Raw genomic sequence first — 57,671 nt, 5'->3', positions numbered from 1 at the left:
TAAGACCAACAACAACGACCCCGCGCCTGAGCGCGGGCAGGAGCCACACCGTGACCACATCCTCCACTCCTTCCCACTGGGCCCCGAGCGGGCTCGCGGAAGAGGCGCTGAGTGCGCGTTTCACAGACCTGCATCCGGCGCTCAGCAAGCGCCAGGCCTTCATCGAGAGCTCGCGCTGTCTGTACTGCTACGATGCACCCTGCATCAAGGCCTGCCCGACCAGCATCGACATCCCGACCTTCATTCGCCGTATCCACGATGACAATCTCGAAGGCGCCGCCAGCGAGATTCTCGATGCCAATATCCTCGGTGGCAGCTGCGCCCGCGTCTGCCCCACCGAGATCCTCTGCGAGCAGTCCTGCGTGCGCAATCAGGGCGATGAGTGTCAGCCGGTGCTGATCGGCCTGCTGCAACGTCATGCGCTGGACAACGCCCAGTTCGAAGCCCATCCGTTCACGCGTGGCGCCAGCACCGGTCGGCGTATCGCGGTGGTCGGCGCCGGGCCAGCCGGGCTTTCCTGCGCCCATCGTCTGGCACGTTTCGGCCACGACGTGGTGATCTTCGAGGCCGAGGAAAAGGCCGGCGGCCTCAACGAATACGGCATCGCCCGCTACAAGCTGACCGATGACTTCGCCGCCCGCGAAGTCGAATTCCTGCTCGAGATCGGCGGCATCGAGATCCGCCACGGCCAGCGCCTCGGCGACAACCTGGCGCTGGCCTCCCTGACACGCGAATTCGACAGCGTCTTCCTCGGCCTCGGCCTTGGCACCAGCCATGCCCTCGGCCTGACCGGCGAGGATGCCAGCGGCCTGATGGCGGCCACCGACTTCATCAAGGTGCTGCGTCAGAGTGGCGAACTGAACGCCCTCGCGGTGCCCAGACACGCCGTGGTGATCGGTGCCGGCAACACCGCCATCGATATCGCCGTGCAGGCCAGGCGCCTCGGCGCGCAGACGGTGGACCTGGTCTATCGGCGTGGCGAGGAGCAGATGTCCGCCACCCATCACGAGCAGGAAATCGCGCGCGCCAATGGCGTGATGATCCACACCTGGGCGCGCCCGCTGGCGATCGATGTGGCAAACGATAGTGGTAGAAGCGAAGAAGGTGACGCCGCCGCGCTCAGCGCGATGCAGTTCGCGCGCACGCGGGTCGAGGATGGCCGCCTCGTCGATACCGGCGAGACCTTCACGCTGGCCTGCGATGGGGTCTTCACCGCCATCGGCCAGGGCTTCGATGACGCGAGCCTGAGCGATGCGCATGCCGCAGGGCTGGCCCGCGAGGGGGCCAAGATAGAGGTGGACGAGATGCTGCGCACCAGTCTGCCCGGCGTCTATGCCGGCGGTGACTGCATCGCCCGCGGGCAGGACCTCACCGTTCAAGCCGTCGCCCACGGCAAGCTGGCCGCCGAGGCCATCCATCACGATCTGATGCTCAAGGTGGAGGCCGCCTGATGACCATTCATACCCCGCTCAATGACGATAACGCCCGCCCGGCAGGTGCTGGATCAAGCGGCGATCACGTCGCCAGCTACAAGGCCGATCTGTCGGTCAACTTCGCCGGCATCCGTGCCCCCAACCCCTTCTGGCTGGCCAGCGCCCCGCCCACCGACAAGGCCTACAACGTGGTACGCGCCTTCGAGGCCGGCTGGGGTGGCGTGGTCTGGAAGACCCTCGGCGAAGACCCGGCCGCGGTGAACGTCTCCTCCCGCTACTCGGCGCACTATGGCCCGACTGGCGAGGTCAGCGGCTTCAACAACATCGAGCTGATCACCGACCGATCGTTGGAGATCAACCTGCGCGAGATCACCCAGGTCAAGAAGGACTGGCCGGACCGCGCGCTGATCGTCTCGCTGATGGTGCCGTGTGAGGAAGAGGCCTGGAAGACCATCCTGCCGCAGGTCGAGGCCACCGGCTGTGACGGCATCGAACTCAACTTCGGCTGCCCCCACGGCATGCCGGAACGCGGCATGGGCGCGGCGGTGGGCCAGGTGCCGGAGTATGTCGAGCAGGTCACGCGCTGGTGCAAGACCTACAGCTCGCTGCCGGTGATCGTCAAACTGACCCCCAACATCACCGACGTGCGTGAACCGGCCAAGGCCGCCTGGCGTGGCGGCGCCGATGCCGTCTCGCTGATCAACACCATCAACTCCATCACCCATCTGGATCTCGACCGCATGGTCGCGCATCCCATCGTCGGTGACCGCAGCACCCACGGCGGCTATTGCGGCAGCGCCGTGAAGCCCATCGCGCTGAACATGGTGGCCGAGATAGCGCGCACGCCGGAAACCGCCAACCTGCCGATCTCCGGCATCGGCGGCATCTCCAACTGGGAAGATGCCGCCGAATTCATCGCCCTCGGCGCGGGTAGCGTGCAGGTGTGCACGGCGGCGATGCTGCACGGCTTCCGTATCGTCGAGGAGATGAAGGATGGCCTGGGGCGCTGGATGGACAGCAAGGGCTATCAGCGTATCGACGAGTTCTCCCGCGCGGCGGTGCCCAACACCACCGACTGGAAGCAGCTAGACATGAACTATCAGGTGATCGCCCGCATCGACCAGGACAAGTGCATCGGCTGCGGACGCTGCTATATCGCCTGCGAGGACACCTCGCACCAGGCCATCATGCATCTGTCCAAGGACAACGGCACCGCCCGCTATGAGGTGAAGGACGCCGACTGCGTGGGCTGCAACCTGTGCGAGATCACCTGCCCGGTCGAGGACTGCATCACCATGGAAGTGCAGGACACCGGCAAGCCGTACATGAACTGGATGGAGGACCCACGCAATCCGCATCGCGCGGCCTGATCGCCTGGTGCTCCTCTGATCGCGGGACGCAGATAGCAATAGATGGGAACCAAAAAAAGGGGCTGCCAGCGATGGCAGCCCATTTTTCATTGGCTTGATGACCCGCCAATGATGACCGTGATTAGCTTAAGGACAATGAAACCATGAAGTCACCTGCTGACTCAGGCGGACAAACCGACCCCCTTAAGCAGCACTCGCGTCACGTTCTGCACCGCCTGCTCGAATTCCCGATCACTCAGCGCCTTGCCCTGATTGAGCACCGCGATCTGGTGGTCGAAGTCGGCGTAGTGCTGGGTGCTGGCCCAGATCATATACAGGTAGGCGGAGGCATCGACGTTGTCGATGCGGCCCTCGCCGATCCACTGGCGCAGACGTGACTTCTTCATCTCGGCCCACTCGTCGAGCCACACCGTCAGCTCTTCGCCCAGCACCGGCGCACCCTGCATGATCTCGCTGGCCCACACCTTGGAGCCATAGGGGCGCTGGCGCGAGTGCATCATCTTGGCGCGAATGTAGGTGGAGAGCACCAGCTGCGGGTCGTCGTAGGCCTCGAAGCACAGCGCATCTTCCTTCCACAGCGCCAGCAGGCCATCGAGCACCGCGCGATACAGCGCTTCCTTGGTGCTGAAGTAGTAATGCAGATTGGACTTGGGCAGCTCTACCTCGGCGGCAATATCGACCATGCTGGCGCCGACATAGCCCTTGAGAGCGAAGATCTTTTCGGCGGCGAGCAGGATGCGGCCGACATTATCCTTGCGAATCTGAGACTTGCGAGTGGTCATGCGATCCCCTGACGCGGTGCTGGCAGTGCGATGAGAATATCACAACCGCACTGCCAACATGTCTGAGCCGTCAGGTTTGCCCTGTCATCCGGCAAAGGAGATGGCGACTTCTCTGCAAGTGCTGTGCAATCCCGCGCCAGCGCGGACCTGCAAGAACCGCGCCTGCGACATCATTCGAAGACCGCACCATCGATGAAGCCATCCGCCGGCATCGGCACCTGGCCCGCCTCGCCACTCAGCCACCAGGGCGCCGGATGCGTGCCTTCACTGCGCTCATCCGCCACCGGCACCACCATGCCCAGCTTGCGCGCCGCCGTGCGGTAAAGATCCGGTCGCACACAGCGTGTCAGCGCCGCCTCGAGATCCTCGTCATTGAAGCCCTGCAGATGCCCCCAGCGCTGCATCTGGGCGATGTACCAGCGTGTCTGGGAACGCCACGGGAAGTTGGCCGCATAGCGATGGAAGATGGTCCAGCCAGGATTGTGCTGCTGGAAGTCGTCCACCGACTGCTCGACATCGACGTCTTCCAGGCCGCGCGTCACCACGCTCATCGGCACCTCCGGCATGCCCTCGTCGTGCAGCCACTCGGCGGCCTTGGCCCGATTGCCGGGGCGGTCCAGCCAGGCGCAGGCATTGAGCAGCGCGCGAATCAGCGCCTGATGCGCCAGCGGATGCTGCTCCGCCCAGTCCTCGCGCACGCCCAGCACCTTTTCCTGCCCGAAGCGCCAGATATCGTGACTGCCCGCCACCACCTGCCCCATGCCCTGCGCCGCCGCCAGGCTGTTCCAGGGCTCACCGACACAGAAGCCATCCAGCGCACCGCTGGCCAGCTGCGCCGCCATCAGCGGCGGCGCCACGGCGCGCATCTCGACGTCGCGGTCCGGATTGATGCCGCCCGCCGCCAGCCAGTAGCGCAACAGATAACGATGCGAGGAGAACGGATGCACGCTGGCCAGCTTGAGCAGTGGCTCGCCACGCTGCTTGCGCTCGTGCACATGTGCCGCCAGCGCCTTCGCGACCTGCAACGGACTGGAGAGGTCGTGGCCGTCCTCGCCGAGGGTGGCCATCAGCGCGCGCGACAGCGTGATGGAGTTGCCGCCCAGATTCAGTGTCATGGCACTGATCACCGGCGTGGCGCGGCCATCCAGGCCCAGGGTCGAGGTCAGCGGCATCAGCGCCAGCATCTGCGCGCCCTGCAGCACGCCGGTCTGCAGGTCATCACGCAACGCCGCCCACGAGGGTTGCCACTTGAGTGTCACCGCCAGCCCCTCCTCGCGGAAAAGCCCCAACTGCTCAGCGACCACGAAGGGCGCGGCATCATTGAGTGGCATCAGGCCCAGCGTCAGCTGATGGCCATTCAGGGGTACATCTGTGGGCATCACGCACACCTCTTGAACGATCGAGAGAGAAGGACAGTACGGCGACCGGCTCAGCGCCGACGCGCGGCCTTGAGCAGCTCATCGGCCAGCTCATGCAGGGCCAGGCGCCGGTTCATGGCGGTCTTGCGCAGGTATTGATAGGCGGCATCTTCACTGAGCCCGCGCGTCTCCATCACCACGGCCTTGGCACGATCGACGCTGCGCCGCTGCACCAATGTGGTCTGGGTACGGTTGAGCTCCCCCTTGAGCGCACGGTGCGCCTCGAAGCTGGTGATGGCGACCTCGACCATGCTGCGCACCATCGCTGGCATGACGTGGTCCACCACATAGGCCGAGACACCGGCGCCGGCCGCCTCACGCACGAGGTCCGGGGCATCTTCACTGGCCAGCATGATCATCGGCTTGGGATAGCGTCGCCCCAGCTGGCCGAGATGCTCCAGGGTGTCGCGGCTGGGCAGGTCGGCGTCGATGATCACCGCATCGGGCTGATGCTGCTCGACCAGCGCGTGCAGGTCCTCGTGCTCGTCAACGCGCAGCGCCACCTCGAAGCCGGCGCTCAATAGCGCCTGCTCCAGCGCGGCGGAGCGCTCACTGCGGACATCGACGATCAGCACGGTCACGGGCATGTCAGGTTTCCTTGGGTCGGGCATGAGACTTGCCGTACACCCAAGCAGGATTCGTGCCGCAATCTGGTGCAACCCTGCGGCCAAAGGCCTTCAGAGCGGCCGAGCCGAAAGCGTCGCTGCACTGCAATGAGGCATGCGCCTTGCCGACCCTCCCAGCGCCATCTGCGTGCGCCAGACTGGTACCTCGCGCCTTGCTGACGCACCGCCAGCGCGCATCAAGCGCGCACCCAGCCCGGGACACCGCCTGCGCGTGCCAACCTACTGCCCTCGCCAAGCCATTGATCTTCTGGGACTTGTCCCGCCCACACCCCCGCAACTGGCGCGCTACTTGCTTTGTTCCTGTCACTTGCCGCACAGACGCTCTGCTGCCGGCAACCATGGCATCACCGACTGCTGCCATCGCTATCCATGACGTGGACCAGGCTCTTCGGAGTACGAGTGCGTCGAACCAGGCCCCTCAATGACGAGGCGCCCTTGCTGTCGTTCATTCACAGCCGTTCGACCACTCGCCGAGCACACCTGACTTCGTGCCCGGCACCGACGCTGAATCAGGAGCCCACTCATGGATATCCGCAACAAGGCCAGCCGCATCCGGCTGTTCAGCTTCAACACCCCGCAAATGCGCGCCTTCCACATGTCGTGGTTCGCCTTCCACGTCTGCTTCTTCGGCTGGTTCGGCATCGCGCCGCTGATGGCCGTGGTGCGTGACGACCTCGGCCTGACCAAGACCCAGATCGGCAACACCATCATCGCCTCCGTCGCCATCACGGTGATCGTGCGCCTCGCCATCGGCGTGCTGTGTGATCGCATCGGGCCACGCAAGGCCTACACCTGGCTGCTGTGCCTCGGCTCGCTGCCGGTGATGTGCATCGGCTTCGCCGACAGCTTCGAATCCTTCTTCCTGGCCCGTCTGGCCATCGGTGCCATCGGCGCTTCCTTCGTCATCACCCAGTACCACACCTCCGTGATGTTCGGCCCCAACGTGGTCGGCACTGCCAACGCCACCACCGCGGGCTGGGGCAACCTGGGCGGCGGCACCACCCAGATGCTGATGCCGCTGGTGATGGCCGGCCTGCTGATGCTGGGCGTCGAGCAGACCCTGGGCTGGCGTCTGGCGATGGTCGTGCCGGGCATCGTGCTGTTCCTGACCGGTATCGCCTACTACTTCTTCACCCAGGATGCGCCGGACGGCAACTTCAGCGAGCTGCGTGAGCGTGGTGAGCTGCCCAAGGCCGAGAAGGAATACAGCATGCGCGCCACCTTCGGCGCGGCGGCACGCGACATCCGTGTCTGGGCCCTGTTCCTCGTCTATGGCGCCTGCTTCGGGGTCGAGCTGACCATCAACAACGTCGCCGCCATCTACTTCTTCGATCACTTCGATCTCGACCTCGCCACCGCCGGTCTCATCGCGGGCCTGTTCGGCCTGATGAACCTGTTCGCCCGCACCCTGGGCGGCGTGTTCTCCGACCTGTTCGCCCGCCAGTCCGGCCTCAAGGGCCGCGTGCGCTGGCTGTTCATCGCGCTGCTGTGTGAAGGCGTGGCGCTGGTCGGCTTCGCCCAGATGGAAACCCTCGCGGTGGCCATCGGCATCATGCTGGTCTTCAGCCTCTTCGTGCAGATGGCAGAAGGCGCGACCTTCGGTATCGTGCCCTTCGTCAATCGCAAGGCACTCGGCGCGGTCGCCGGTATCGTCGGTGCGGGCGGCAACGCAGGCGCGGTCGCCGCGGGCTTCCTGTTCCGCAGTGAGGAGCTGACCTACCAGGAAGGCCTGATGTACCTGGGCATGGGCGTGATCGTGATCTCGCTGTTCGCGCTGCTGGTGCGCTTCAGCGCCGCCACCGAAGCCGAGGAAAGCCGCGCCTACGACGCCGCCGTCGCGGACCGCAAGCAGCAGAGCGAGCAACAGCCCGCCTCGGCATAAGCGGACTTCCTTCTCCCCGAGCCAGACACAAGAAGGCCCCGCCTCATGGGAGGCGGGGCCTTCTTGTGTCTGATGACAGCTCAGGTCAGCGGCGACTCATCGCGGCGCTGGCAGCCGAGCCTCAGCTATCGGTGGCGTTCTCGACGCTATCACCGGCTTCCTCGACGGCGTTGTCCATCTTCTCGCCAGCCTTCTCCATCGGGCCTTCGTCCTCGCAACCGGCGAGCGACAGGCCACCGAGACCGAGCATGGCAATCATCAGCGAACTACCCAGAGTCTTGAGCTTCATGATGTCTCTCCTTGAATCATCGGTCGGAATGACGCGACAGCTGCCATCACACTCAGGCTGCCACGTGGTGTTACCCATGACATGGAGCTGGAGCCTTGCCGTTTCAAGGGTCACGCAACGCCGAGTTGCCTGTTGCTGATCAAAACCAACCGCTCAGGGCTGTTCAGGACACCCACTCAGGGCTGCTCAGATCAACCGCGCAAGGCTGCTCAGATACCCAGCTCAGAGAAGGTATCGGGAAACTGCACTTCACCGCCCAGCCCCTCCAGATAGTCCGGCAGCAGCTCGAAGGCCACGAAGGAACCCGGCACGTCGTCATGATGGCAGTAGAGCCCGTAATGACACGCCGGATGAAAGCCCAGGTGGGTATAGAAATCCGCATGGCCGGCCGCCACCACGGCCCCCGCCCCCAGCAGCCGGCAGCGCTTGACCGCCGAGATCACCAGCCGCTTGCCGATGCCGTGACGCTGATGCTGGGGCAGCACCGCCAGCGGCGCCAACGCCATCAGCACGCGGTCCGGATAGCCGGAAAGCTCCACCCGCGACACCATCACATGCCCCAGCAGGCCGCCCTCGCCTTCACTGAGGTGGCGACCGGTCTCCGGGTCGGTGACACGCTCGGCCACCAGCGAAATCTGCGTCAGATTGCCTCGACGCAATCTGTCACCCAGGCGCGCTTCACGATGGCCGGCAAAGACGGATTCATGAATGCGGTAGATGCGCTCATGATCAATGAGACGTTCTTCACGAATGCGAAGATTATCGACGGCGTTGGCAGTCATCACGAGGTACCGAATCAGCGCCCTGATGGCCAGGGACGTTACCTCAAGCTTAGCCACCGCCCGCAGCGGCTGCGAGCGTCAATCTGCTGCTCAAAAAGCACGATGCCCGCCGTGGTGGCGGGCATCGCTTGGGGTGATATCAAGGTCGCATGGCAGATGAAAAGCCTGGTTCAGCCCCTCTCAGGCTTCTCGCCGCTACCGGTCAGACACGTCACCGAAACTACTCGAGCATCGCGCCGACGCTGCCCGCCTCAGCTCTTGAGACGGCGCGCGCGGAAGGAGCGCCCCTTGAGCTTGCCGTTCATCAGCTGGGTGAGTGCCGACTTGGCGACATCACGCTCCACAGCGAGGAAGGTGGTCCGCGCCAGTACCTTGATCTTGCCGATCTTGCTGCCTTCCAGGCCGCCGTCACCGGTCAGCGCGCCGAGGATATCGCCGGGACGCAGCTTGTCCTTCTTGCCGCCGTCGATCTGCAGCGTCGCCATGCGCGCATGGAACGGCTCGCGCGTCAGCATGCTTTTCGAGGGCAGCGGCTCGGCTTCCAGCGTCTGCTCGAGGAATTCGCCCAATTTGGTCAGGCGATAGTCTTCCTTCTCGGTGTACAGCGTGCAGGCGATGCCGGAGCTGCCGGCGCGGCCGGTACGCCCGACACGGTGCACGTGGGCGTCGAGATCACGCGCGATCTCGTAGTTGAACACCGCGTCCAGCGCTTCGATATCCAGCCCGCGTGCCGCGACATCAGTGGCCACCAGAATCGAGGTGCTCTTGTTGGCGAACATCACCAGTGTCTGGTCACGCTCGCGCTGTTCGAGATCACCGTGCAGCGCCATGGCGCTGAAGCCGTGCTCATTGAGCGCGTCGCTGACTTCCTGCGCCTGACGCTTGGTGTTGCAGAACACCACGCTGGATTCCGGGCGGTACTTGAGCAGCAGGATACGCAGCGCCTCGAAGCGCGCCTCGTCATCGGCGACACGGTGGAACAGCTGACGGATGCTGCTGTCATCGTGGGTGGAAGCCACCTCGATGCTGACCGGGTCACGCAGCATGCGCTCGGCGATCGGGCGCACGCCATCGGCGAAGGTCGCGCTGAACAGCAGCGTCTGACGCTCCTCCGGGGTCTCGGCGACGATGGCATCCAGCACCTCGGCGAAGCCCATGTCGAGCATGCGGTCGGCTTCATCCAGCACCAGGGTGTTGAGCTCGACCAGGCTCAGGCTGCCCTTGCGCAGGTGCTCATCCACGCGCCCCGGCGTGCCGACGATGATGTGCGCGCCGTGTTCCAGCGAGCCCAGCTGCGGGCCGAAGGGCGCGCCGCCGCACAGAGTCAGCACCTTGACGTTGTGCAGGCCGCGCGCCAGACGACGGATCTCGCCGGCGACCTGATCGGCCAGCTCACGCGTCGGGCACAGCACCAGTGACTGCACACGGAAGCGCGAGACCTTGAGACGCGACAGCAGCCCCAGGCCGAAGGCAGCGGTCTTGCCGGAGCCAGTCTGGCCCTGGGCGATGACATCGCGGCCTTGCAGCATCGGCGGCAGGCTCTGCGCCTGAATCGGCGTCATGGTGTGATATTCGAGCGTGGCGAGGTTGTCGAGCAGCTCGGGCGCCAGCGCCAGAGAGGCAAAGGCAGGGGTGGCGGTGGCGTCAGTCACGGGGACATTCCTTCAATCGATGAACAGGCACGAGCCGAACGGGCTTACGCGCGGGCGCAGAGCATAGCAGAGCGTGGCCACTAACGCCTGCCACGGATGCCAGCACCTGATACCGGCTCCCCAGGCGAGATAGCCTTTTTGAGCAACGCCCTCTCTTGCCCGCCAGACTCACCTCTCAGCACACCGTATGAGCCAGCTCGAATGTGACTCAACTCAAAGCATGATTTTCGTCACGACAGGATTCGATTCCCGCCAAATATCATTTATTAATTATCGTTAATTAAACAAAATGGCCAACGGTCAGTTGGCATGTCACGAAATCCCATATCAGGCGGTGGTTGAGTCGCTGCATATTTCACGCCGTGCATTTCCTGCAGCGCACTTCACGAAAATGGCGCCGACATTCGTGACGGGATAATCATCAAGACGTTCTTGTTATCTGCCTCAGACTATCAGTGCCAATGACACACCAGGATTGGCGCATACCGAGATGGGCCCATCCCCATGCCGGGTATGAGGAATGCCACCTCTCATCAGTGATGTGCTGCTGGATACCGCTCGGCTACCGCAGCGGTGCCGCTGCGCGCCCAGAGGCTCCACCTGAATCGATGTCATGAATATCAATGACTTGCAGATAGCGAAATGCTGTCCGTGCCGCACAGGCGTTTTCGATCTCGGGGTGGTCTCCCGAATTGGGTCGTTGCAAGCGCACTGACAGCCAGTGCGAAACCGGTCATCACGCTGGTCATGAAACCGGTCATCAAGCCCGGCGCAAGGCACAGGTCGCCGGCACTCAGAACCGGCACTCAGAACCGGCAACACCATGGAAACACCATTGACGTGAATCCTGCAGCTTCATCGCTGCAATGCGCGGCACCACACGCATGCAAGTTGCTGTAATAGCACGTCAAAGAGCAAATGATATCGCACGGACAGGCGATCTTTGCCACCCGCAACACCACGGTCACCGCTGCCCCGACAACAGGGGAGCAGCAATAGAGCGGCGCAGTCTTCAAGCCGCCAGCTGTCAGAGGGGATCACACCTCTCTACCGAAACAGCCACAAGATGTCACTACGACCCAGGGAGCAAGACGACATGAAGGACCTCTCAAGAATCACGGGCTACGGATGTATCGTGGCCGGTGTCGGCCCGGCAGGCATGGGATTTCTGTTCAATGCCCTCAAGACAGGCCAGATCACGACACTGGCCCGCCACGGACTGTTGATTCTCGATGCCGGCGGTACCCACGCCAGCGGCAAGCTTGGCGCTGGTCGACTGGGCGAATATCGCATCACCGCCAACTCGGTCGGCGATGTGTTCCTCGACTGCCTGCGCGACCCGGCACTCGCCGACGTGCTGGCCCCGCTTGAAAGCGAAGCCTGCCTGGAGCGAATCCGGGCCGATCCCTACTCCTCCCCGCGACTCGATGAGATCGGCGAGCTGCTGGAAGCCGCCAGTGCCCTGGTATTGGCGCACATCACCGCCCTGCCGGGCGTCGAGATGTGGTGCGGCACCAGCCTGGACACGCTGCAGTACCTCGATGGCACCAGCATTCTGACCCTCTCGCATGAACCGGAAGTGGCCCAGCGCACGTCGCGACTGCGCACCGAGAACCTGGTGCTCAATCTGGGCGGCCAGCAGTGCCCGGAGCGATTGACCCAGAGCCTCAATCGTCAGGGACTGACACCGTCGCGGCGCGCACGCATCTACAGCGGCGATGAGCTGTTGCGCATGCCGCCGGGGCAGCTGCGCAGCCTGCTGCTGCCGCGCCTGCGGCGTGGTGGTCGCGTCTGTGTGGTGGGTGGCTCGCACAGCGCCTTCTCGATGCTCGACGTGCTGGCCGACGCGCTGCGCAATACCCGCGTCAAGGAGATTACCCTGCTGCATCGCTCGCCGATTCGGCTGTTCTTCGAGAACGCCGAAGAAGCGCGCGCCGCAGGCTATCACTACGATGCCGAGCGCGATGTGTGCCCGATCAGCGGTCGCATCAACCGTTCCGGCGGGCTGCGCTACCGGGCACTGGCCATCGGTCAGGAAATTCTGGCCACCGGCCGCATCGAAGAGTGCGCGATGGACATCCAGCTGGTACAGACCGGCCCCGGCAGTGCCCAACGCCTGGAACTGGCCAGCGAAGTGCTCGCCGACGCGCCCATCGTGGTGCAGTGCAACGGCTATCAGCCGATTCTGCCCACCATCAGCGACGCCCATCATCAGCCCATCACGTTGCGCGAGGTGAATGGCGGGCTGGATTCCGATGCCAACGGCAACCCCTGCGACATCCACGGCCAGCGTCTTGCGGGCCTCTACATGTTCGGGCTGGGCGCCGGTCTTGCCGTCGACCCGACACTGGGCAGTGAAGCCTCCTTCGATGGCCGCATCTATGGCGTCTGGCAGTTCCACAATCACGCCAGCCTGCCGGCCCTCCACGCCATCATCGCGCGCAACGCCAGTGACGACGCACTCGGCAGCGACACTGCTCACTCCGTCGGTCAGGTGATCGCCAGCGATCGCGGCATGGCAAGCGTCAGCGGCAGTGGAATGACCAGCGCTAGCGACAAGACCAGCGACAAGACCATCGCAAACAGTGTCGTCAGCGAGAAAGCCAGCGCGGACAGCCTCGAACAGACGAGCGACGCTGAGGACTTCTCCAGCGCCCTCAAGGTGCTGAGTGATTCACTGGGCCTGCAGCAGAAATCCCGCATGGCGTAGCAAGGCATGACGTGACCTGAGCAAGCACAGTGCTGCCTGTGGGCCTTGCCATCAGATGATTACGTAATGCTGGTTATGGAGCACAGTAGAAAGAATCATGGGCTTTACCACCTGTACATAATCCAACTGATTGCCTTTTGGATAAACATAACAAGAAACAACATATAACGACGCTGGAGCCCCCACTCTCCCCGGCGCAAGCAAGAAAGGCCACACGAAGACGCACGATGGCGATACCTCCCCACACAAAAGCGCCGCCCGGGCATGTCCCAAGCGGCGCTTTTGTGTGTCATCTCAGCAAGAGCTTTGGCCGAACCTTGCAGCCAGCTCGGCCACGGGCACTTAGCGTGCCGCTTCTTCCTCAAGACGCGCCTGCTTGCCACCGAGGGTGAAGCAGGTGTCGATCTCGCGCAGCATGAACAGCGCGACACAGGCGGCCAGCATCGGCCAGGCGGCGAAGAACAGCAGGTGATCGAACGGGTCCAGATACTGCTTGAAGGCAGAGAAGGTAGACCCGGCGTGCAGCAACAGCACCAGACCGTAGGTGAGGGTCTTCTTCACGCCGGTGACGAACAGCAGCAACAACACCATCTCGATGACGGCAATCGCGATGACGATGCCCTCGCCCATGCCACCGATGGCATAGAACTTCTCGAAGATGGCAGCGGCGTGGCCAGGATTGAAGAACTTGTCCAGTGTCCACATCGTGATCACGAGGAAGACCCCGAGGCGCAGCAGCAACAGGGAAATGCGGATTCGATCGGCGTACTTCGTCATGTCAATTCTCTCCAGGGGGAATGGGCCAGCGCTGCAACGCAGCAGGCACGTACTGCTGTGTACGCACGAAGTGGCCGTCTGGTTGCATCGATTGATGATTTTTCTCGCAAAATTAACCACTTGGCAGCGTAATCCCGCCTCGCGCCCCTTGGCGCAAACGCCTGCCGCATCGAAGGGTCTAACGCCCTCAAGCTGCCATTGCTGGGCGAAACGGCAGCAGTGACTGCCGCGCAAGAGACGCTGACTCTCCCGCCATCCAACACTCTGCCTTTGTCGCTGTCTGATCCATCTGCGGCTATCGCCTTTGCAGCCCCGCCCTGACCTTTGTCCCTAGCCCTCGACCCTCGGCCGGCCTACCGGCTCGCCCTTCGCGCTGGAGTTTATCCACATGGCCTCCAAGACTGATCATTCCTCTGCTTGTCCGTCGTCAGACGCTTCAATGCCGGGCTCTTCCAGCCAGCTCTCTCCTGCGCTGCGCCGCTGGCAAGCGCCCGGGCCTGGCGACTCGCACCTGCCGGCACGCATTGCCGAGGCGCGCTTTCCGGCCTTGAGCGCCCAACTGCTGGCGCATGCCGCGCGCATTGCAGCAGAACGCGAGCGCGGCGAGATTCTCGACTACGCCTGTGCCATGAGTGCGGTGCCGACGGTGATTCAGGAGATCTGGCTGGCCAGTGGCGAGCTTGAGACATTCGCATTACGCGAAGGCATCCAGATCGAGAGCCTGGCGGAGCTGCTGGGTGAGCACACTCCGCCTGACAGCCCCGCCACGGCTGCACAAAGTGGCGAGCCAGCGCGGGTCGTGAGGCCCCTTGATACTTTCGACTGGCTGCATCTGGCGCTGGAGCAGCTGTTGCAGATACATCAGGATAAGCAACGTTTACACTCAGACTGATGTATCTCGGCGCCAAAACTCGTATGGTGAGAGAGAGGCTCGGCCTGTCGTCGATCAAGATGACGCGCGAGCCTCGAGCACGACTGTCATATGCACGACTGGAACGCATTTCTGGTACGAGCAACAAGGCACGACATCAAGCACAGCACGCGGAGCAGAACATCACGATCGATCATTGAAAACGACCAGCCGAGGAGGTTCACATGAAGGTCTACAAACCTGAATGGCGTTGCACGCTCGACGTGACGGAAGGCCCCGACCCCACCGCCCGCTGGAAAACACGGCTTGCCTGGCGCTTGCGCGCCCTCGCCGACCGCTTTGATGGCGGTAGTCGTACGATGAAGATTGACTGCAATGTCACCCCGGCGCTCACCCGCGAAGAGGTCGACACCTGCCTGGGCAAGGGCTTCGCCCTCAGCCAGAATCTGATGCTGCAACTGGCCAACCACAGCGCCTGCGAAGATGTCCTACGCGACGCCAAGGCCGAGCTCTACGAAGAAGAGCAACACCCGATGTAATAGTCTGATCTGAGTAGAATCCCGCAGATCAACCCATCGGTGAAGGTAGTCCGCAAGACGCATGAAAAAGCCCTCCCGGCGATGCCGGGAGGGCTTTTTTGATGTTTTATATCAGCGCCTTGATCACACCTCTGGCCCCAGCTCTCCCTACCTATAACAGCGACAAAAATACTGACAACGTCGCCCCCCGCCTCACCCTGTACAATGGCTCCCTCAAGCCGCTCCTCCTAACCTCAGGCCCACCATGTCCATTTCCGCGCGTCCTTCCAAGCTGAGCTTGCCTCAGGTCAATCCCGGTGTGACGACGGTGCTGGAGTATCTGCTGCTCAAGTTTCCGGCGATTGCCGAGTCACGCTGGCGCGAGCGCATGGCGGAGGGCAAGGTGCATCGCGATGATGGATCGCGGATTACGCCTGAGTCGCCCTACCAGCCACATCTGCGCGTGTTCTATTACCGCGAGGTGGCAAGCGAGCCGAGCATTCCCTTCGCGGAGCGGATTCTCTATCAGGATGAGCACATTCTGGTGGCCTACAAGCCGCACTTCCTGCCGGTGACGCCCGGCGGCCTGTACGTGAACGAGTGCCTGCAACAGCGGCTGCGCAAGCGCACCGGAATAGAGGCGCTGCAGGCGGTTCATCGGCTGGATAGGGTCACGGCGGGGCTGGTGCTGTGCTCCGTCAATCCCGACACGCGCCCCCTCTACCATCAGCTGTTCAAGTCACGAAATATCCACAAGACCTATCAGGCCATCGCCGAGACACACAGCGATGAATCCCTGGTGGGCCAGCAGTGGGAGGTGAAGAATCGTCTCGAGCAGAGCGAGCAACGCTTCCGCATTCATGTCACCGACGGCGCGGCCAACAGCCACTCGGTGATTCGCTGCGTGCAGCAGACAGCCAGCCAGGCATTGTTCGAGCTGCACCCTGTCACCGGCAGAACCCACCAGCTACGCGTGCATATGCAGACGCTGGGCTGGCCGATTCTGAATGACCGCTACTACCCCGTGCTGCAACCGCTCTCGCCGGATGACTACGCACGCCCCTTGCAGCTGCTCTCCAAGGGATTCGAGTTCATTGACCCCGTCACCGGCGAGGAAAGACGCTTCGAATACGACGGTGACCTGACACTGGCGTGAGCCGTGATGTAGCCCGTGGCTGTCGTCGCCAGCCGACGCACAGGCCACGGCATGTGCACAAAGAAATCATCTGGCGAAGGCTTCATGCTCGACGGCAGGCGGGCTAAGGTTTTCCTCCTGTCCCCGGAAAATAGGCCCATCGATGTCCCGACGTCTCGCAGTGACCGGAGGAGCCGCGCTGGCCGCGCTCCTGTCCTTCCCCGTCCTCGCACAACAAGGGCACGACGGGCCGCCGCCCGATCACGATGGCCCGCCGCCGATGTCAGCGGAAGACCAGGCGCTGAGCGAGGCACTGCGCGCGCGCATGGGCGATACCAGCACCCAGATGCAGAGCGTGCCCATCCCCGAGAGCGCCGCCGAGTGCGGCGACACACCCGGTTATGCGCGCATGCTGTGCCTGATTGATCTGCTCAAGGCGGATATCTCTGACGATGACATCCTGCAGAACCTGCAGCATGACTACTCCCTCGCAGAGGCCGAGAACTGGAGCAATCTGCCCGCTGGCGCCTTCCCGAAACGCCCCGGCGTGCTGCTGGGCGAGCTGAACATCAAGCAGCGCGGCCTCGTCAAAGCCATCATGCTGGAAGCCACCGGCCACGCGCCCGATGAAGGCTTCGACGAGATGCTCCAGACGCTCAACGCCGATGACTACATCAACACCGTCAGCACCGACTACAAGGCCGGTTACTCCTCCTACAACACCAAGTTCGCCTTCCTCGGCACGCCCGGCGAGACCGGCACCTGGGAGCTGTACTACGGCGGCCACCACATGGCCTTCGCCAACACCTACACCGACGGCAAGCTGGCCGGGGCCACGCCCTCCTTCCGTGGCGTGGAACCCTTCCCCTATTTCGAGATGAACGGCCGCGTGAACGAGCCGCTGACCCAGGAACGCGATGCCTTCGCCACCCTGTTGAGCTCGCTCTCCGATGATCAGCAGGCCAAGGCCACGCTGGAAGGCACCTACCGCGATATTCTCGCTGGCCCCCAGGCCGACGATGCCATCCCCGATAGCTATGAAGGCCTGCCGGTCTCCGAGCTGGATGATGACCAGCAAGCGCTGCTGCTGACGGCCATCGAAACCTACGTGGACGACATCTCCGCCCCCGAAGCCGCGGCCTACATGGAGAAGTACACCTCCGAGCTTCCCGAGACCTATCTCGGCTTCTCCGGCACGCCGCAGGTCAGCGCCGAAAACGATTATGTGCGCATACACGGCCCGTCGCTGTGGATCGAATTCTCGTTGCAGTCCAACAAGTCCACCGACAAGGTCGGCAACCATCCGCACTCGGTATGGCGTGACCGCACCGACGACTACGGCGGCCAGAGCGAATGACCCGCAGCTCGCCGTGGCGCGCGGCACTGCTCACGCTCGCGGTGATGATCGGCGGTAATGCCCTGGGAATCAGCGGCATGGGAGTCAGCGGCATGGGCATCGTCCAGACGGCTCACGCCCATGCCCTGCCCGGCAGCACGCTCCTCTTCCAGCAGCAGCCACAGCATACGCTCAAGCTCACTCTCCAGTTCCCGCATGAAGATCTGCTGATCGCCGCGCCACAACTGGCAGCGCTTGGTGACGCCAAGCCCGATGCTCCCTTGGCGCAGACGCTGACAGATCAACTCGGCGACTATCTCAATCAGCATCTGGCACTCTCCAAGGATGGCGACGCGCTACCGCTGACGCTCACCGAGGCGCATCTCACCTCCACCTATCAGCAACAACTCGGCGACTACCTGCTGGTCGTCACACAATGGGATGTGAAGACCGAGGAAGCCGAACCGAACTCACTGCTGCTGAAGTACGACGCCGTGATGCACGAAGTCCGCAATCACCGCGCCGAAGTCGAATGGCAAACTCCCGAAGGCGACACCCACCTGATGGCCGACTTCGGCTTCTTCCACTCCGCCCACGGCGTCCGGCTCGATCTACGCAAGGCCAGGCAGACGCCAGCCAAGCAGGAGTGAGCCGAGCTGGAGTAAACAAGGCGGTAAGCGTTTCCTGAAACGCGCCCACAAAAAAAGCCCTTCCGGCCAGTGGCCAGAAGGGCTTTTTGCTTGCTGCGTTCTGTATCTTGCTTTCGCTAGGGGCAGAATGCTGCCTCAGCTTTAACATATGGCTTCTACGAAGCTTCTTTCGCTAAGAGTTGCATATTTAGTGAGCTTGTTTTTAGGCCCGCTCTGTCGAACCGGTAGCGCATATAGGCAGAGATATCATCCTCGTGTGAGGATACAACCAACTGACAATGCTTAAGTTCACAACGAAGTAGATCAGTTAAGGATGCAATGTTTATTTCATCCAAAGATTGCGACGGATCATCAATAAGGATGAGAGGTACCTTAGCATAGACCTTGTTGAGTGAGAGAAAGAAGGCAAGGCTAAGTGCAGACACCTGACCAGAACTCATGGACATTACTGCATCATGCTCAGACTTTTCAGCAGTTAGGAACCTCAACTGCGTACCTTCGCGACTCTCGATGAACAGGCCCAGGCCACGCTGGTAATTTTGAATCAGTCGGCCACTATAGATATGGAATATGAACTCAATAGCCGAAATTGTCTGGTCGGTATAATTTTTCTCTGTTTCCTTCAGTGTGTCACGAAGTTTTTTGACTTTATCTCCTGCTTTTTGGGCTGCTTGGGTTTCTTTTTCGATAAGTTCAAGTTTGGAAGTACAGCTTTGTAGCCTGGTATTTTTAGCCTCGTTAGCTTTAACCGACATGTACTGTTCTTTACCCTTCAGGTCTTCAGCCGTGATTATGTAGAAGTCCTGTAGGTCTTTAAAAGCGCTATTTATTGTTTCACGCCAGTCCCCTGGCAGCGCTAAAGCATCAGACTCAACCTGTTTTTTATTTCTGAGAATTTCCTTGAGCTTCTCAAGTCGCTCATCTACTACGTCATTTATTTCCGTAAACGGGTCGGCAATTTGAATATTTTCTCTTTGCAGCCTCTCTTGTAATTGGGTTATAGCTGGGAGCCGAAGTTTAATTTTCTTCAGTGCTGCATGAAGATTTAATTCATATGTAGACATAAGGCGCTTTAGACTATTTTGTATATGGGCGTCTATGAGCTTCAGCTCAGCGTCTATATCAGAAATAAGGTTAACTAAGTTCTTGCCGTCTTGGCCTAATGAACTAGATATATGCTTAGCTCTTGTTTCAATGACACCCATCATTGTTTCGTGATCTTCCCAATCAGCACCACAGAGAGGGCACAACTGATCTTCGGGATAGGGCTTGCCATGTTCGTTAAGCAACTGATTTTTTAAGCGTTCCAATTCGACTATGACGTTCGCATTGGTATTACTTTTTTCTCTCAGACTGTTTCTGGATTCAATTTTTGACTCAAACCACTCAAGGCGCTCATCCGCCAAGTTTGGTAGTGATTGGGCTTCTTCGAACTTGATTGCAGTGCCGCCGCGTCTGATGATGCTTGCTGAACGCTCTAGTTTATCAATTCCTTTCTTAATAGCATCAAGCTCGTCTAGTCTGTCTAAGTCTTTACCAAACTGAGCCAGACTTCTCAGAGATTCCTCGTTACGTTCAATATCGGCATCGATGGTCTCATTGTGAACTCTGGTTTTTATCGTGGCTTTAAGTGGCAGAAGAGCGATAACCTTGCGAACGCATTCTTGGTAGGCAGCATGATCTGCCGCTGAATACGTTGAGAACAAGATCTCCTTGTCCCATCCTGGTTGGACATCTGTCGTCGATAGCTTTTTGTATTCAATGACCCCGACATCTGTCTGCAATATGCCTCTTAGGGTGGCTATCTCTTCAGTGAGTGATTCAACATTTGACTTACGCTGAGGATTATTGATGTGCTTTGTGATTTTACTATATATGTCGTTGCAGCTTTCGATCTCGGCTTCGATATCACTGATATTAAAGAGGTTTCCTAGTTTATCCTTGCGTTCATCTACCCGAGTGTGTAGCAGCCGGTTTTGACCTTGCTCCAGATAGTTTAGGAATGAAAAATTTTCTCTAAAGTTTTTTCCGAAAATTTCGTCAAGAAAACTATTGTTACGAAGATTGTTCTTCGTGAAGTCAGATGATTCGAATTCCGGTAGTTCGTAGAGCTTGAAATTCTCGTATTTATCTGCACGATTATTTGCTGGCTTTTTGAATACTGTAGCTGGACAATATCTGGCTAAAACAAGTTTTCGATCATCATTAATAAATTCAATTTTAATGCAAAGATCGTTCTCACCTGAGCGATTATTCCAGAAGAGGTTGTCCGCATAATCCCTTTTATTCTTGGTTAATAAAGTGGAAAATAGGTTTTGTATTCGATTGATCTGGCCGGTGAGAAGCAGCTCGATGGAGTCGAATATGCTTGTCTTGCCATAACCGTTAGGACCGTCCAGAGTTAGCAAGGACGACTCGCTGAGATCTAAGCAAACATGCTTAAATGCTTTAAAACTAGAGACTTCAATCTTGGATATTTTCCATTTCATTTCGAATCATTTCCTTGATAATATCGTCGGCGTTTTTGTTTGTGACTTTCTGAATAGTCGAATACATATCGTCCAAACCAGCTTCAGCAACGGCCTCAGTTGCTTGCAATCTCAAAGACACGAGGTTTCCTTGATGGCTAGGTAGTTCTAAGAAAGGAAGCTTGATAAAAGTCTTCGCTGCAAAGCTATATTGTGTGGCGACAAGAGGATTTTTTTTGTAGTCAAGAAACTCCTTTTTATCAGCAATCACAGACACTAGTTTTTCGTAGGTAAAATTAGTGAGAGCGCTTTCTTCCGCAATGCTGTAATAGAGGACATATTTTTTATAAAAATGCGGATCTTCCTCGATAGCGAAAATTTCTTCTTCGTGATCCTTGAATTCGGTCAAAACATCAAGACGATAAAGGAAAATCAAATCGCAATTCTTCTTGAAGCTTGGGTTTCTGAGAAACTCCTCAGGAGCCAACTGATTGATTCGGTTATTCAGCTCGGCGGGGGCAGAGAGATCGTCAAGTTTATGTACGACTGCGAATCTGATGGCTGACCGAGATTCACGAACATAAAAGCTTGTGGTGTCAAGTTCACGTTTACTTACAAAACTATGAGCAACAAGTGCTTCATCAATAATCTGCTTTATCATTCAGTCGATCCTCCGCGTCATCTTTTGTCATTACGTTAATGCATTGAGACTTCGTGATATTACTGCTAAGCTTTTCAACATCCTGCTTATTGTCGAAATCATCCGAGTTTGTGAATTTCGTATTGAAGGTGAAAGAGGTTTCTGCCTTGCTGGCGATTAGGTGGTTGTACTCAAACAGTAGTCTTAGCAGATCCCCATTATTTTTCATTTCACGAATCATATCCGATTCACACTCTTCGCTTTCATCTACGTCAAGAGCGGTAGGTACGTAGAATCGGTTTTCTCCATCTAGATAATGTGGTAGATGATCGAATATTGGCTCAGCCGAGATATCTTGGATGAGTTTGGTATATCGCCTAATGTCGTTCGTCTGAACGTCCTGAAACCGCTCGGAGGGTTTCATCATTTGACACAGAGTTTTCAATTCGTTGAAATGTGTATCACGAACGTGCTCGCACAGATATCTGGCTCTCTCATAAGTAGCATCATCCATTGTTAATAGCTCCTTATCTAGGCGCTCTTCTAGATGAGTCTGGAACCTGGCTTTCAGATCAACTGAATAGTAGTCCCGGTCCAGATAGGGATTTTCTTTTTTCAGATCTTCCAAAATAGTGCTTGCTTTAATACGATTCTCGTATGCAGCTCTATTTTCTGAGACTCTATCATCTTGATTTAATTTATGAATTTTTATTGCTTGGGTGCTGATTTTTTCTGATAGCAAGCAGTAATTAAAGTTTATAAGTTTTTCGCTAAGAGTAATAGATTCTTTTTTACATAACTTCTTTATGAGTTCTTTAGTCAGCTCCTCAATTTCACCTAAACCACAATGAAACTTATCTCCGTAACAATAAAATTTTACGACTTCTCCGCTAGTACCCTTGTGGTCAGAGGTATCATCTAACGGGACAGAGGTATGAAAATAACGCTTAGTACCCTTTATTTTGTCGTGCTCTATTAAAGTAGACTGCTCTAAGGCCCCAGCATAGCCACTCCGATACTTGGAAATTTTAGCTTTGACTTGATGTGCCGTATCTAGCTTGCCATTTATATAGATAGCAAAATCATCACTACTGTCTAGCTGTAGCTCGAAGTCAAGAGCGCCCTCGTTAATAATCTTGAGGGAATGATAAAGTGCAATTTTCCCTTGATAGACGAAGCCGCTCCAAGAGGATATAGCACTTTTAGGGTATTGCTCTTTATTTTCTTGGCTCACGGAAACTCCTTTTACCATTAGTGCACCAATATGATATTACTGAATACCAAATTTTCTGTGCATTCGCTAAGACTATTTTATATTTATATTTCATATTTTTACAAGGTTTATCAAAATTTTCTCAAGAAAAAATTCTAAACTGTAGAATCTAAGTGTAATGCCAGAGTTTCTATCTAAGATGTTTCACTCGTGACATATTCAGAATTCAACCTTACAGATCGCACTATCAACCGAGCATGTTTATTTTAGAAATTGATCTCGCTTTTGATTACTCGATTCCCAGACTTAAGACTATAGACTACTAGTTGAACATACAGCAGGATAAATACACAGACACCAATTACTTAATTAAATTCTTAAAAGACCTAGTAATAAAGCACTATGGAAAGCCATCCTATTCAGTCAGTCACAAAAAAGCCCTTCCGGCCAATGGCCTGAAGGGCTTTTTGCTTGCTGCGTTCTCGTCTCGATCAGGTCAAGAGACCGTCTAGACAGAACGCTGCGTCAGCTCAGCGAGGGGTGATCGTCAGGCGATCATTCCCACTCGATGGTGGCCGGCGGCTTGCTGCTGACGTCATAGGTGACGCGCGAGACGTGCTCCAGCTCGTTGATGATGCGGTTGGAGACCTTCTCCAGCAGCTCATACGGCAGGTGCGCCCAGCGGGCCGTCATGAAGTCGACGGTCTCGACGGCACGGATGCCGATGACCCACTCGTAACGGCGGCCATCGCCGACGACGCCGACGGACTTGACCGGCAGGAAGACGGCAAACGCCTGGCTGGTCTTGTGGTACCAGTCGAAGTTGTGCAGCTCTTCGATGAAGATGGCGTCGGCTTCACGCAGGATGTCTGCGTATTCCTTCTTCACTTCTCCGAGGATACGCACGCCCAGACCCGGCCCCGGGAAGGGGTGACGGTAGACCATGTCGTAGGGCAGGCCGAGTTCGAGACCGACCTTGCGGACTTCGTCCTTGAACAGTTCGCGCAGCGGCTCGACCAGTTCCATCTTCATGTCGTCCGGCAGGCCGCCGACATTGTGGTGGGACTTGATGACGTGGGACTTGCCGGTCTTGCTGGCAGCGGATTCGATCACGTCCGGGTAGATGGTGCCCTGGGCGAGGAAGTCGACATCCTTGAGCTTGGCGGCTTCGGCATCGAACACTTCGATGAAGGTGTTGCCGATGGCCTTGCGCTTGGCTTCCGGGTCGCTGACGCCAGCCAGCTTGCCGAGGAAGAGGTCTTCAGCGTCAACACGGATGACCTTCACGCCCATGTGGCGAGAGAAGGTTTCCATGACCTGGTCGCCTTCCTTCTTGCGCAGCAGGCCGTTGTCGACGAAGACGCAGGTCAGCTGGTCGCCGATGGCCTTGTGCAGCAGCGCCGCGACCACGGAGGAGTCGACACCGCCGGACAGGCCGAGCAGCACCTTGCGGTCACCGACCTGAGCGCGAACGCGATCCGTGAGGTCTTCGATGATCTTGGCCGGAGTCCACAGACGCTCGGACTGGCAGATCTCGATCACGAAGTGCTCGAGGATGCGCTGGCCCTGCAGGGTGTGGGTGACTTCCGGGTGGAACTGTACGCCGTAGAACTGCTTCTCTTCCCACGCCATGGCGGCGATCGGGCAGCTCGGGGTGGAGGCGGTGACGGTGAAGGTCTCCGGGACTTTCGCGACCTTGTCACCGTGGCTCATCCAGACGTCGAGCAGCGGGCGACCTTCGTCGTCCAGGTGGTCCTTGATGTCCTTGAACAGCGCGGACTCACCGTCGACACGAATCTGGGCATAGCCGAATTCGCGCACGTTGGAGCCTTCGACCTTGCCGCCGAGCTGCTCGGCCATGGTCTGCATGCCGTAACAGATGCCGAACACCGGCAGACCCATCTCGAACACGCACTCAGGCGCACGCGGCGAGTCCAGCTCGGTGACGGATTCCGGGCCACCGGCCAGGATGATGCCGTTGGGGTTGTACTCGCGGATCTCTTCTTCGGTGATGTCGAAGGCACGCACCTCGGAGAACACGCCCAGCTCACGCACGCGACGCGCGATCAGCTGTGTGTACTGGGAACCGAAATCGAGGATCAGGATCTTGTGGGAATGGATGTCTTGCATCTTCAGTCTCTCATTGGGGAGTCGTGAGACCCGCTTCGGAGCTGCGAGGGAGCGCAGGGCCGAAACAATCTGGCGTCGAGGGTAGCCGATACCGAAAGTTCGTTCGACCCAAGCAAAGCGGGAACCCGTGTTGGGCTCCCGCTTTGCGTCGCGCTTCGCTATGTATCAGTCGCGCCGATAGTTGGGCGCTTCCTTGGTGATCTGCACGTCGTGGACGTGGGATTCGGCGAAGCCGGCACCGGTGATCTGCACGAATTGCGGCACGGTGCGCATCTCTTCGATGGTCTGGCTACCGGTGTAGCCCATGGAGGCACGCAGGCCGCCCATCAGCTGGTGCACGATGGCGCTCATCATGCCCTTGTAGGGCACGCGGCCTTCGATGCCTTCCGGTACCAGCTTCTCGACGCCGGCATTCTTGTCCTGGAAGTAACGGTCGCTGGAACCCTGGGTCTGGGACATGGCGCCCATGGAACCCATGCCGCGATACGCCTTGTAGGTACGACCCTGGAACAGCTCGACTTCGCCCGGGGCTTCTTCCGTCCCGGCGAGCAGGCCGCCGATCATGACGATGCTGGCGCCTGCGGCGATGGCCTTGGCGATGTCACCGGAGAAGCGGATACCGCCATCGGCGATGACCGGCACGTCGTACTTGGCCATGGCGGCCGCGACGTTGGCGACAGCGCTCATCTGCGGCACACCGACACCGGCGACGATACGCGTGGTGCAGATGGAACCCGGACCGATGCCGACCTTGACGCCGTCTGCGCCGGCTTCTGCCAGGGCGATGGCGGCTTCAGCGGTCGCGATGTTGCCACCGATGACCTGAATCTTCGGGTGGTGCTCCTTGACCCAGGCGACGCGGTCGATCACGCCCTTGGAGTGACCGTGAGCGGTGTCGACGACGATGACGTCAACGCCGGCTTCGGCCAGTGCAGCGACGCGGTCCGGGGTTTCCGGGCCGGTGCCGACGGCGGCGCCGACCAGCAGGCTGCCGTTGCTGTCCTTCGCCGCGTTCGGGTAGGTCTTGACCTTCTCGATGTCGCGAACGGTAACGAGGCCGCGCAGGCGGAATTCGTCATCGACGATCGGCATCTTCTCGATGCGGCTTTCCTGCAGCTTGGCCTTGATCTGGTCCAGCGGCGTGCCTTCCAGCACGGTGACCAGCTTCTCGCGGCCGGTCATGATGCCCGCGACGGTATCGCTGAAGTCAGGCTGGAAGCGCATGTCGCGACCGGTCACGATGCCGACCAGGTATTCACCCTCGACCACCGGGAAGCCGGAGTAGCCATGCTCCTCGGACATTGCCAGCAGATCCTGGATCTTGGCCTTCGGGCTGACAGTGACCGGGTCACGCACGATGACGCTTTCGTGCTTCTTGACCTTGCGGACTTCCGCGGCCTGCTGGGCGATGCTCATGCTCTTGTGGATGATGCCGACACCACCTTCCTGCGCCATGGCGATGGCCAGGCGAGCTTCGGTGACGGTATCCATCGCAGAGGAGATAAGCGGGATATTGACGCTGATGTCGCGTGTGAGACGTGATCTCAGGCTGACGTCCTTGGGGAGGACCTCGGAGTAGCCGGGGACGAGAAGAACGTCATCAAACGTCAGAGCTTCTTGCGCTATACGTAGCATGTCGAACGCCCAGTAGCAGTTTATGAGGGATGCGCAAAAGCCGCAGTGCAGGGCCCGATGGACAGGCGCCATGACTACGGTTCTAGCGGTTGCTGCGAGGTAATCACCCATGATAACCCATTCGCCCCGCCCGAGACAAACGTCGCAGGCTATCAAACTCGCAACTTCACGTCCCGTCGACACTAACCATCTGGTCAACTAAAGCCACGGATGGCGCGGCCTGCGGGCTGGCGGGCGGTGAGTCACCTTGCCAGAGCCGAGCCTCGCTGGGTGCTGGCCAGCGCAGCGCATGGGACGCTTTGGATCGTCTCTCGCTTCTCGCCTGTGGCATCATTGCCTTGTTCTCTTCACAAGCTTCAATAGTCGCCCTCACTCAAGCTCCCCGTCAGCTCCAGCACAAGGAATGTCGCGTGTTCGAAACCTCGTCTGCCGCCAACGCCATCAGCGTGACCCAGCTCAACCGTGAGGCCAAGGGCCTGCTGGAGCGAGGCCTGGGGGAGCTCTGGATCGAGGGGGAGATCTCGGGCTATTCGCAGCCGCGCTCCGGCCACTGCTACTTCACGCTCAAGGATGACAACGCCCAGGTGCGCTGTGCGCTGTTCAAGAGCCGTGCCCAATTTCTGCGCGAGAAGCCCAAGGATGGTGACCGGGTGCGGGTACGCGCCAAGGTGTCACTGTTCGAGGCGCGTGGCGACTATCAGCTGATCGTCGAGGCGTTGCAGCAGGCGGGACTGGGGGAGTGGCTGGCGCGACTGGCACGCCTGAGAGAACAACTGGCGGCCGAGGGCGTGTTCGCCAATCAGCGCGCCCTGCCCTATCCGCCGCGCCATCTGGGCGTGATCACCTCCGCGACCGGCGCTGCGCTGCAGGATGTGATCGCGGTGACGCGCAAGCGTTGGCCGCAGGCGCATCTGAGCGTGTTGCCAGTCGCCGTGCAGGGGCCGCAGGCGGTGCCGCAGCTGATTCGCGCGGTGGCGATGGCCAATCGCGACAGCGACTGTGATGCGCTGCTGATCACACGTGGCGGCGGCAGCCTGGAAGACCTGTGGGCCTTCAATGATCAGCATCTGGCGCGCGCCATCTTCCACTCGCGCCTGCCGGTGGTGGCCGCCATCGGCCACGAGACCGATACCACCCTGGCGGAGCTGGCCGCCGACCTGCGCGCGCCGACGCCCTCCGCCGCCGCCGAGGCGCTGTACCCGGACCAACGCGCCCAGGTGCAGCAACTGACCGCCCTCAAGCAGCGCCTGTGGCGCGCGCAGCGGGCACGCCTCGACCAGGCGGCGCAGCGTCTGGATCATGCCCGCTCGCGCCTGCGTCACCCGGCCCGTGAGCTGGAAACCCAGCGCCAGCGTGCCCGCGAGCTGGAGCGCCGCCTGCACACCGCAGTGCGCATGCGCATGACCAGTGAGCAGCAGAAGGCCGACCAGCTGACCCGCCGCCTGCAGCAGGCCAGCCCCGCGCGTGACATCCAGCGTCACCGACAGCAACTGGCGATGCTGACCCCGCGCCTCAACAACGCCCTGCCACGTCGTCTGGCCGCTGACCGTGAGCGCCTGGAAGGCGCGATGCGCGCGCTGAATGCGGTCAGCCCGCTCAATGTGCTCAACCGTGGCTACGCCATCGTCGAACGCGTCGGCAGCAGCCAGACCCAAGCCCCCGGCGATAGCAAGGTGATTCGCGCCGCCCACCAGACCCAGCCCGGCGAGATGCTCTCGATCCGCCTCGGCGAAGGCCGCCTCGCCGTCGAGGTCAAACGTCGCTACAAGCCGCGCCCCTGATCCTCTGATCGGCACTGTCGCGCTACCAAACCGAAAAAGCCCCGCTACCTGAACAGGTAACGGGGCTTTTTCATGGGCGCTTCACGTCCGCCACACCGAGCCGCTTTTGACCACTCACCTTGCGCATAACTCACACTGACACTCGTGAACTGCTACGCAGGTCTTGACCCTGGTCTTTCGCGTGGCTTCGGACGCGATAAACCTAGAAGTCAGGCGGACCCTGCTCGGCGCCCGGCTTGAACACGCCCGGCTCCAGATCATGACGTCCCAGCAGCTTGTAGAAGTCGGTGCGGTTACGCCCGGCGATACGCGCCGCCTGGGTCACGTTGCCTTCGGTGATCTTCAGCACCTTGATCAGGTAGCTGCGCTCGAAGCCGGCACGCGCCTCGGAGAAGGACGGCAAGGCGTTCTCTTCCGCGGCCAGCGCCTGGGAGACCAGCGCTTCCGGAATCATCGAGGAGCTGGTCAGGGCGACACACTGCTCGACCACGTTGACCAGCTGACGCACGTTGCCCGGCCAGGCACTGGAGGCCAGCAGGTTGAGCGCTTCCGGCGAGAAGCCCTTCACGAACGGCTTGTGGCGCGCGGCGGCCTGGCTGATCAGGTACTTGGCCAGCAGCGGCACATCCTCGGCACGCTCGCGCAGGGCGGGCAGCTTCAGATTGACCACGTTGAGGCGGTAGTAGAGGTCTTCGCGGAAATCGCCGTCATGCATCGCCTTGTCGAGATTGCGGTGCGTGGCGGAGATGATGCGCACATCGATGGGCACCGAGGTGGTGGAGCCCAGCGGGCGAATCTGACGCTCCTGCAGGGCACGCAGCAGCTTGACCTGCAGCGCCAGCGGCATGTCGCCGATCTCGTCGAGGAACAGGGTGCCGCCGTCCGCCGCCTGGAACAGGCCCTGGTGGGCACTGACCGCGCCGGTGAACGAGCCCTTGGCGTGCCCGAACAGCTCGCTTTCCAGCAGCTGCTCCGGCAGCGCGCCACAGTTGATGGCGACGAAGGGACGCGAGGCGCGGGGGCTGGCGTTGTGGATGGCCTTGGCCATCAGCTCCTTGCCCGAACCGGACGGACCGGTGACCAGCACGCTGACATCGGATGCCGCTACCATGCGCGCCTGCTCGAGAATCTGCTCCATCTGCGGGGAGCGAGTGATGATGCCAGCGCGCCAGGCATCGTCACCCTCCTTTACGGGCGGCGCCTGGGCCAGCGCCTCATCGATGGCGGCGAACAGCTCGTCCTTGTCGACCGGCTTGGTCAGGAAGCTGAACACGCCCTGGCGGGTGGCACTGACGGCATCAGGAATGGAGCCGTGTGCGGTCAGCAGGATGACGGGCATGCCCGGCTGACGCTTCTGCAGCTCACCGAACAGGGCCATGCCATCCATTTCATCCATGCGCAGGTCGGACAGGACCAGGTCTGGACGTGCGGCTTCGAGACGGCTGAGCGCCTCGCGGCCACTGCTGGCCGTCGTGACCTTGAAGCCACGGCTTTCGAGACGCATGCCGAGCAGCTTGAGCAGGCTCGCATCATCATCGACGAGCAGAATATGCGCTTGTGCGTATTTCACACTAACTCTCCTTGCGACACCCGAGGGCCTGGGACATCGACGTCGGGGCCGCACAGTCTTGCGTCATGCAATCGCGGGGATTGAGTGACAGGGTCGTGGCCAGAGTCTGCCGCTGATGGCTCAGGGCGTGCTCTGGCGGCGCGAATTGATCGATTCTTCGATGGCCGTCAAGGCTTCCAGCTTCTTGGTCAGCTGGGCGTTCTCGGCGCTGAGCTTGCGACGGGCACCGTCATTCTTGTCACGCTCGGCGATCAGACCGCGACGCTCCTCGAGGCCATTGAGCCACTGGCGAAGCAGCGGCTGAAGGCGGCTCGGGGCGGTGGGCAGGTCCGCCTTGTAGAGGTCGGAGGCCAGCTCCCAGTCCGATTCATCGCCCCAGCTGAGCACGATGGCACGCGCGAGGCGACGGTCGTGGCGGTTGCCTTCCAGCTGCAACAGGGTGCTTTCACGCCAGCCGCTGTTGCCACGCTGGGCCTGCAGCGCGAAGGCGACCCATTCATCCAGCAGGCAGTCCTCGCCGGTGAAGTCCGGCAGGTCGCCGGCGCCGTAGCAGCTCTCCCGCACACTCGGGCTGACCACTTCCGGCTCGCTGCCCGGCATGGTGATATTGGTCAGGGCGCCACAGGCGCTAAGCGTACTGAGCAACACGCCTGCAGCCAGGCGCATCAGTAGTCGTTGACCCTTCATCACTTCAGTTCCTTGCGTGCTTGATGGCGTTCAATGACGCCATTTCATGTGGTGTGGACTGCTGATCCGCTCCGGCGGCATCCCTGTCTGCCTGCGGTTCATGCTCGCTGCCTTCCCCTGACGTCAGCGAGCGACTCGGTGTCGGCAATGTCAGCCGGAAGCAGACATCCGCCTTGGGGTCATCCACCAGCGCCAATTGACCAAATTGGGCGCGGGCGCTGTCAGCGGCGACCGAGAGACCGATGCCGGAGCCCTTGAGCGGGCCCTTGCGCTTCACCGCGCCCTGATAGAAGGGCTTGAACAGGTGGTCACGGTCCTGGGCGGCGATGGGTTCACCGCTGTTGGCGACTTCGATGATCAGCTTGCGAGGCTCCTTGCGGGCTCTCAACCACAGGTCACCACTGTCTTCGCCGTAGGCGATGGCATTGGAGATCAGGTTGTCGAGAATACGCCCAGTACGCGGCCTGTCCGCCTCCCAACTGAGGCTGGCAGGCGGAAGATGCACGCGCATGCCCTTCTTTTCCAGTGCCAAGCGATGTTTTGCCAGCACTTCCTTGAACACTTCATGCACATCGAAGCGACTCTGTTCGAGGCCCTGATTGTGCTGCAGCAGATTGTAGTCGAGGAGTTGCTCGATCAGCTTCTGCAATTCCTTGCTGGAGTCATCCAGCAGGCCAAGAATCTCGGTCTGGTGCGGGCTCAGCGGCCCGGCGACCTCGTCGATCAGCAGGCCGGTGCCTTCACGGATACTGGCCAGCGGGGTCTTGAGCTCATGCGACATGTGACGCAGGAACTGCTGTTTCTGCTCCTCGAGCTCATCCAGGCGCGTCGACAGCCAGTTGAGACGCTCGCCCAGCTGCACCAGCTCCGCCGGCCCCTTGATGACGATGGGTCGCTCGCTGTCGGTGCCGCTACCCAGGCCATTGATGCGGCGCTCCAGCTGCCGGATGGGACGGATGATCAGCCAGGTGAAGAACAGCATCAACAGCAGACTGATGGAGACCAGCGCGGCGGTCTGCCACCACAGCTGATTCTTGACCTGGGAGGCGCGGGCGCGGATGCCTTCGATACGCGCATCGACGAGTTCACGCGTGGAGTTGAGCAGGCCGCTGGCCTGGATAGAGAAGGGCCCGAAGTCTTCCAGATGGCGACTGACCTGATCGACGCTCATCTCGGGCATGCGCTCGAGCTGTGACAGCGTCGCCTTCAACTCGCTGACGCGGGGGTCGCCCTCGCCCAACAGGCGCGCCTGCTCATCCAGCAGGGTGCGGAAGCTGTTGGCCTTGTCGGCGTAGATCTTCATCAGATCAGGATTTTCCAGCACGGCGTACTGGCGGGCGCTACGCTCCATCTCGACGGCGAGATTGGTCAGCGTGCGGGCGCGGCGGGTCTGGTCGACGGCCTGGCGGGCACTGACATCCGCCAGTTCCGACAACTCCGACAGCGCCTGCCCTGCTTGAAACATGAGCACGGCAATCGGCAGCATCACCACCAGAAATGCCATCAGAACCAGCTGCGGCAGCGAGCGGGGACGCCAGCGTCGTGACACTGTGGAGGCCATGGAAAGAACTCTATGCAAGAAAGGGGTGGTCATCATCGAATCACGTCTTCCTAGAATACCAGAGTTCACCAGCGTCCATCGCGGTTGCCAGTTCGTTAATAAATATGACTCTTATTCAAATCATTACGCCGCCACGAGACAAACCGCCCCATTGGCTACGTTTCGCATGAAATTGTTGGCCATTCAGCGCTAGACGCACAAAAAAAGAGGGCCGGCATAGCCGGCCCCAAGTACGCAGGGAACTGAAGGGTCAGTCATCACGTGGTGCCTCTGGTACCTGGAGACCAGAGGCACTAAGTGATTGGCGGGTCTGACAGGTGGTCTGCCTGTCAGTCCCGGGAGAAAAGAACGTCACCTGGTGGTCGTTCCAGGTCAGTTGACGTTCACGCCGGACAGCGTCCGCGCTCCCTATCGGATGTGAAGCAGGGGGCAACACATCGCAATGTGGATGATCGAGTCGGATGGCTTGCCGACTTGCTCGCCTCGATCGTCAATTCGGGGATGACGGCAGCCAATCTCTCCGGCTACCGCATCGGTTTCGGGCATCCTTGCCCGGGCGTCCTTGCCCTCAAGATACTGTCCATGCCCACCAGGGGCCGTACCTGTCTCATCGCAACCTGAAGTCACACATCGCGTGGAGCAGACGCTTGGCCTGTCAGCGATCACGGAGCGCACAGGGTAGTGAGTACCGTCATCGCTGGAAGGCCAGAGAAAGGGCCGGTGATGCACCTCATATCTCTTGCTCACGGCACCTATTGCCAAAGGCGTGCCATAAACGCGAAAACACATTACAAAACAATGACTTGAAATTACGATAACGACGACAGGCATGCCAATGTTGCCCGGGGCGGCACACAGAGTCGTGTTTTACTGGCCGATTCGTCGCGATTTGCCAACACATATACGGGGCATGCTATTTTTCCCTTCTGAATCAATATCTTGAAACGTCTCCTTTGCAAGACAATCCCGCAAGGGGTGGGGGAAAACTGCGACACCTACGCAAGAACACCCGCTGATCAGCCCTCATCGAGGAAGGTCATCAGCGGGTGTTCTCTGGGCGATTCACACTGGCAGGCAAGTGAGGTGTGACTAGAGCGACTTGAGCAATACCTTGGAGTTGCGCGCCGAGTTGTAGGCCTCGCGACGCATGGGCGGCAGGTCTTGCAGGCCGGCCGACACGAAACCGTGCTCGATGAACCAGTGGACGGTATGGGTCGTCAGCGCATACAGACGCTCGACGCCGGCGCGACGCGCGCGCAGCTCGATCTCGGCCAGCAGCTGCTCGCCGCGCTGTCCGCGGCGATAGTCATCATGCACGGCCACGCAGGCCAGCTCGCCCATGGCGGCGTCACGGCTGAGATGCAGTGCCGCACACCCGATGATCATGCCATCGCGTTCCAGCACCACATAGTCGTCGATCTCATGTTCGAGACGCTCCCGCGAGCGGGCCACCAGGATGCCACGCTGCTCCAGCGGCCCCAGCAGCGCCAGCAGGCCACCGACATCCTCGAGTCGCGCCTTGCGCAGCTGCTCATAGCCCTGACGCGTGATCATGGTGCCGATGCCGTCACGGGTGAACAGCTCGCCCAGCAGGGCGTCACGGTCGCGCCAGCTCAACAGGTGAGTGCGCCCGACGCCACGACGTGCGGCGCCACAGGCAGCGGCCAGGTGGCGCGACAGCTCGCTGTCGTCATCGCGGGGCGGCGCCATCAGCGCGGCTTCCTCCGGATTGAGCTGACGCAGCAGCTCGCCGTCTTCGCCGAACAGGCCCTCCCCTTCACCAAGCAGGATCAGCTTGTCAGCGGCCAGCGCCACGGCGGCGTGTTCGGCGACCTCAGCAGCGTCCAGATCGAACACCTCGCCGGTGCTGGAATAGCCCAGCGGCGGCAGCACGACGATGGCCTGCTGCGAGAGCAGCCCCTGGATCGCCTCGCTGCGCACGCGGCGCACCTCGCCACCATGCAGGAAGTCGACGCCATGACGCACACCCAGCGGCTTGGCCATCACCAGATTGCCGGAGACGGCGGAGAGCTCCACGCCATGCAGCGGCGTATTGGGCAGCCCCTGGGACAGACTCGCCTCAAGGCGCAGACGCAGCGTGGCGACCTGCTGCTCCAGATGGCCGAGAATCTCGCGCGTCACCACCCAGCGGCCCTGATGACGGTCCGCCTCGATACCGGCAGCCTGCAACGCCTCGGCCACCTGCGGGCGCACCCCGAACACCACCACCAGCTTCACGCCGAGGGTATGCAGCAACGCCAGATCCTGTATCAACTGCGTTCGTCGTGACGAGGACAGGGCATCGCCCTCGATCAGAATGACGAAGGTGCGGCCACGATGGGCATTGATATAGGGAGAGGAGTTGCGAAACCAGTCCGCGAAGGGGAAACGCGTGTTCAAGAGCCAGCTCCGGGCAGGAGAGAGGGAAAATGGCATGTCAGGCATGCCCATGAATCATCATATCAGCGCCGCAGCCTGCACGGCGAGCGGTGCCCCCCTGAGATCCATGTGTCAGATACGAGAAAGGCGACCCGAAGGTCGCCTTTCTCGTTTTACCAATTCAGCTCTGGATCATGCGTCGGCTTAGCCGAACATGCCCTTGAACATGAAGAAGAACAGGATCGACAGGATCGCGCCGGCCGGCAGAGTGATCAGCCAGGACATCACGATGGTGCCGATCACGCGCAGGTTGAGCGCTGCCATGCCGCGTGCCAGGCCCACCCCCAGCACCGCACCGACCAGGGTGTGGGTGGTGGAGATCGGCAGGCCGGTGCCGGAGGCCAGCACGACGGTCGAGGCGGCGGCCAGCGTGGCCGCGAAGCCGCGTGACGGCGTCAGCTCGGTAATGCCGGTGCCGACAGTGGCAATGACGCGACGACCATAGGTGACCAGGCCGACGACGATACCGCCGCCACCCAGCACGAGGACCCACCACGGCATGCTCGCCTTGGCGCCGATCTGACCGGCAGAGTCGACGACGCTGATGATGGCCGCCAGCGGACCGACCGCATTGGCCACGTCGTTGGAGCCGTGGGCGAAGGCCATCGCACAGGCGGTGAACATCATCAGCAGGCCGAATACCTTCTCGACGCCGCTGAAGTCGAAGTCGTCACCGGTGGCGCGATTCTTCTCCTTGAGGCGTGAACGCGCGACCTTGCGCTCCATCAGCACGCCGATACCCATCACGATGGCACCGATGACGACGGCCAGCAGCAGGCTGGATTCGAAGCTCAGGTGCAGGCCGACATGCTTGAGGCCCTTGACCATGGTCACCATCGAGATGATGAAGCCGACCAGGAACATGTACATCGGCACGTAGCGCTTGGCGGCCGCGAACGGGTCTTCGTTGTCGAAGATCAGTGTCTGCACGGACTTGAACAGCACGAAGGCGATGGAGCCCGCCAGCAGCGGCGAGACCAGCCAGGAGGCCGCGATCTGACCGACCTTGGTCCATTCGACGGCATCCACACCCAGACCCGCAGCGGAGAAGCCGACGATGGCGCCGACGATGGAGTGGGTGGTCGAGACCGGCCAGCCCTTCATGGAAGCGATCAGCAGCCAGATACCGGCGGCCAGCAGCGAGGCCAGCATGCCGTAGACCAGGAACTGCGGATTCTCGATCAGCAGTGACGGGTCGATGATGCCCTTGCGGATGGTGTCAGTCACCTCACCACCGGCAAGCCAGGCACCGAGGAATTCGAAGATCACGGCGATGATGATCGCCTGCTTGATGGTGATCGCCTTGGAACCTACCGAGGTTCCCATGGCATTGGCGACGTCATTCGCACCCACACCCCAAGCCATGAAGAAACCGAACAGACAGGCAAGAATGACGAGCACATCGCCGTATTGAGCAATGATGGACATAGAAGACTCTTGGACAGATGGCAGGACGTCCTGATGGCGCTCAGCGCGCCATCAGGATCTGCAGTCGGGTACCGACCTTTTCCGCTTGGTCAGCCACATCGCCGACCCAATCGATGATCTTGTAGAGGAAGATCACATCGACGGGCGGGAGACTGGCTTCCAGCGAGAACAGGGTCTGGCGGATGGCGATCTGCTGTTCGTCGGACTGTTTCTCGAGCTCATGCAGCTCGTTGATCAGCTTGTCGACCAGCTCGCTCATGTTGCGCCCGAAACCGGACTCGACGAGGTCTTCCAGTTCACCTAACGCACGACGCGCCTGGCAGACCGATTCGACCGCAGTCTTGAGATACTCACGCATGGCGGGCACCAGTGCGGTGGGTATCTGCATATGACGACCCAGCATGATCCCGGCGATGTCCTTGGTGACATTCGCGATGGAATCCTGGACATGGATCAGCTCGAGAAGGTCGGAGCGCGAGACCGGCAGGAACAGCGAATTGGGCAGGTTGAGACGCAGCTGCGTCTTCAACTCGTCCGCTTCACGCTCCAGACCACTGATGGTCTTGCGAATGCTGGCTGCCTGCTCCCAATCACCCTGCTCGCAGGCGTCGAAGAAGGTCAGCAAGTGCTGGGCGCACTCGTCGGTCTTGATGATGTGGGTGTGCAGCGCCTTGAAAGGCGAGCGCCCGAACATCGAAGAGAAAGGGTTGGTCGTTACCATAGTGGCCGTCGGCGTTAAGGATTGACGCGCGGAGTGTAGCAAAGCCTTTGTGACGATCACATAACTTTCATCGTAACGTCATGATACCGCCTTGCTGTTGTCATTCACGCAACAACAGCGGCAGTTCGGGGGAACACGAAGGATTCCAGAAGAGAGATTGTCATGTAGCGGCAGGACCCATGGTCGCTGGCTTTATCCACTGTTCGTAATATAACCAAGGACGTGACGACAGGCAATTGCTGTCACTTCAATGTCATCATGCTGTCATATAAGTGTGATTCTGACGACAGGCCGATATCCCGCATGCCCTTCCGCCCTCCCCGCGCTTGCCTTGCCGCGGGCCAGGCGCGAGCATGAGACACACGAGCCTTCACCACCATGCACCACGCTTGCCGGAGGCTCTGCGGTCCTGGCGCCGCTGTCATCCTCATCCGTCAGCATCTGTCTTCTTTCATCCGTACAGGGAGTGCCCATCATGGCGCAGGAAATCGAACTCAAACTGGCACTGTCTCAACCCGTCATTGATCGCGATGCCATTCTGGAGACACTGACGAGCATTGCAGAGCTGGCAACGGTCGCCCCCAGGCGGCGCTGGCTGGCCAACACCTACTTCGACACCCCCGAGCATGCGCTGGAGCGCGCTCGCATGGCGCTGCGGCTGCGCCAGAGCGGTGAGGATGCCGACAGCACGGGTGCCCTGCGCCAGACGCTCAAGACCAGCGGCGAGAGCCATGGCGGGCTGCATTCACGCGGCGAATGGGAGTGGGAGCTGCCCGAGGGCCAGACCGACCTCGACCTCGACGGTCTGCGTGACCTGCCGCCCTTGCAGGCGCTGGAGGGCAGCGCCCGCGAGCAGCTGCTGAGTGCACTCGCGCCCAGCTTCAGCACCGATTTCGAGCGCCATGCCTGGCAGATCGACGTCAAGGCGACACGCAGCGACGAGAATGTGAGCGACGAGCAGGTCACCGTCGGCGTCGAGATGGCGCTGGACCTGGGCGCGGTGAAGGCCAGTGGTCGCGAAGTGGCCATCCAGGAGATCGAGCTCGAGCTGACCGGCGGCGAAGAACTCGCCCCCGAGGTGAGAGAAGGCGTGCTCTGGCAGCTGGCGGATTCACTGGCCAGCCGCCTGGCACTGCGCCCGGCGGATGCCAGCAAGGCCAAGCGCGGTGCGGCGCTGCGGGATGGCGAATGGCATGAGAAGACGCTGGATACCGCTGACCCCGGCGCGCTGCTGTCCGCCGCCATCGATGCACTCGATGCCCACGCCGACCGTCAGGCGAAAGACGACCTCAAGTGGCACGCGCATGCGCTGGCCGCCCTGTCGGCCCTTGCATCACGGCTGGCCGCCAGCCAGCATCCCGGCCATATCCACGCGGTGGCGCTGGTCGAGGCGCTGGAAAGCAGCGACGGCGACGCCTCACAGGACTGGGCGACTCGCGACTTCGGCCAGCACAGCCTGTCACTGCTCGCGACGCTGCGCGGCTGAACCTCAGCACGACACTGACTGCCCAGCCGCCAGGCGCTAGACCACTGGCTGATGGACAACGGCCGGGCAGTCACTGAAGGTCATACTGAGACATCCCCGATACGCCCTGACATTCATCCGGCGTCGTCACGCCCGTCAAGGAAGCCTGCATGCCTGAACGCCAGGGCCCTGCCAATGAATATGGCAGCACTCCGCAAAGCCCCCCAGCGACACCCTCGCACCCCAGCGACTACGAGCCCGCGACGGGCCGCCTGCGCGCGCGGCTGTTTCACTGGATCTTCGAGTCTGACACCAAGGCGGCCAAGGCCTTCGATATCGGCCTGATCCTGATGATCTTCGCCAGTGTCGCCGTGGTGATGCTCGACAGCGTGCCCTCGCTCAATGCGCAATACGGCGAGCTGTTCCGCATCATGGAGTGGGGCTTCACGATCATCTTCACGCTGGAATACGCCGTCCGCCTCTACTGTCTGAAGCATCCCGGCACCTGGGCCAAGGGCTTCTACGGCGTACTCGACCTGCTGTCGATCGCGCCCACCTGGCTGTCGCTGCTGATTCCGGGCGCCCAGGCCCTGCTGGTGGTGCGCGTACTGCGTGTGCTGCGCCTGTTCCGCGTGTTGCGCCTGATGGCCTTCGTCGGCGAGGGCCGCATGCTGGTCGAGGCCATGACGCGCAGCCGGCGCAAGATTCTGCTGTTCTTCATCACCGTGCTCAGCATCGTCACGGTGTTCGGCGCTCTGATCTATCTGATCGAGCCGCCCGAGGCCGGCTTCACCTCCATCCCCAAGGCGCTCTACTGGGGCGTGGTGACGCTGACGACGGTGGGTTATGGCGACATCGCGCCCATCACGCCGCTGGGGCAGTTCATCTCGGCGCTGATGATGATTCTCGGCTACTCGATTCTCGCCGTGCCCACCGGGGTGTTCTCGGCCGAGGTTCTCAACGGCCTGCGCATGCAGCAGACCAGCGACGAAGCCTGCCCGGGCTGTGGTCGTGAAGGCCATGATCGCAACGCCAAGTACTGCAAGTTCTGCGGCACCTGGCTGGACGAGGACACCCGCGACCCGCGCGAGCCTGAGACAGAGCCGGAACCGGAACCGGAACCGGAGCCTGAGCCGGAACCTGAGACAGAGCCGGATCCCGAATCTGCGCCTGACGCAGAGACGCCATCGGACGATCAGCCAGAACCTCCCGATAGCGGGCCTCCCGAAAGCGGGCCTCCCGAGAGCGGGCCTCCCGACCGCGACCGCAGCTGACGAAGCCGAGAATCACTCAGCACACGACCACTCCTCGGAAATGACAACGCCTCGGAAATGACAACGCCCCCGCGACCGCAAGGTCCGGGGGCGTCTTCGTATGGCAAGGCGCTGTCAGCGCCGTGAAGCGCTACGCTGTCGCGATCACTCCGTGAAGCTCGAGATATCGCCGCGCCCTTCGCGCACGATCACCGGCGGCAGCTCGCGCAGGTCCACCACACTGGTGGTCTCGAAGCTGCAAGCGCCACCGTCGATGACCAGATCCAGCGCATGTCCGAAGCGCTCGCGAATCTCTTTGGCGTCCGTCATCGGCAGCTCCTCACCCGGCGGAATCAGCGTCACGCTCATCAGCGGTTCGCGATGGGTTTCCAGCAGGGCGTGGGTGATGGCGTGGTCCGGCACGCGCACGCCGATGGAGCGACGCTTGGGGTGCAGCAGCAGGCGCGGCACTTCAGAAGTCGCCTGCAGGATGAAGGTATAGGCGCCCGGCGTGTGACTCTTGAGCAGGCGGAAGATGGCGTTGTCGACCTTGGCGTAGGTGCCGATTTCCGAGAGGTCAGAACACACCAGGGTGAAGTTGTGCTTGTCGTCCAGCTGACGCAGGCGCTTGATGCGCTCGATGGCCTTCTTCTCGCCCAGATGACAGCCCAGCGCGTAGCCGGAGTCGGTCGGATAGGCGATCACGCCACCCTGCTGGATGATGGCGACGGCCTGATCGATGAGGCGTTTCTGGGGATTTTCGGGATGAATCTGGAAGAACTGTCCCATGCGGTGCTCCTTGCGTCTGGGCGCCAGTACGGCAGGCGGACTGGCGTCACGGTGATCTCTTGATATCACATGGAGGCAGCGTCGGCCGCAAAAAAGGGCGCGATGCGCGGATGACACCACACGGGCGGCACCTTGGTGCGGGGCGGCGGACTCATGCTGCCGGGCGCCAGCGGGCCGCCGGGGAAGTGGAAGTCACTGCCGACGGAGGCGTAGAGACCCAGCTCATCCAGCTGACGCGCCAGGTCACGCGCGCGATCGATATTCTGGAAGCCGCTGACCAGCTCCGCGCCTTCGCCGCCGGCGGCAATGAAGTCACGCAGCAGCTCGCCACGCTTGGTGCGCGTCAGCTTGTAGCGCATCGGGTGCGCCATCACGGCGATGCCGCCATCGGCACGTACCCAGCCTACCGCCTCTTCCATCTCCGGCCAGTGCGCCTTGACGTCACCTTTCTGGCCCGCGCCCAGATGCCGCTTGAAGGCGTCCTGCAGGTTGCGTGCAATCCCGGCCTCGACCAGCGCGCGGGCGAAATCCGGGCGTGACAGCGGGCGGTCGCCTGAGCCACTCAGCTTGGCCTGTTCCCGAGCGCGCTCGAAGGCATTCTCGAGCCCGAGCTTTTCCATGCGCGTGGCGATCTCGTGGCTGCGTCGCTCACGCGCCTCGTGCTGCTGCTTGAGACCGGCGCTCAGCGCATCGCCGGCGCCCTCGGGCATCAACGCCACGATGTGGATGGTCTGGTTGCGCCAGCGGACCGATAGCTCACAGCCGGGCAGCAACGAGATTCCCTCGGCGCGGGCGGCCTGCTGGGCCTCGAAGATGCCTTCCATGCTGTCGTGATCGGTCAGTGACATGCGCGACAGACCGCGCCGCGCGGCCAGTGCCACCAGCTCTGTCGGTGCCATGCCGCCGTCGGAGGCGGTGGAATGCATGTGCAGGTCGATGTCCGGCACCTCGATATCGGAATCGAAGCGCTCCGGCAGCGGGCGAAACTCGATCGGCTTGCGGGATGCGGAAATCGGCGAAGAGTCGGACGGGACGTCGGACACGGGGAACCTCTCGGGATGAACGTCTGTGCCACGCGATGCCTGAGATGCAGGCGATCCAGCGGGCCAGACGTCGGGCAGTATTGGCTGCGATGCGCGCCCGGACACACAGGGGCTTTGTCAGCAGGCAGCAATGGCGGCAGAATGAGCACATGCAGGCAGGGGTGCGCCGCTGGTGTCAGACAGGATACCACTCGCACAGGCCCTTGCCTTCCCGACGGCTGCGTCGTCGTGTTCAGGAGTGCGCATTACCCATGAAGATGTTGCTCGACTTTCTGCCGATCGTGATCTTCTTCGCCGTCTACAAGATGACTGGCGACATGATCATGGCTACCGCCGTGTTGATTCCCGCGACCCTCGCGCAGGTGCTGTACATCTACTGGCGCCACAAGCGCGTCGAGAAGATGCAGCTGGTCACCCTGGCGCTGGTCGTCGTGCTGGGTGGCGCGACCGTGCTGTTCGGCAACAGCTCCTTCATCCAGTGGAAGCCCACCGTGGTCAACTGGCTGTTCGCCGTCGCCTTCCTGCTGTCGCCGCTGTTCGGCGGCAAGCCGCTGGTGGAGCGCATGATGGAAAAGGCGATTCAGCTGCCGCGCCCCATCTGGCACCGCCTCAATCTGGCCTGGGTGGTATTCTTCCTCGCCATGGGCGGCCTCAACATCTACGTCTTCAGTCACTATTCGGAAGACATCTGGGTCGATTTCAAGCTGTTCGGCATGCTCGGTCTGACACTGCTGTTCGTCATCGTTCAGGGCGTCTACCTGTCCCGCCACATGGTGCAGGCCCCTCAGGAAGAGAACGCTTCCTCGACCAATTCTCAAAAGGATGATTCGTGATGCTCTACTCCATTGTCTGTCAGGACGTCGAAGGTAGCCTCGAAGCGCGCATGGCGGCGCGCCCGCCGCATCTGGCACGTCTGGAGGCGCTGCACGCCGCCGGGCGTCTGGTCATCGCCGGCCCCAACCCGGCCATCGACAGCGAAGCACCGGGTGAAGCCGGCTTCAGCGGCAGCGTCATCATCGCCGAGTTCGATTCCCTCGAAGACGCCCAGAAGTGGGCCGATGCCGATCCCTTCGTCATCGCCGGTGTCTATGAAAGCGCCGAAGTGAAGCCCTTCAAGCAGACCCTGCCCTAGCCCGGCGTCCGACCGGTCATCTGACCGGCGGTTTCTCACAGACGACGGACAGCCTGGCTGTCCGTCGTCTGCGTTGCAGGCCTTGCTCTGCCGCTGTCTCGCTGTGCTGCTATCCCGCTCGACCTCCTGCCAGGAATGCCCGTGAACGACCACCCCTCCTCCCCCCGCCAGCCCGCCCCCGGCCAGTCAGCTCCTGATCAGGCCGCCTCGTCAGCCCGCCAGGCTTCGCCGCAGCAAGCCTCGGGCAGCGCGGCACACAAACCTGCCACGACGCCACCGAGCGCGATCGAGCCGGTCACGGCGCCCGGCGTAGTGCCGGACGTGCCACTGGCACCACTGGCGGCATTGGAGGAGGCGCAGCTCGAGTGGGACGACACCGCGCCACAGGCCACCGATTACGGCGATGTGTACTTCTCGATCCACGATGGCCGTGCCGAGACCGTGCACGTCTTCCTTGACAGCAACCGGCTGAGCGAGCGCTTCCGTGACTGGCGGGAAGCGCGCCCCTTCGTGATCGGCGAGACCGGCTTCGGCACCGGCCTCAACATCCTGTGCGCCGCCCAGCGCTTTCTGGCAACGGCACCCGCCGAGGCGCGCCTGCATGTCGTCTCGGTGGAAAAGCACCCGATGCGCGCCGCGGACCTCGAGCGGGCACTGTCCGCCTGGCCGGACCTCGCCTCACTGGCGAAGCCGCTGGTCGCTCAATGGCCCGCTGCCGTCCTCGGCGTGCACCGCCTGTGGCTGGATGAGCGCATCACCCTGGACCTGCACTTCGGCGATGCGGTGGAGCGCCTGTCGCGCCTGGAAGGTGGCGTGGATGCCTGGTTCCTCGATGGCTTCTCGCCGTCGAAGAACCCGCAGATGTGGTCACCCGAGCTGTTCGCGGCCATGGCGGGTGTCTCGCGCCCCACGGCGACCTTCGCCACCTTCACCGCCGCGGGCTTCGTGCGGCGTGGCCTGCGCGCGGCAGGCTTCGTGTGGCGCAAGGTGCCCGGCCACGGCATGAAGCGCGAGATGATCTGCGGCGAGCTGGACGAACCGACCGCCGCCGCGCGCGCCGAACTGATGGGACTTGATGCCTCACCCGCGTCCGGCCATGCCCCCATGAAGGAGCACGCGGTGCGTGGCGCCCTTCATCCGCTGCGTCGTGAGCAGCCCTGGACCCAGCCCCCGCAGCCAGCGCCGATCGCTCGCGAGACGCATGTCGCGGTACTCGGCGCCGGTATCGCCGGCACCAGCTGCGCCGAGGCGCTGGCGCGGCGCGGCGTGAAGGTCACGCTGATCGATGCCGAAGCCCCCGGCGCGCGGGCCTCCGGCAATCGCCAGGGTGCGCTCTACGTCAAGCTGGCAGCCGAGACCAACCCCGCCAGTCGCTTCCAGCTGGCCGCGCTGCAGTACAGCCGGCGCTGGCTGGCAAGCCTCGACCCCGAACAGACCCTGTGGTCCGCCAGCGGCGTGCTGCAGCTGGCCACCAGCGAGCGTGAGCGCAAGCGCCAGCAGCGCTTCCTCGACAACCACCCACTGCCCGAGGCGCTGCTCACGCCGGTCAGCGCCAATGAGGCCAGCCGAATCGCCGGCAGCGAGATCGCCTTCGACGGCCTCTTCTATCCGGTCGCCGGCTGGGTGCGCCCCAGCGCGCTCTGCCAGCACCTCGCCGCCACCCAGGGCATCCGCTTCCTGCAGGCGCGCATCGAGGCCATTCAGTCGCTGGAAGCCGAGGAAAGCGGGGCTACTGGCAACGGCGCGCCACGCTGGCAGCTGCAGACCAGCGACGGCACCAGCATGAAAGTCGATCAGCTGATTGTCGCGCTGGGGGAGCAGACTCACCTGCCCGAGCCGCTCGCGCATCTGCCGCTGCAGCCGATTCGCGGCCAGGTCAGCGAGATCACGGTAGCGCCGGAACACGCCGCGCACCTGCCAGCGCTCGACAGCGTGGTCTGCGCCGGTGGCTATGTCTCGCCCTATCAGCGCCACGCCGATGGCAGCGTGACGCTCAGCTTCGGCGCGACCTTCGCCCCGCGCGATGAGGATGAGGCGGTCCGCGAGGCGGACCACGCCGCCAATGTCGCGGAGCTGCGCAGTGCCCTGCCCGCCTTCGTCGCCGCCTGGGAGCAGGCGCGTGGCGTCAGGCTGGAAGACGATGACTGGCAGGGACGTGTCGCCTGGCGCGCCGCCAGCCCGGACAAGAGCCCGCTGGCCGGCCCGGCACCGGACGCCGCGCAATGGCGTGAGGATTACGCCGCCATGGCCTTCGATGCGAAAAAGCGCGTGCCACAGTCGAGCGGCGCCCACCTGCCCGGCCTGTGGCTCTCCACCGCACACGGCTCACGCGGCTTCACCACCGCCCCGCTGTGCGCCGAACTGATCGCCTCGCAGCTATGTGGCGAGCCGCTGCCGCTGGAACGCGAACTGGCCGAGCACCTGCACCCGGGACGCCGCCTGATCCGCGATATCGTCCAGCGGCGCTGAGAGGTCGGCATCACTCAGGCCTGACGGCACTGTCTGGACAGGGCCTGACGGTCGATGACCTGATAGGTGAAGGATGGCCGGCCGATCTGACCGTAGTGGAAGGCCTCGCTGAGCATGCCGCAGGCCGCGAGATGGCGCAGGTACTTGCGGATGGTCACTCGCGACATGCCGGTGGCAGGCAGCAACGCCTCACTGGTGAAGCTGCCTTCCTCGCGCGGCAGCGCCATGATGGCACTGGCCACCAAGGCAAGTGACGCCGCCGTCACGCCCTTGGGCAGGCGCCCCTCGGGTACCGCGCCCGCAGCGCCGCTGACCAGCCCCTGCACGCCGAAGAGCTGGTCCAGTTGCTGCTGGCTGACTTCACCCTCTAGGCTCTCCAGCTGCTGGCGCCCGCGACGCGCCAGTGCCAACGCCTGCTGAAAACGGGCGAAGCTGAAGGGTTTGACCAGGTAATCGCACACCCCGAGCGCATGTGCACTGCGCACCGTGTCCGCCTCACTGGCGGCGGTGATCAGGATCACCTGGATATCGGGGGCGGCGTGGCGCCTCAGCCATCGCAACACTTCCAGCCCGCTGCGGCTGCGCAGATAGACATCCAGCAGCACCAGGTCCACCGCTTCCTGCGCCAGCACGTCGAGTGCCGTCGCGACATCCTCGCACTGGGCCACCAGGCGCATGCCGTCGATGCGACTGAGGTATTCGACATTGAGACGCATGACCATGGGGTCGTCTTCGACTATCAGCACACGCATGCGCTCTGGCTCCTTCGTTGTGCAAGTTCCGGCCGCAACGCCATCCCGTGATGCGCGGCCCCCTATCAGGGCGCCGCGCCAGTCAGCAGTCGGCAAGGCAGGGTCAGCTCGACCAGGGTACCGCCGCCCGAGGGCGCATAGAGGTGCCATTCGCCCTCGCGCGCGGTCACGATCTCCTGCACCAGCGACAGGCCCAGCCCGCGGCCTTCTCCATGACTGCTCACGCCCGCCATGCGTGCAGTCTGTCTCAGCTCCGTCGGCATGCCGGGGCCGTTGTCCGCCACGCTGATCGACAACTGCGCCTCTGCCGACGGGTCCAGTGATTCCAGCATCAACCCCAGGGTCACAGACGGGGCGTGAGCGTCAGCGCCCACCTCCTCCAGCGCTTCGAAGGCATTGTCGAGCAGATTGCCGATCACGCTGACCAGATCATGACTCAAGCTACGCTCCAGCACCGGAAACTCGGCCTGAGCGCCATCGTCCTGTGACATTCCCCACTCAGCGCAGCGGCCATGATGGCACTCGATCTCCAGCTCGACCGCCAGCGCGATGCCACGCTCGCGAGCCTCGCTGTGCTTGCCGATCAGAAGACCTGCCAGCAGAGGGTCCGCGATGCGCTCGGCGGCTGCGGCATCCGCCGGTAACTCCCGCTCCACCAGCAACGCAAGATAATCGCGCAGACCGGCGAGGTCCTGCATCTGCGTCAGGCCCGACAGCACATGCAGCCGGTTGCGGAACTCATGGCGCGCGGCGCGCAGTGACTCTGCCTGAAGGCGGACGCCGGTCAGCTCCTCGGCGAGGCGCTGCATGCGGTCGTGCTCGCGCAGTACCAGCACGCCGCCCATCAGCAGCTCGCCATCATGCACTCGCTGGCAACGCACCAGCAATCGCCGCCCGCCGTGAGTCACCTGGCGCAAGCGGGCCTCTTCCTGCTCGCTCACCGGCTGGTGCGCGACGAGGCACTCACGCATGCCGGTGTCGGGCAACCAGTCATCAAGGCGCTCGCCCAGCGTCGGCAAGGCCCCCAGCAACTCGCGCGCCGCGGCATTCACCAGCGTGATCCGCCCCTCGGGGTCGACCACGATGATGCCTTCTTCCAGGCTGGCCAGCACCGCCTGATGCTCCTCCACCAGGCGCGCGATGGCCGCCGGCTCCAGTCCCTTGAGCTGCCTGCGCAGATAGCGCGCCAGACCCAGTGCGCCCAGCGTGCCGAACAGCATCAACAAACCTAGTCCGAGCAGCAGCTGGCGCTTCTCATCGGCCAGACGCCGCCCCAGGGAGTCCAGCGTGATCCCGATGGCCACCGCACCGACGACGGCGCGCTCACCGCCCCTGGACGCATTCGCCATGACTGGAACGAAGCTGCGCAGGCTTTCGCCGAGCGTGCCGCGGGATTCGGAGAGGTAGGAGGCACCGGCAAGCGCACGCTGTTCGTCGCCACCCTGGAAGGGCTGCCCGATGCGTGCGGGGTCCGGGTGACTGAGCCGCAGGCCATCCGGGCGCATCACCACGATGAAGTCGACGGCATTCTCCTGACGCAGTCGCTCGATGCGTGCCGCCAGGCGGCTGTCCGCGACAGGAGGCGCAGCCTGCGGCGAGCTGGCCTCGCTCAGGGTAGAACGCACCTCGGGCAGACGCGCGATACGCTGGGCAAGAGCGGCAATGCGCTGGCCCTGGATCTCGCGCTGGGTCCGCTCCAGCTGGGCACTGAAGAGCCAGGCCGCGACCAGCAGGCTGACGATCACCATGCCGGCGGCGAGCAATGAGGTCAGCGCGCTCAGTCCGGGTTGAGAATGCCGCAACATGCCGGACAAGCCATGTGCCCCCTTGGTGGCATGGCCATTCGGCCCGGCGCATGGGCGAGCGGCAGCCGGCGCTTTCATAAGTTTCAAAAGGCTTTCTTTAATTCGCAAAACTTGGCCCTCGGGAGCCACACCGTAAGCTCCCTGTGACGCGCATCCAGTGCGCGAACATGATGTCCCTTCCCCGTCCCAAACGATCCCGCGATGCCACGCCAACGCGTCCGGGCATGACAACAGGTCCTGCAACGACAGAGTGCAGGACAAGGAGCATGCATGACACATTCCTCGCAGACCGCCACGGCCACGCCTGCCGCAGAGTCCCCCTGGCAGAAGACGCGCATCTTCGGCATGTCGCTGCCGATCTTCGCCCTGTCCTTCCTGGTTCTTGTCGCCGCCATCGCCACCGACACCCTGCCTGCGGGCATGATCGGCGCGCTGCTGGTCATGATGATTCTCGGGGAGCTGCTGGGCTTTCTGGGCGACCGCCTGCCGATCATCAACAGCTATCTGGGTGGCGGCGCCATTCTCGCCATCTTCGGTGCCGCAGCGCTGGTCTACAGCGGCTGGCTGCCGCAGGAGGTCACGGCGAATGTCAGTGAGTTCATGAAGGCCGGTGGCTTTCTGAACTTCTACATCGCGGCGCTGATCACCGGCAGCATTCTCGGCATGGACTCCCGCGTGCTGGTCAAGGTCGGGGCCCGCTTCGCGCTGCCGCTGCTGTGCTCGGTGCTGTTCGCGGCGCTCTTCGCGATGCTGGTCGGCTGGGTCATGGGCTTCTCGCCCAAGGATGCCGTCATGGTCATCGCGCTGCCCATCATGGGCGGCGGCATGGGGGCCGGCGCCGTACCGATGAGCCAGATCTACGAGCAGCTGCTGGGGCAACCGGCCAGCTACTATATCTCGATCCTGGTGCCGGCACTGGCCCTGGGCAATGTCTTCGCCATCATCATTGCCGGGCTGCTCAACGGGCTTGGCAAGCGCTTCCCGTCACTGACCGGTGGCGGCCAGATGATGCCGGGCGTCAATGTCCGCGAAGAGAAGAGCACGCCTGACCTGTCCCAGCTGGGCATCGGCATGGTGATTGCCCTGAGCTTCTTCGTCGCCAGCCAGATTCTCGGCAAGGTCATTCCGCTGCACCCCTACGCGCTGATGATCATCGCGGTCGCCGTGCTCAAGTGCGCCAACCTGGTACCGGAGAACATCAATCAAGCCGCCGCCCAATGGTTCCGGTTCGTGGCAGGCAACTGGACCTTCGCGCTGCTGTTCGGCATCGGCGTGGCCTACACCGATCTGGGCCAGGTGATCGATGCCATCACCATCACCTACGTGGTGATCGTGTTCGGTGTCGTCGCCGGTGCCGCCTTCGGTGCGGGTCTGGTGGGCAAGCTGGTCGGCTTCTATCCCATCGAGTCCGCCATCACCGCTGGCCTGTGCATGGCCAACATGGGCGGCACGGGTGACGTCGCCGTACTCTCGGCGGCCAATCGCATGCAGCTGATGCCTTTCGCGCAGATTTCCTCGCGCTTGGGCGGGGCCTTGATTCTGCTGATCTCGAGCCTGGTCGTGCCGATGTGGTTTGCATGATCCGGCGCATCGCCAGACGCCACTAACCGTACCAACTGGTGCAACAACTGGCGCTTCATGAACGACAACGCCCCTGGCCTGTGCCAGGGGCGTTGTCGTTTCCAACCCCGGGGTCAGGGGCAGGGTCAGGGCATGCTCAACACAGCATGACCGCTGGCCGGGCTCAGTCGCCCTCTTCCTCATCGTCCGCCAGCTGGCGACCGAAGGACTGCCACTGTTCCAGCGTCATCACCTCGGTGGATTCGGTGCCGATATCGTGGACGATCAACAGCTTGCCGCGTGACAGCTGGCCTTCCAGCTCCGCGACCCAGCCGGCCATGCCTTCACCGACATCGGTGGTGTCGTAGCCCTGACGGGTGACGAAGGCTTCCAGCAGGGCGCGCCGTGTATCGGCGGGCAGCATGGTCTGCGGTACCTCGATGAAGCGGTCCCGCGGGTCCATCTGATCAAGTGGCATCTGGCTCATGGGTAGCTCCTGTCCATCATCAGGGTGGCGTGACGCCGCCTGCGGTGCATCGTTCAGCGTATCCGTACTCATGCATCCTCTCCCGCGCTGTCTTGCGCACTGTCTTGCGGATTGTCCTGCTGTGCATCAGCACCGGATTCCCATTCGGCCAGGCGCTTCACGAAGGTCTCTTCGTCCAGCACCGTGAGGCCCAGCTGCATGGCTTTCTCGAGCTTGCTGCCCGCTGCCTCGCCGGCGACTACACCGGCGGTCTTCTTCGAGACACTGCCCGCCACCTTGGCGCCCAGCGCCTGCAGACGCGCCTTGCCTTCATCACGCGTCATGCTGTCGAGGCTGCCGGTCAGCACCCAGGTCTGGCCTGCCAGCGGCTGGGGGCGCTCACCGATTTCGACCTCTTCCCAGCTCAGACCACAGGCGAGCAACGCTTCCAGCGTCTCGTTGTTGGTCGGCTGCTGGAAGAAGGTATGGATATGCGCGGCGACGATGGGGCCGACATCTTCCACTGCCTCCAGCGCGGCCTGATCCGCTGCGCGCAGCGCTTCAAGCGTGCCGAAGTGCGTGGCCAGATTCGCGGCGGTGGCTTCACCGACTTCCCGAATGCCGAGGGCGTAGATGAAGCGTGCCAGGGTGGTGTTGCGGCTCTTGTCCAGCGAGGCGACCAGATTGGCGGCGGACTTCTCGCCCATGCGCGGCAGCTCAGCCAGGGTGGCAGCTTCCAGATGGAACAGGTCCGCCGGCGTCTTGACCAGCTCACGTTCGATCAGCTGCTCGATCAGCTTCTCGCCGAGTCCATCGACATCCAGCGCCTTGCGACTGGAGAAGTGCTTGAGGGCTTCCTTGCGCTGCGCGGCGCAGATCAGTCCGCCCGCGCAGCGTGCCACCACCTCGCCTTCGAGGCGCTCGATGTCGGAGCCGCACACCGGGCAGCCGTCCGGCAGCACGATGGCTTCACGGCTGGCACCTTCACTGGCGACCCGCACCACCTGCGGGATGACATCGCCGGCGCGCCGAATGATGACGCTGTCACCGATCTGCACGCCGAGACGCTCCACCTCATCCATGTTGTGCAGTGTGGCGTTGGAGACCACCACGCCGGCGACCTGCACCGGTGCCAGCCGGGCGACCGGTGTCAGCGCGCCAGTGCGTCCGACCTGAAAATCGACGCCTTCCAGGGTGGTTTCCTGCTCCTGCGCCGGGTACTTGTAGGCGATGGCCCAGCGCGGGGCGCGCGCCACGAAGCCCAGTTCACGCTGCAGACGCAGTGCATCGAGCTTGATTACCGCGCCATCGATATCGTGATCGAGGCCATCACGCTGCTCGCCGAGGCGGCGGGTGTAGTCGATGATGCCCTGAGCGCCGCGCACCACCTCAAGCTGCGGGCTGGTACGGAAGCCATAGTCGTTGAGCAGCGCCATCAGACCGGAATGATTCTGGCCGGCCTCGCTGGCGAGCAGCGCATCATCCACCCGCGCGACCTGATAGGCGCAGAATTCCAGCGGACGCGAGGCGGCGATGTTGGAATCCAGCTGGCGCAGGCTGCCGGCGGCGGCATTGCGCGGGTTGGCGAACACCTTGCCATCCTCGTCGCGGCCGCGCGCGTTCAGCGCCTCGAAGCCAGCGTGGCTCATGTAGACCTCGCCGCGCACTTCCAGCAGCTCCGGCAGATCATCACCCCGCAGCTTGAGCGGGATCGAGCGAATGGTGCGCAGATTGGTGGTGATGCCTTCGCCGGTGCGGCCATCGCCGCGCGTCACGCCCTGCACCAGCACGCCATTCTCGTAGATGAGCGACACGGCCAGGCCATCGAGCTTGGGCTCGCAGCAGAAGCTCAGCTCGTCACCCGCATCCTGGGCGTCTCCCAGCTCCAGCGTTTTCGCCGCACGTTGCACGAAGGCGCGCAGCTCATCGTCATCGAAGGCGTTGTTGAGCGACAGCATCGGCACCGCATGCTGCACTTCCTCGAAGCCGCTGGCCGGTGCGGCTCCGACGCGCTGGGTGGGCGATTCCGAGCTGATCAGCTGGGGATATTCGGCTTCCAGCGCCTCGAGACGGCGCAGGCGCGTGTCGTAGTCGGCATCGGTCAGCGTCGGATCATCCAGCACGTAATAGCGGTGGCTGGCCTCAAGCAGCTCGCGATGCAGCTGCGCGACCTCCTCCATCACCTTGGCAGGCACGCCTTCCACCGCGGTCGGTGCAGCGGAGCGGGAAGCGCTCGAGGCGTTGGAATCATCGGCAGGCGCCGAAAACAGATCATCCTGGGCTGACATGACACTCACTCGAAACAGTGGCTCGCCAGCACTGCCAGAAGGCAGCGCTGAGCGACCTGAAAACGGGTGGCGAACCCTCCGACCTGACGCACTCGCAAGAGCTTGCAAAGGCTTGCAGGCGGAGGGGTCGCCTTGATGCTGCCATTGTACTCAATGTGAACGACGGGCCACACATTCAAGCACTCAGGGCGACAGTCGGGGGCTGGCAGGGGCCGTCAGAGGCTGCAAAAGGCCGGCAGGACACGCAAACGCCAACGGCGACCCGAAGGTCGCCGTTGGCGTTCTGGCATGACTGGTCGACTCAGAGAATGGCTGGGGAGTCGATCAGTTGGCCTGGTAGCGATGCAGACGATTGCGACGCTCGAACTCGTGCACCTGCTGGCGCTTGAACTCGATGGTCTGGGCCGTCATCACGCTGTGGTTCTCGTCTTTCAGCTCACCACCCAGACGACGCACCAGCAGCATGGCGATCTCGACCATGGTCTCGAAGGCGGCAGAGGTGTCATCCGCGCCCGGCAGCGGCATCAGGAAGGTGACGCCATCCAGCTGGCTGTCCACCATCTCGGCCGGCTTGAAGATACCCGGCTTGACCACGTTGGCCATCGCGAACTGCAGCGGGCTGTCATCGTCATCTTCCTCGTGGCGCAGGAACAGCCCCATCTCGGAATGACGCAGACCACAGGCCAGCGAGATGCCCAGCACGTCTTCACCACTGAAACCTTCGTCGCCACGCGCCATCACCGAGATGATGATGACTTCACTGGCATCAGCCAGGGTGTCACGTGCGAGCTGGTCATCGACCTGATTGCGTTCGGCACGCAGCACCAGCGGATGACGATCATCCTCGGGCGCTGTGGCATCGGCAGCAGGCGCTGTGGCCGCTTCCAGTGAAGGTTCCTGGCGCTGGGAAGCACTGTCGGCGACATCGGCCGGCTTGCCAGCGGAGGACGCCTCAGTCCTGGCATCCTGACCTTCCTCGATCTCGGCCATCGGCTCGAGATCATCGGCCTGGGTGGAGGAGACGCTGATGCTGTCGTCCTCGGCGGTGATCACCGGCTTCTCATGGAAGTCCTCTTCGCGCGCCGTCTCGGTCTGCTCGCTGGAGGCGCTGCCGAGCACGGGCTCACGATGCGCATCGTCGTGCTCATGCTCATCATCACGCCGTGCGCCCAGACTGGCCGTCACGTCGCGCATCGACTGGCTGGCACGTGCACCGAAGGCAGCCGCACGCTCGCCGAAGCCCTTGCGCTCCGGCGCTTCACGACGCTCCATGGGCTGCGCCGGACGACTCGGTTGCGTCACCCGCGAGGCCTTGATGCCGTGCGCATTGTCGAGCACGACATCTTCCTCGTCCTCGGCATGCGTCTCGGAATCGCCAACCACCCGGTAGCCGCCGTTCGGCAGCTCCCAGTTGTCACGTTCTTCCTCTTCTTCCACCGCGGGATTGCCCGCATCGTCGGTGGAATCCTCTGTACCCGCTCGATCCAGTCGGGGTACTCGACGTTGACGTTGGAGCCTGCGCACACCGTCAACGACGATGATTGCGACCAGCACCAACCCCAACAAGATGAGCCACTCTCTCAATTCCATGGGTCATTAGCCTGTTTGCTTGGGCACCATGCACGTGAACAGCATAGCGCGATTGCAGAAAAAGGGGACATTTTTTCGAATGTCAATCCTGTGGTGGTGACCTGCGCAATCGCCCTTCAATTATCCCTGACTGACACTATGACGCAAACTCGTAGTGCTTTCGATCTCTAGATGCAACACGATCTTGCCAACTAGGCCGCCAAGGCGGCCACTGGCTACCGCGCCGGAGGATGACCTTGCCCTCCTGAACGGCTTTTCCCTCACGCTTCGGCAAGCACGGCAGCTTCTTCTATCCCTACAGAGACAAGGCGCGAGACGCCGGGTTCCTGCATGGTGACACCCATCAGCCGATCTGCCGCTTCCATGGCGATCTTGTTATGGGTGATATAGATGAACTGTACGCTTTCCGACATCTCCTTCACCAGCCTCGCATAGCGTCCGACGTTGGCATCATCCAGCGGTGCATCCACCTCATCGAGCATGCAGAACGGGGCCGGATTGAGCTGGAAGATGGCGAAGACCAGCGCCAGTGCCGTCAGTGCCTTCTCGCCGCCTGACAACAGGTGAATGGTGGAGTTTTTCTTGCCCGGTGGCCGCGCCATGATCGCGACTCCCGTCTCCAGCAAATCATCACCAGTCAGCGTCAACCATGCGGTTCCGCCCCCGAAGATCTTGGGGAAAAGCGCCTGGATTCCGGCATTGACCTTGTCGAAGGTGTCCTTGAAGCGCACCCGTGTTTCCTGGTCAATCTTGCGGATGGCGCGCTCGAGGGTCTCCAGCGCTTCGCTCAGCTCGGCATGCTGGGCTTCCAGATAGTTGCGACGCTCGGCCTGCTGGTCGTATTCCTCGATGGCCGCCAGGTTGATGGCCCCCAGCCGCTTGATGCGTTCGCCGATCTGCTCGAGGTTGTGGCTCCAGGCCGATTCGGTGGCATTGGGGTCCAGCTCGTCCTCGAGCTGCGTGATCGCCGCCTCGTCATAACCCAGTTCCACCAGTTGCTCGTCCTGCGCATCGCCCTTGAGGGTCAGCGCCTGCACCTGCATGCGGCCTTCCTCGAGGCGCTGGCGAATCCCCTCGAGATTGCGCTCATGAGTCTGACGCGCCTGTTCCGCCTGACGCATCTGTTCGACCAATTCATGAGTCTTGTCACGACAGGCGTTGAGCTTGGTTTCCTGATACAGACGTGTCTCGAGCAGCATCTCGAGCTTTTCGCGCTCTTCTTCCTGCGGCAGTGAGGCCTCTTCGCGGCTGGCCTCGAGCATCTCGATGCGCTCGGCGAGCTTCTCGCGCTGCTCGACGGCCCGCATGCGCTGGCCCTGCATGCCGTCACGCTCGGTGGTCAGGCGCTGACGCTCCATGTCGAGACGATTGACCTGCTCGCGCGCGGGCGCCAGCTGGGCACGCAGCCCGGCCAGCGCCTCCTGATGTTCGCGCCGTGAACGCTCCAGCGACTCGCGCGACTGGGCGTTGTTCTCGACCGCCTCCAATGCCTGCTGCCAGCGCTCGCGCGCCTCCTCCAGCGTCAGGGCCTGAGTCTCGCGCGTTTCCGCCAGCTGCTCGAGCTCCTCATCCAGCTCTCGGGCGCGACCATCGACATGCTCCAGGCGGCTGGCGATGCCGGCCTCCTTGAGACTGAGTTCACGCTGGCGCTCGCCCAGCTCGCGCTCTTCGACGCGCAGATGCTCGAGCTGCTGCTCAGCGCCGGCAATCTGTTCGGCGGCTGCGGCCAGACGCGTCTCGATCTCCTCGAGACGCTCATCCAGTGACTCGAGCTCCAGCACGACCTGCTCGAGGCGCGCCCGCTGGGCGATGACGCTATCGGCACGTTCACCGGCCACCTGACGGCGGCTCCAGCCCTGCCCCAACCACAGACCATCCGGCGTCAGCACGCTCTCATGTGCGGCCAGCGAATCACGCCTGGCCCAGGCGGCTGCCTGCGACTCGACACAGTGGATGCTGGCCAGCCAACCGGCCAAGGCATCCGCGCCGCTCACCTGCGCCGCCAGTGTGCCTTCTGGGCGGGCTGCCGCGCTGGACGCCGGCGTGCCATCGACCAGCAACAGCTCGCCGCCGGGCAGCTCATCCATCAGCGTGGCCAGACGCGACGGCTCGCTCGCCGCCAGACGCGCCTTGAGGAAGGGGCCCAGCACCCAGGCACTGGCCGACTCCCACCCCTCGGCGACCTCGAGCCCCTCGGCCAGCGCCGGGGTCTCGGCGAGCCCATGCTGCTCCAGATGGCTCGCCAGGCTGTCATCGTCGTCACGCAGCGCCGCGTCGATCAATGCCTCAAGCGAGGCCTTCTCGCCCTGCAAGACGTTGCGACGCTGGCGCAGCTGATCGCGTTCACCATCCAGCGCCAGACGATCGGCCTGGGCCTGCTCACGGGCTTCATTGGCCTGCTCGCGGCGCGACTCCAGCGATTCGCCGCTGAGCGACAATTCATCGAGCTGCTCGCGCAGCTCCTCGCGGGCTTCACGCAACTCGGCAACATCCGGCAGCTCCGCCAGCTGCTGGCGGCGGCGCTCGCGCTGGCGCTCGGCGTCGGCGATGGCATTCTCGAGCTGCTGGATCTCGCTCTGGGCCCGCTCGGCACCACGCTGGGATTCGTTGTCGGCCTGACTGAAGCGCTCCCACTCGCTCTGGCTGTCCTGGCGGCGTTCTTCGGCCTCCTCCAATGACAGCTCGAGCCCTTCGAGGGTCTCGCGGGCCAGCTCGAGTTCCGGGGCGATGTCTTCCAGGCGCGCATCGATCATCTCGAGGCGCTCGCCGTCCTCGCCCTCGACGCGCTGTATGTCGCTCAGCTCGCGGCGGGCCATCTCGAGGTCCGCCGCCAGCTGCTGCTCACGGGTGCGGGCATGCTCGAGGCTCTGCTCGAGGCGCGCGATCTGGGCGCCGGTCTCATAGAAGGCGGCCTGATGGGTTTCCAGCTCTCCCGCCAGCTCGTCGTGCTGATAGCGCTGCTCTTCCAGCTGGCTCTCGCACTGACGCTGCCCGAGAATCTCGCGCTCGACGCCGGTTTCCAGCTCCGCGACGCGTGACTGCTGCTCGCGCTGCTGCGCACGCAGGCCCCGCCGACGCAGCACGGCCAGCTCGCCCTTGAGGCGGTATTCATCCTGCTTGAGGGTCTGATAGCGCTTGGCGGCCTCGGCCTGACGCTTGAGGCGCTCGAGCTGCTTGTCGAGCTCCTCACGCAGGTCATCCAGGCGCTCCATGTTTTCCTGGGTGCGCTTCATGCGATTCTCGGTCTCGCGGCGGCGCTCCTTGTACTTGGAGATGCCCGCGGCTTCCTCGAGGGTGCTGCGCAGGTCATCCGGGCGCGCCTCGATCAGCTGCGAGATCATGCCCTGACCGATGATGGAGTAGGAGCGCGGCCCGAGGCCGGTGCCGAGGAAGACATCGGCGATATCACGCCGGCGACACTTCTGGCCATTGAGGAAGTAGCCGGACTGGCCATCGCGCGTCACCAGACGCTTGACGGCGATCTCGGCGTACTCGGACCAGGCGCCCCCGAGGCTACCATCGGCATTGTCGAAGGTCAGCTCGATGGAGGCCTGCCCCACCGGCTTGCGTCCGGTGGAGCCATTGAAGATGACGTCCGTCATCGACTCGCCACGCAGATTCTTGGCGCTGGACTCGCCCATCACCCAGCGCACAGCATCGATGACGTTCGATTTCCCGCAGCCGTTGGGGCCGAGAATCGCCGTCATGTTGCTGTCGAAGGGCACGGTGACCGGATCGACGAAGGATTTGAAGCCGACCAGCTTGATCGATTTGAGCCGCATTGCGCCTGGCGCGTCCTTGAGTCTGGAGAAAGAAGGTCTGAAGAAATAAGTTCTGAAGAAATAAGTTCTGGAGAAAGAAGCTCTGACGCAGGAAAACCTGAAATACCGCAGCGTCGCAGGCCTTTCGATAAGAGCCCGCACCGCCACAAGGTAAACATGTCCTTACGACGAGACAGCCGGTCATCGAGGGTATTTTCGAAAAACCAGCGCGCAGTCTACCCAAAAGCGGCGATGGCCCCAACCGGCGCAATGACAAACGAAGCCGTCATCGCGCGGGCCAGGGGCCAATCGCGGCTTACTGAGTGATGCGGTGATCGATGCGCAGTGCCAGCGGCGCCTGTGATGCATCAGTGCCCTTCTCGTCACCGGCGTCAGCACTGCGCGTGACGATGACATTCTCGAGCTTGCCTTCGAGATCCCCCGGCTGGGCCGTCGGCTGCCCGGAAGCGGAGATGCGCGCCACGAGCGTGACGCGCTCGGCCATCGAGAGCCGCGCCATCGGGGCCATGGCATTGTCGTCCGACAGAGTGAGCGTCAGCGGCAGCTTGTCCGCGGTGGTGCGCACCACTGCCAGCGGCGGCAGCTTGCCTTCGCCATCACGTGCCACGATGAACAGGGTCGCCGCTTCGGCACTGACCGGCAGCGCCGCCAGCTGCGCCTCAAGCGCCGGGTCCAGTGACACCTTGAGCGTCAGACGTGCAGCGCCCTCCTTGCTGTCCTGACCAGTCGCAGTGCTCTGAGCCGCCGCGCCTTGATCTGGCGCGACCGAGTTG

Annotated in this window: 43 protein-coding genes (1 of these 43 only partly in view); 16 read left to right on the top strand and 27 right to left on the bottom strand. The window is 62.2% G+C overall.

Annotated elements, in window-relative coordinates:
* Positions 1–50: 50 nt before the first annotated feature.
* Both H2O77_RS02055 and preA read left to right on the top strand, forming a co-directional pair.
* Positions 51–1,451: an NAD(P)-dependent oxidoreductase gene (locus tag H2O77_RS02055; RefSeq protein ID WP_215823798.1), complete on the top strand. Its 1,401-nt coding sequence runs from the start codon at positions 51–53 to the stop codon at positions 1,449–1,451.
* On the top strand, positions 1,451–2,803 hold the full coding sequence (preA, locus tag H2O77_RS02050; protein WP_215823797.1) for an NAD-dependent dihydropyrimidine dehydrogenase subunit PreA: 1,353 nt from the start codon (positions 1,451–1,453) through the stop codon (positions 2,801–2,803). Before H2O77_RS02055 ends, preA begins: the two co-directional genes overlap by 1 nt.
* A 161-nt stretch (positions 2,804–2,964) precedes the next feature.
* Here preA and H2O77_RS02045 read toward each other — a convergent pair whose 3' ends face one another.
* The 3 genes from H2O77_RS02045 to H2O77_RS02035 form a co-directional block, all read right to left on the bottom strand.
* Positions 2,965–3,585 (bottom strand): TetR/AcrR family transcriptional regulator, encoded by a 621-nt coding sequence (locus H2O77_RS02045; RefSeq protein ID WP_043333730.1) that lies wholly within the window; start codon positions 3,583–3,585, stop codon positions 2,965–2,967.
* A 170-nt stretch (positions 3,586–3,755) separates the two neighbouring features.
* Positions 3,756–4,964 carry a CmpA/NrtA family ABC transporter substrate-binding protein gene (locus tag H2O77_RS02040; RefSeq protein WP_215823796.1) on the bottom strand — a complete coding sequence of 403 codons (1,209 nt, stop codon included), beginning with the start codon at positions 4,962–4,964 and terminating at the stop codon, positions 3,756–3,758.
* Between the two features lie 50 nt (positions 4,965–5,014).
* Positions 5,015–5,590 carry an ANTAR domain-containing protein gene (locus H2O77_RS02035; RefSeq protein WP_054555320.1) on the bottom strand — a complete coding sequence of 192 codons (576 nt, stop codon included), beginning with the start codon at positions 5,588–5,590 and terminating at the stop codon, positions 5,015–5,017.
* Between the two features lie 562 nt (positions 5,591–6,152).
* Between H2O77_RS02035 and H2O77_RS02030 the strand changes: the two genes are divergently transcribed.
* Positions 6,153–7,511: a NarK family nitrate/nitrite MFS transporter gene (locus H2O77_RS02030; RefSeq protein ID WP_043333727.1), complete on the top strand. Its 1,359-nt coding sequence runs from the start codon at positions 6,153–6,155 to the stop codon at positions 7,509–7,511.
* A 121-nt stretch (positions 7,512–7,632) separates the two neighbouring features.
* Here the strand turns inward: H2O77_RS02030 and H2O77_RS02025 are convergent, their stop codons facing one another.
* The 3 genes from H2O77_RS02025 to dbpA form a co-directional block, all read right to left on the bottom strand.
* Positions 7,633–7,800, bottom strand: a complete 168-nt coding sequence (locus tag H2O77_RS02025; protein ID WP_166019763.1) for a hypothetical protein — start codon at positions 7,798–7,800, stop codon at positions 7,633–7,635.
* A 209-nt stretch (positions 7,801–8,009) separates the two neighbouring features.
* Positions 8,010–8,582, bottom strand: coding sequence for an N-acetyltransferase (locus H2O77_RS02020; protein ID WP_215823795.1), 573 nt, complete (start codon positions 8,580–8,582; stop codon positions 8,010–8,012).
* A 251-nt stretch (positions 8,583–8,833) separates the two neighbouring features.
* Positions 8,834–10,234, bottom strand: a complete 1,401-nt coding sequence (gene dbpA, locus H2O77_RS02015) for an ATP-dependent RNA helicase DbpA (protein ID WP_043333726.1) — start codon at positions 10,232–10,234, stop codon at positions 8,834–8,836.
* Positions 10,235–11,330: 1,096 nt separating this feature from the next.
* Here dbpA and H2O77_RS02010 point away from each other — a divergent pair.
* Positions 11,331–12,944: a hypothetical protein gene (locus H2O77_RS02010; protein WP_215823794.1), complete on the top strand. Its 1,614-nt coding sequence runs from the start codon at positions 11,331–11,333 to the stop codon at positions 12,942–12,944.
* A gap of 342 nt (positions 12,945–13,286) precedes the next feature.
* On the opposite strand, the gene H2O77_RS02005 is transcribed toward H2O77_RS02010, so the two are convergent.
* On the bottom strand, positions 13,287–13,721 hold the full coding sequence (locus tag H2O77_RS02005; protein ID WP_043333725.1) for a hypothetical protein: 435 nt from the start codon (positions 13,719–13,721) through the stop codon (positions 13,287–13,289).
* Between the two features lie 388 nt (positions 13,722–14,109).
* On the opposite strand from H2O77_RS02005, the gene H2O77_RS02000 reads away from it, so the two are divergent.
* The 5 genes from H2O77_RS02000 to H2O77_RS01980 all read left to right on the top strand — a co-directional run bounded on the left by H2O77_RS02000 (position 14,110) and on the right by H2O77_RS01980 (position 18,231).
* Positions 14,110–14,613 carry a hypothetical protein gene (locus H2O77_RS02000; protein WP_215823793.1) on the top strand — a complete coding sequence of 168 codons (504 nt, stop codon included), beginning with the start codon at positions 14,110–14,112 and terminating at the stop codon, positions 14,611–14,613.
* A gap of 203 nt (positions 14,614–14,816) precedes the next feature.
* A complete protein-coding gene (locus H2O77_RS01995) occupies positions 14,817–15,131 on the top strand; it encodes a hypothetical protein (protein ID WP_043333722.1) in 315 nt (104 codons plus the stop codon).
* A gap of 244 nt (positions 15,132–15,375) precedes the next feature.
* Entirely contained in the window at positions 15,376–16,266 is an 891-nt protein-coding gene (locus H2O77_RS01990; RefSeq protein ID WP_215823792.1) for a pseudouridine synthase, read from the top strand.
* 142 nt (positions 16,267–16,408) lie between these two features.
* Complete coding sequence (locus H2O77_RS01985; protein WP_215823791.1) at positions 16,409–17,602, top strand: DUF3500 domain-containing protein; 1,194 nt, start codon at positions 16,409–16,411, stop codon at positions 17,600–17,602.
* The gene (locus H2O77_RS01980; RefSeq protein ID WP_215823790.1) at positions 17,599–18,231 is read left to right on the top strand and encodes a hypothetical protein; all 633 of its coding nucleotides are present in this window, start codon (positions 17,599–17,601) and stop codon (positions 18,229–18,231) included. The genes H2O77_RS01985 and H2O77_RS01980 overlap by 4 nt, the downstream gene beginning before the upstream one ends.
* A gap of 155 nt (positions 18,232–18,386) precedes the next feature.
* Here the strand turns inward: H2O77_RS01980 and H2O77_RS01975 are convergent, their stop codons facing one another.
* The 5 genes from H2O77_RS01975 to guaB form a co-directional block, all read right to left on the bottom strand.
* Positions 18,387–20,720: an AAA family ATPase gene (locus tag H2O77_RS01975; protein ID WP_215823789.1), complete on the bottom strand. Its 2,334-nt coding sequence runs from the start codon at positions 20,718–20,720 to the stop codon at positions 18,387–18,389.
* A complete protein-coding gene (locus H2O77_RS01970) occupies positions 20,695–21,360 on the bottom strand; it encodes an ABC-three component system middle component 1 (protein WP_215823788.1) in 666 nt (221 codons plus the stop codon). The genes H2O77_RS01975 and H2O77_RS01970 overlap by 26 nt, the downstream gene beginning before the upstream one ends.
* Entirely contained in the window at positions 21,341–22,573 is a 1,233-nt protein-coding gene (locus H2O77_RS01965; protein WP_240548676.1) for an ABC-three component system protein, read from the bottom strand. Before H2O77_RS01965 ends, H2O77_RS01970 begins: the two co-directional genes overlap by 20 nt.
* Positions 22,574–23,107: 534 nt before the next feature.
* Positions 23,108–24,682 (bottom strand): glutamine-hydrolyzing GMP synthase, encoded by a 1,575-nt coding sequence (gene guaA / locus H2O77_RS01960; protein WP_215823786.1) that lies wholly within the window; start codon positions 24,680–24,682, stop codon positions 23,108–23,110.
* Between the two features lie 165 nt (positions 24,683–24,847).
* On the bottom strand, positions 24,848–26,317 hold the full coding sequence (gene guaB / locus H2O77_RS01955) for an IMP dehydrogenase (RefSeq protein ID WP_131431234.1): 1,470 nt from the start codon (positions 26,315–26,317) through the stop codon (positions 24,848–24,850).
* 410 nt (positions 26,318–26,727) lie between these two features.
* Between guaB and xseA the strand changes: the two genes are divergently transcribed.
* On the top strand, positions 26,728–28,098 hold the full coding sequence (gene xseA, locus H2O77_RS01950) for an exodeoxyribonuclease VII large subunit (RefSeq protein ID WP_215823785.1): 1,371 nt from the start codon (positions 26,728–26,730) through the stop codon (positions 28,096–28,098).
* A 202-nt stretch (positions 28,099–28,300) separates the two neighbouring features.
* Here the strand turns inward: xseA and glrR are convergent, their stop codons facing one another.
* The 6 genes from glrR to H2O77_RS01920 form a co-directional block, all read right to left on the bottom strand.
* Positions 28,301–29,668, bottom strand: a complete 1,368-nt coding sequence (gene glrR / locus H2O77_RS01945; RefSeq protein WP_054555312.1) for a two-component system response regulator GlrR — start codon at positions 29,666–29,668, stop codon at positions 28,301–28,303.
* Positions 29,669–29,788: 120 nt separating this feature from the next.
* The gene (locus H2O77_RS01940; protein WP_052384557.1) at positions 29,789–30,355 is read right to left on the bottom strand and encodes a hypothetical protein; all 567 of its coding nucleotides are present in this window, start codon (positions 30,353–30,355) and stop codon (positions 29,789–29,791) included.
* Positions 30,356–30,359: 4 nt separating this feature from the next.
* Entirely contained in the window at positions 30,360–31,916 is a 1,557-nt protein-coding gene (locus H2O77_RS01935; RefSeq protein WP_215823784.1) for a HAMP domain-containing sensor histidine kinase, read from the bottom strand.
* A gap of 1,089 nt (positions 31,917–33,005) precedes the next feature.
* Entirely contained in the window at positions 33,006–34,316 is a 1,311-nt protein-coding gene (gene argA / locus H2O77_RS01930) for an amino-acid N-acetyltransferase (protein WP_215823783.1), read from the bottom strand.
* 183 nt (positions 34,317–34,499) lie between these two features.
* Positions 34,500–35,783 (bottom strand): inorganic phosphate transporter, encoded by a 1,284-nt coding sequence (locus H2O77_RS01925; RefSeq protein ID WP_043333714.1) that lies wholly within the window; start codon positions 35,781–35,783, stop codon positions 34,500–34,502.
* Positions 35,784–35,823: 40 nt separating this feature from the next.
* The gene (locus H2O77_RS01920) at positions 35,824–36,504 is read right to left on the bottom strand and encodes a TIGR00153 family protein (RefSeq protein WP_043333713.1); all 681 of its coding nucleotides are present in this window, start codon (positions 36,502–36,504) and stop codon (positions 35,824–35,826) included.
* Positions 36,505–36,979: 475 nt separating this feature from the next.
* Here H2O77_RS01920 and H2O77_RS01915 point away from each other — a divergent pair, with 475 nt between their 5' ends.
* Both H2O77_RS01915 and H2O77_RS01910 read left to right on the top strand, forming a co-directional pair.
* Positions 36,980–37,990, top strand: a complete 1,011-nt coding sequence (locus H2O77_RS01915; RefSeq protein WP_215823782.1) for a CYTH domain-containing protein — start codon at positions 36,980–36,982, stop codon at positions 37,988–37,990.
* A 149-nt stretch (positions 37,991–38,139) separates the two neighbouring features.
* Positions 38,140–39,243 (top strand): ion transporter, encoded by a 1,104-nt coding sequence (locus H2O77_RS01910; protein WP_215823781.1) that lies wholly within the window; start codon positions 38,140–38,142, stop codon positions 39,241–39,243.
* A 144-nt stretch (positions 39,244–39,387) separates the two neighbouring features.
* Here the strand turns inward: H2O77_RS01910 and H2O77_RS01905 are convergent, their stop codons facing one another.
* Together H2O77_RS01905 and H2O77_RS01900 are read right to left on the bottom strand one after the other, a co-directional pair.
* Positions 39,388–40,011, bottom strand: a complete 624-nt coding sequence (locus tag H2O77_RS01905) for an L-threonylcarbamoyladenylate synthase (protein WP_215823780.1) — start codon at positions 40,009–40,011, stop codon at positions 39,388–39,390.
* A gap of 65 nt (positions 40,012–40,076) precedes the next feature.
* A complete protein-coding gene (locus H2O77_RS01900; protein ID WP_215824453.1) occupies positions 40,077–40,937 on the bottom strand; it encodes a PHP domain-containing protein in 861 nt (286 codons plus the stop codon).
* A 368-nt stretch (positions 40,938–41,305) separates the two neighbouring features.
* Here H2O77_RS01900 and H2O77_RS01895 point away from each other — a divergent pair, with 368 nt between their 5' ends.
* The 3 genes from H2O77_RS01895 (at position 41,306) to mnmC (ending at position 44,655) form a co-directional block, all read left to right on the top strand.
* Positions 41,306–41,887, top strand: a complete 582-nt coding sequence (locus tag H2O77_RS01895) for a septation protein A (protein ID WP_043333711.1) — start codon at positions 41,306–41,308, stop codon at positions 41,885–41,887.
* The gene (locus H2O77_RS01890) at positions 41,887–42,186 is read left to right on the top strand and encodes a YciI family protein (RefSeq protein WP_043333710.1); all 300 of its coding nucleotides are present in this window, start codon (positions 41,887–41,889) and stop codon (positions 42,184–42,186) included. The genes H2O77_RS01895 and H2O77_RS01890 overlap by 1 nt, the downstream gene beginning before the upstream one ends.
* A gap of 141 nt (positions 42,187–42,327) precedes the next feature.
* Positions 42,328–44,655, top strand: coding sequence for a bifunctional tRNA (5-methylaminomethyl-2-thiouridine)(34)-methyltransferase MnmD/FAD-dependent 5-carboxymethylaminomethyl-2-thiouridine(34) oxidoreductase MnmC (mnmC, locus tag H2O77_RS01885; RefSeq protein ID WP_346428195.1), 2,328 nt, complete (start codon positions 42,328–42,330; stop codon positions 44,653–44,655).
* A 14-nt stretch (positions 44,656–44,669) separates the two neighbouring features.
* On the opposite strand, the gene H2O77_RS01880 is transcribed toward mnmC, so the two are convergent.
* On the bottom strand, positions 44,670–45,407 hold the full coding sequence (locus H2O77_RS01880) for a response regulator (RefSeq protein WP_043333708.1): 738 nt from the start codon (positions 45,405–45,407) through the stop codon (positions 44,670–44,672).
* A gap of 65 nt (positions 45,408–45,472) precedes the next feature.
* The gene (locus H2O77_RS01875) at positions 45,473–47,290 is read right to left on the bottom strand and encodes a sensor histidine kinase (protein ID WP_240548775.1); all 1,818 of its coding nucleotides are present in this window, start codon (positions 47,288–47,290) and stop codon (positions 45,473–45,475) included.
* A gap of 192 nt (positions 47,291–47,482) precedes the next feature.
* Here H2O77_RS01875 and H2O77_RS01870 point away from each other — a divergent pair, with 192 nt between their 5' ends.
* The gene (locus H2O77_RS01870) at positions 47,483–48,793 is read left to right on the top strand and encodes a 2-hydroxycarboxylate transporter family protein (protein ID WP_043333707.1); all 1,311 of its coding nucleotides are present in this window, start codon (positions 47,483–47,485) and stop codon (positions 48,791–48,793) included.
* Positions 48,794–48,956: 163 nt separating this feature from the next.
* Here the strand turns inward: H2O77_RS01870 and H2O77_RS01865 are convergent, their stop codons facing one another.
* The 5 genes from H2O77_RS01865 to ccmI all read right to left on the bottom strand — a co-directional run.
* Complete coding sequence (locus H2O77_RS01865) at positions 48,957–49,235, bottom strand: YheU family protein (RefSeq protein WP_043333752.1); 279 nt, start codon at positions 49,233–49,235, stop codon at positions 48,957–48,959.
* A gap of 92 nt (positions 49,236–49,327) precedes the next feature.
* Positions 49,328–51,418 carry an NAD-dependent DNA ligase LigA gene (ligA, locus tag H2O77_RS01860; protein WP_240548774.1) on the bottom strand — a complete coding sequence of 697 codons (2,091 nt, stop codon included), beginning with the start codon at positions 51,416–51,418 and terminating at the stop codon, positions 49,328–49,330.
* A 432-nt stretch (positions 51,419–51,850) separates the two neighbouring features.
* A complete protein-coding gene (locus H2O77_RS01855) occupies positions 51,851–52,963 on the bottom strand; it encodes a cell division protein ZipA C-terminal FtsZ-binding domain-containing protein (RefSeq protein WP_240548675.1) in 1,113 nt (370 codons plus the stop codon).
* A gap of 413 nt (positions 52,964–53,376) precedes the next feature.
* Complete coding sequence (smc, locus tag H2O77_RS01850; RefSeq protein WP_215823775.1) at positions 53,377–56,898, bottom strand: chromosome segregation protein SMC; 3,522 nt, start codon at positions 56,896–56,898, stop codon at positions 53,377–53,379.
* 295 nt (positions 56,899–57,193) lie between these two features.
* Positions 57,194–57,671, bottom strand: partial view of a c-type cytochrome biogenesis protein CcmI gene (gene ccmI / locus H2O77_RS01845; protein WP_215823774.1) — the 3' portion only. It continues 890 nt past the right edge of the window; only the last 478 of its 1,368 coding nucleotides appear in the window; the start codon falls outside the window, past its right edge — the gene reads right to left on this strand; it ends in the stop codon at positions 57,194–57,196.

This window comes from Cobetia sp. 4B (assembly GCF_018831605.1).
Classification (GTDB): domain Bacteria; phylum Pseudomonadota; class Gammaproteobacteria; order Pseudomonadales; family Halomonadaceae; genus Cobetia; species Cobetia amphilecti.
The sequence above is the reverse complement of the archived record's forward strand: the minus strand, read 5'-3'. Positions and strand labels throughout refer to the sequence as shown.

Excerpts from the sequence above, each read along its gene's own strand:
- H2O77_RS01905 (WP_215823780.1), bottom strand. The coding sequence starts at position 40,011 with ATGGGACAGTTCTTCCAGATTCATCCCGAAAATCCCCAGAAACGCCTC.
- H2O77_RS02045 (WP_043333730.1), bottom strand. The coding sequence starts at position 3,585 with ATGACCACTCGCAAGTCTCAGATTCGCAAGGATAATGTCGGCCGCATC.
- H2O77_RS02010 (WP_215823794.1), top strand. The coding sequence starts at position 11,331 with ATGAAGGACCTCTCAAGAATCACGGGCTACGGATGTATCGTGGCCGGT.
- guaB (WP_131431234.1), bottom strand. The coding sequence starts at position 26,317 with ATGCTACGTATAGCGCAAGAAGCTCTGACGTTTGATGACGTTCTTCTC.
- H2O77_RS01890 (WP_043333710.1), top strand. The coding sequence starts at position 41,887 with ATGCTCTACTCCATTGTCTGTCAGGACGTCGAAGGTAGCCTCGAAGCG.
- ligA (WP_240548774.1), bottom strand. The coding sequence starts at position 51,418 with ATGGAGGAGGTCGCGCAGCTGCATCGCGAGCTGCTTGAGGCCAGCCAC.
- preA (WP_215823797.1), top strand. The coding sequence starts at position 1,451 with ATGACCATTCATACCCCGCTCAATGACGATAACGCCCGCCCGGCAGGT.
- H2O77_RS02020 (WP_215823795.1), bottom strand. The coding sequence starts at position 8,582 with ATGACTGCCAACGCCGTCGATAATCTTCGCATTCGTGAAGAACGTCTC.
- H2O77_RS01920 (WP_043333713.1), bottom strand. The coding sequence starts at position 36,504 with ATGGTAACGACCAACCCTTTCTCTTCGATGTTCGGGCGCTCGCCTTTC.
- H2O77_RS01935 (WP_215823784.1), bottom strand. The coding sequence starts at position 31,916 with ATGGCCTCCACAGTGTCACGACGCTGGCGTCCCCGCTCGCTGCCGCAG.
- H2O77_RS01970 (WP_215823788.1), bottom strand. The coding sequence starts at position 21,360 with ATGATAAAGCAGATTATTGATGAAGCACTTGTTGCTCATAGTTTTGTA.
- H2O77_RS01875 (WP_240548775.1), bottom strand. The coding sequence starts at position 47,290 with ATGAAAGCGCCGGCTGCCGCTCGCCCATGCGCCGGGCCGAATGGCCAT.
- guaA (WP_215823786.1), bottom strand. The coding sequence starts at position 24,682 with ATGCAAGACATCCATTCCCACAAGATCCTGATCCTCGATTTCGGTTCC.
- H2O77_RS01900 (WP_215824453.1), bottom strand. The coding sequence starts at position 40,937 with ATGCATTCCACCGCCTCCGACGGCGGCATGGCACCGACAGAGCTGGTG.
- H2O77_RS01990 (WP_215823792.1), top strand. The coding sequence starts at position 15,376 with ATGTCCATTTCCGCGCGTCCTTCCAAGCTGAGCTTGCCTCAGGTCAAT.
- H2O77_RS01870 (WP_043333707.1), top strand. The coding sequence starts at position 47,483 with ATGACACATTCCTCGCAGACCGCCACGGCCACGCCTGCCGCAGAGTCC.
- H2O77_RS02030 (WP_043333727.1), top strand. The coding sequence starts at position 6,153 with ATGGATATCCGCAACAAGGCCAGCCGCATCCGGCTGTTCAGCTTCAAC.
- H2O77_RS02000 (WP_215823793.1), top strand. The coding sequence starts at position 14,110 with ATGGCCTCCAAGACTGATCATTCCTCTGCTTGTCCGTCGTCAGACGCT.
- H2O77_RS01915 (WP_215823782.1), top strand. The coding sequence starts at position 36,980 with ATGGCGCAGGAAATCGAACTCAAACTGGCACTGTCTCAACCCGTCATT.
- H2O77_RS01910 (WP_215823781.1), top strand. The coding sequence starts at position 38,140 with ATGCCTGAACGCCAGGGCCCTGCCAATGAATATGGCAGCACTCCGCAA.
- H2O77_RS01925 (WP_043333714.1), bottom strand. The coding sequence starts at position 35,783 with ATGTCCATCATTGCTCAATACGGCGATGTGCTCGTCATTCTTGCCTGT.
- H2O77_RS02025 (WP_166019763.1), bottom strand. The coding sequence starts at position 7,800 with ATGAAGCTCAAGACTCTGGGTAGTTCGCTGATGATTGCCATGCTCGGT.
- H2O77_RS01880 (WP_043333708.1), bottom strand. The coding sequence starts at position 45,407 with ATGCGTGTGCTGATAGTCGAAGACGACCCCATGGTCATGCGTCTCAAT.
- smc (WP_215823775.1), bottom strand. The coding sequence starts at position 56,898 with ATGCGGCTCAAATCGATCAAGCTGGTCGGCTTCAAATCCTTCGTCGAT.
- H2O77_RS01895 (WP_043333711.1), top strand. The coding sequence starts at position 41,306 with ATGAAGATGTTGCTCGACTTTCTGCCGATCGTGATCTTCTTCGCCGTC.
- H2O77_RS01980 (WP_215823790.1), top strand. The coding sequence starts at position 17,599 with ATGACCCGCAGCTCGCCGTGGCGCGCGGCACTGCTCACGCTCGCGGTG.
- H2O77_RS01995 (WP_043333722.1), top strand. The coding sequence starts at position 14,817 with ATGAAGGTCTACAAACCTGAATGGCGTTGCACGCTCGACGTGACGGAA.
- H2O77_RS02005 (WP_043333725.1), bottom strand. The coding sequence starts at position 13,721 with ATGACGAAGTACGCCGATCGAATCCGCATTTCCCTGTTGCTGCTGCGC.
- H2O77_RS01865 (WP_043333752.1), bottom strand. The coding sequence starts at position 49,235 with ATGGACCCGCGGGACCGCTTCATCGAGGTACCGCAGACCATGCTGCCC.
- H2O77_RS01975 (WP_215823789.1), bottom strand. The coding sequence starts at position 20,720 with ATGAAATGGAAAATATCCAAGATTGAAGTCTCTAGTTTTAAAGCATTT.
- H2O77_RS01940 (WP_052384557.1), bottom strand. The coding sequence starts at position 30,355 with ATGAAGGGTCAACGACTACTGATGCGCCTGGCTGCAGGCGTGTTGCTC.
- H2O77_RS02035 (WP_054555320.1), bottom strand. The coding sequence starts at position 5,590 with ATGCCCGTGACCGTGCTGATCGTCGATGTCCGCAGTGAGCGCTCCGCC.
- H2O77_RS01985 (WP_215823791.1), top strand. The coding sequence starts at position 16,409 with ATGTCCCGACGTCTCGCAGTGACCGGAGGAGCCGCGCTGGCCGCGCTC.
- H2O77_RS02040 (WP_215823796.1), bottom strand. The coding sequence starts at position 4,964 with ATGCCCACAGATGTACCCCTGAATGGCCATCAGCTGACGCTGGGCCTG.